The following is a 55,051-nucleotide window of genomic DNA, read 5'->3' as shown; positions in this document are numbered from 1 at the left end:
CCACGGCGTCACCGCCTCCAGCTGCGCCAGGAAGCGCTCGCGGCGCGTCTGCTTCTTCTTGCCGGCGTACTCGAGATCGGAAAAGCTCGTTTGCATGACGTCTGCTCACCCCCGCTGCGGACCAGGCCGCATTGTCTCAGGACCAAGGTCTCATGCCACCTAGACGTGGGAATAAATCAGCGTTTCCCTAGCGTGCCGTAGCGGTTCATAAGCCACAGCGCACGTTCGATGCGTGGGGCGTTGGCCTCGATCAGCTCCTTCAGTTCAGGCTGCGGGTGCGTGGCCGGAAAGGCGATGGCGAAGGTGGCGGATTCGTTTGCCTGGATGGCAGCATTGGCCTTTTCGCTGAGCTTGGTGTTACCGCGGCCATCGAGCGGACCATAACCCAGGTAAGCGTGCGGACCGACCTTGTAACGCGTTCTTTGCAACTCGGGATGGTAAATCGTTCCTTGCTCCAGATCCTGCCAGCTTTTTAGCTTTCCGGAACCCCACGAATCCAGCCGCAGTCGCACGAGACTCTTGCGCGCCGCGGTCGCGACCTGTCGGCCATTGCGCTCCCAGGTGTCATCTTCCAGCCACGCATGCCCAAACAGCAGGCCTTCCTCGTGGCGCATTTGCTGCACCGCGGAATCGCCATTCGGAAAACCGTGCTCCGCGGCCCAGACCACGCGCCACCACTCGCGCAGCAGGTGCTTGAGCGGCGGCGTGCGCCAGCGGGCACTTTGCTCGCCATCGCCGAGAAAGGCCGGGGTGAGAAAGCGCAGTTGGTATTCGAGTCGTTTCATGCCCGTGTCCGGTAATGGTGGCGGCAATGATGCACGATTGGGTTGTTATGGGCGGATTTCGCAAGCTTGGCGCCGCATCAGCGCCGCACCCACTTGCCGATGGCATCCCGCAGTTGCGCCAGTTCCGTAGCGGCGACCACCGCGATGTTGAGCGCCTTGGCCAGGCGGCGCTCCGCATCGCCCAGCGGCCGATAACTGACCAGCATGCCGCGCGTGCCGAGACCCCCGATGCGGCGGCAGTTCTCGGCGAGTTTGAACAGGGCGTCGTTGGCCTTGGGTGCCTGGGGGCTGTCCATGCGCCCGGTCTTGCATTCGATGACGAACAGGCGGTTGCGGGCCAGAAAGGCGATGTCGAGCTCGTTCCTGACGGCATCGGCATCTTCCACCTGCAGGTTCAGCGCGTCATCGCGCACCCCGAGCTCGGCCTTGAGCCCGGCCAGCGTCTGGAACACGTGGCGCTCCAGCCAGCCGCCCTTGACGAAGTCGCGCGCCACCTCGCTGGCGAAGGTGAGCGTGCGCGCCTCCACGCGCAGCGCGCCAGCTTTTTCGAAATCGCGCAGCAGCGCCTCCAGCGCCCGGCTGTCGGCCTGCTCTTCGGTCAGCTGCACCTGCAGCCGGCGTTTGTCCTCGGCTTGCTGGGCGATCCAGTTCAGTTGCGCGAGCGGCAGCGCCTGGTTGCCGGCCTGCGTCACTAGGGTGCGCAGCAGCTCATCGTAACCGCGCTCATTGGGAGGTCGAGGCGTGCCCTCGGGCAGCGTGAAGCCATAGCCGCGCAGGTAGTGGCGCAGGCGCAATTGCTGCGAAAGCCGCTGCCGGCCGGCTTTGGGCGCCAGCCAGATGACCTCGTCGGTGTCGGCGTCCACGTAGAACACCGCCCAGTTGGCTGCGGTGGCCACCGACTGCGCCGCCAGGGCCATGAGCTTGGTGCCGCCGGTGACGTTGAGGGCTACGGACCGGCCCTCGTGATCGCTCGCCACCTCCAGCAGGACGGCTTCGAGGGCAGCGGGATCGTGCTCGTTGGGCAGCTCGCGCCGGCTGGTGCGCACGCCGGTCTCGCGCAGCACGGCGTCCAGATCGTCCGCGCGCCGTTGCATCTTGCTGCTGACCAAGAGCACCACCGCCTGCGGCTTGAGCGTCGGATCGAGCGCCGGCAACAGGTTGGCGGCAGCCTGGTCGGAGACCAGGCAGACGTGGACATCGGGAGGCTGCATGTCGGACGGATCGGGTATCGCAGCTTGCGGCGCGGTCATGACTCAGTCCTCCCGGATCTCGATGGCCTGCGGGGCAAGCCCGAGGCGGTAGACCTTCGGCCGGCCCTCGCCCTCTATGAGGTAGGGCGCCGCAGCGCGTGCGCCCAGGGCGTTGCGCAATGCCGCGTTGACGCGCGAGCGGCGCTCGTCGAAATCGCGAACGGACAGACCGTACCGGTAGCGTTCCTCGACCGCGGTATTCAAGCCACGCAGGCGGTCGTACTCGGCGAGGTACTCGCGCGCGTAATCGAGATTGGGGCCTGTCTCGAACGGCCGCCGCAAGCCATCGAGTCCAGCACGGGCCCGGCGCGCGAACCACAGCAGAAAGGCGAGGTCGGCCGGCGGCATCGGCACCTCGCAGCCGCCGGCGAGAAGGCGCGCTTCGTTCACGTCGATGACCAGGCGCGGCGCGCCCAGGCTCCGATTGAGCGCCGCTACCGTGTCGGAAAAGCGCGCGGCCCCGGCCAGCAAACGGTCCGGCAGTCCGTCGCGCAGGCGCACGAAGGGGATCTCGGCCAGGGTCACCTCGGCCTGGTGGCAGTCCAGCGGCTGCGGGCTGGGGCCGAGCGTGTGGATCACCCGCTCGCCGGGGCTGGGGTAGTAGAACAGCGGGTGTGACTCGAACGGCGGCGACACCAGCACGTGCGACAGCCGGTCCTGCGGGCGGCCGAACAGCGACAGCGCATAGCCCAGGTAATAGCCCATGGTCTTGCGCCCGCCGGCGATCGACACGTGCAGCGCGCAGTCGGGGTCGGCGGTGAGGGCGCGCACGGCCTCGGTCAGCGCATCGGCGGTGGCGTCGTTGTCGGCCTGGCTGCGGATGTCCTCCAGCGGCTGGCCGGCGCCGTCGCGGATGACCTCGATGCACTCGGCATCGAAGCGGATGTCCGGCAGGCCGTAGTCGGCCCGCAGGCGGTGGAACCAGCCCGGCTCCTGCGACAGCAGGTTCAGCCGCGCGTGCTCGGCGCCGCGGGCGGTGGTGAGCAGCCGGATCTGGGTCGGCAGCCACGGCGGGTCCGCCCGGATGGCCAGCGCGTAGAGCGTTTCGGTGACGATCTGCGGCGACAGACCCGTCACGGCCAGCAGCACGCGGCGGGGAAAATCCGCCGGCAGCGCAGGGGCGATGCACGCATCGGGGGCGGGGGCGTAGGTATCCATGGCCGCAGTATCTGTCCCCTCCGCTGCCATCTGCCGGCCCGGCAAGCTTGCGTCAGGCGGCACTGAGCCGGTAGCGGCCGAGGCCCATCACCGCACCCTTGCCGACATGCGTCCACTGGCCAAGCCACAGGTAGGGCCAGAACGGCTCCAGGCCTGCCGTGGGCAGCGTGAGCGTCCCCACCAGGCCACCCATCTGCAGCAGCGCATCCTGGCGGGAGGAATAACGCGTCCAGTCCTGCCAGCGCAGCTCGGTGGCCTGCCAGTCGATGAGTTCCGCCGCCTGTACCAGGCCGCGGAAGTCGGTCTCCAGCGGCGCGTCGGTATGGAAGTAACTCAGCAGCGACACCCGCCGCAGCAGGTGCGAGAAGAAATCCCGAAACCGCAGCCGGTCGGCCGTGACCAGACCGTTCTCGACCTTCAGCCGCAGCGGCGTCAGCAGCCCGATCTGCAGCGTGCCGCCCGTGGGCGCTGGCGGCGCAGCGGCGGTGGGTTCATGCATCGCCTCCAGGCCGGCGCCGGGGCGATAAATCTCCACCCAATCGCCGGCTGACTGCTGCGCCACGGCCTCCAGGACATAGTGCCCCGCACCCGTTGACGCTCCGGACCCGACGCCGGTCTCGCCGGCCCGCCGCAGCGCCTCGATGAAATAGGGCAACTGCCCCCGGCTTCGGCCGAGGAGCACCAGATCGAGGCCAAACGCCTCGCCCGGGGCCACGTCCCGGCAATCCGGCCACGGCTCCACCACGAACGGATGCGGCGCCGCCGGGTATTTGCGCAGCTTGGCCGCGTCCACCGGCGGCGGCGTCTCGAACACATAGGGATAAACGCAGGAGCGGTACAGCAGGCAGCCGGGGCAAGTGGGCTCGCGCGTCACGCAGACCGTGCGCTTGAGTGCATGCCCCAGCACTCCGCGCCAGGCCGAACCGGCGTAGGCGGGCAAGCGGACCGGCGTTTCGGCGCGTAAATGCAAGCGATAGCGGGTCAGCGGCAGGCGCGGCGCCTGCCCGATGCTGGCTGGATCGATGGCGTCATCTGGCGCGCTCATGAGTCGGCGGCATCCGCTCCGATGGTGACCAAAAAAACACTTGATTGGCCCCAGTGTGCCATCGCCAGGACACTACCAGCCGTCAAGGTCGTGGATCAGACCACGTCAGGTGCGACGCGGCCATGAACGGCAAGCTTGCGCCATCCGGTTTTACGACCACCACAGATCGGGGGCGCGGCCGAACGCCCCGCCCTTGGCTTCAGTATCGCGCGCGTCAAGCCGCCTTCAGGTCTTCCTCGACAATGGCGCCGGCACTCAGCAGCGCGTCCCGAATGCGCTCCTTGGTGGCCTCGTCGCAGGTCGGCGCCAGCGGCGGGCGGCACACGCCCATCCTGAAGCCCAGCAGTTCCATCCAGTACTTGATCGGCGCCAGGGCGTAGGTGTTGCGCGTGACCAGCGGCGTCATGAACACCTCGGTCAGCAGATCGCGCATGGGTTCGAGTTCGCGGTAGATGGGCAGCGCCTCGTTGAAGTTGCCGGCATTGGCCAGTTCCACCAGCTCGAAGAAGCGGTTGCGCTTGCGCCCGTACATGACCACTTCCAGCGTGCCGAAGATGCACTGGGCGCCGTGCACGATGCGGTCCCACAGATAAAACGATTCCATCGGCTCGGTGACCACGATGCGGTCGCCGCACAGCTTGCGCAGGGCGATGCTGTCGGCCGGGTTGCTGACGCCGTTCTTGATGCCGACGATCATCGGCAGGTCGGCCAGGCGGTTGATCAGGCCGTGGTTGAGCACCACGCCGGCGGTCGGCGTCTGGTAGAGCACGATGGCCAGCGGACTGTGGTCGTTCAGGTACTTGTAGTAGCCGTAAAGATCGGCATCCGAGCGCAGCTGGATGACCGGGTTGATGACCTCGATCAGGTCGTAGCCAAGCTTGTCCAGGAATTTGGCCTTCTCGATCACCGTGAACGGCGACGGATCCAGAATCACCGAGGTCAGCATCATGCGGCCGCGGTTGGCGCTGGCGCAGATTTCCGTGTAGCGGTTCCACTCGGCCGGGGTCATGTTCCAGCCCTCGGCCATGTTGCCGCCGGTCATCAGACCGTAAAGGCCGATCTGGGCATATTTGTCGACGTTGTAGGCAAGACCCGCCTCGTCCAGGCTGAAATCCGGCTTGAACGGGGTGGTCGGGGCGTTGGTGGAACCGACCATGTGCTGGCGGGCCCACTGCTTGGCTTCCTTGCTTGTGTACTTGGCCATCGGGTTTCTCCTCTAGAACGGGAAACCGCATGGTATAGCCGGTGGCCGATAATCGTCGCGGCGGATTGCGGCGCTGATCGCGATACCGAAAAAGCATGGAGATCGAGGCTATGCAGGAATTTTCAGTCGTGCTGCCGCAAACGACGGCCGAGTACCACGCGCACGTGTATTTCGACCCCGCCACGCGCCCGGCGGCGGCCTGGCTGCGCGAGGAACTGGAGCGCCGCTTCCCGGTGCGCATGGGCCGCTGGCGCGAGCAGCCGGTCGGCCCGCACAGCAAGCCGATGTATCAGGTGGCCTTCGGGCCGGAGCTGTTCGGGCAGGTGGTGCCGTTTCTGATGCTCAATCGTCAGGGCCTGGACATCCTGATCCACCCCGAGTCGGGCCTGGGCCACGCCGGGGACCACGCCGTGCGCTGCGCCTGGCTGGGCGACAAGCTGCCGCTGGACATCGCGTTTCTGGAGCGCATCGACGCCGGCGAGCTGCCTGCGTGAATGGACTCACCCGGCGCCTGATCGAGCGCAGCTGGCAGCGGCGCTGGTGTCTGTGGCTGCCGCCGTTCCCGCTGCTGCTGGCGCCGGCGGCCCTGTTCGGCGTCGCGGTGGCGCTGCGCCGGGGTCTTTATCGGCGCGGTCTGCTGCCGCGCACGCGCCTGCCGGTGCCGGTGATCGTGGTCGGCAACATCGGCGTCGGCGGCAACGGCAAGACGCCGTTCACGCAGTGGCTGGTGCAGCTGCTGCAGGACCACGGCTACCGGCCGGCGGTTCTGAGCCGGGGTTACGGCGCCCGCAGGGGCCCGCGGCCGCTGCGCGTGGATGCGTCGCTGGGCGCCGCCGACTGCGGCGACGAGCCGCTGCTGCTGGCGCAGGTCACCGGCGTGCCGGTGTACGTGGACGCCGACCGCGCCCGCGCCGGGCGCCGCGCCATCGCCGACGGCGCCGATGTGCTGGTGTGTGACGACGGCCTGCAGCATTACCGCCTGCGGCGGGACATCGAAATCGTGCTGGTCGACGGCCAGCGACGGTTCGGCAATGGCCTGCCGCTGCCGGCCGGGCCGCTGCGGGAGCCGCGCTCGCGCCTGGCCGAGGCGGACTTCGTGGTGGTCAAGGGCGACGGTGCCGCCGGCGAGACCCGCATGCGCTTCGTCAACTTTCGCCTGCGGCGCCTGCAAAACGGCGCGCTGTTCGAGCCGGCCACCTTCGCCGGGCGGACGGTGCACGCCATCGCCGGCATCGCCGCGCCGGGCGGATTCTTCGATCAGCTGCGCCGCCTCGGCATGACGGTGATCGAGCATCCGCAGCCGGACCACGCCGTCTTGCGCGCACAGACGCTGGATTTTGGCGACGATCTGGCGGTCGTGATGACCGGAAAGGATGCCGTAAAATGCCAGCCGTTCGCCCATTCGCGCTGCTACGCGCTGGATTTCGACGTCCGGCTCGATGATGCCTTCGCCGCCCGCCTGCTGGAGAAACTCGGCCATGGACAAGAAATTGCTCGACATCCTGGTCTGTCCGCTGTGCAAGGGCCCGTTGGTGTATGACGCCAAGGCGCAGGAGCTGATCTGCAAGGTCGATCGCCTGGCCTACGCCATCGTCGACGACATTCCGGTGATGCTGATCGACGAGGCGCGCCAGATTCCGGCCGAGCTCGAGCTGTAGGCCCGCGCATGGACTTCACGGTCATCATCCCGGCCCGTTACGAGGCCACGCGCCTGCCGGGCAAGCCGCTGGCGGACCTGGGCGGCCGGCCGCTGCTGCAGTGGGTTCACGAGCGCGCGCTGGCCAGCGGCGCGGCGCGGGTGGTGGTGGCGACCGACGATGCCCGCATCGAAGGCGCCGCGCAGGCCTTTGGCGCCGAAGTCGTGATGACCTCGCCCGAGCACCGCAGCGGCACCGATCGCATCGCCGACGCGGCCCACCAGCTTGGCCTGCCGGACGATGCCCTGGTGGTGAACGTGCAGGGCGACGAGCCGCTGATGCCGCCGCCGCTGATCCGCCAGGTGGCCGCCAATCTGGCCGCGCATCCGGCCGCCGACATGGCCACCCTGAGCCAGCGCATCCTGACGCTGTCGGAGCTCGCCAGCCCGCACGTGGTGAAGGTGGTCTGCGACCGCGAGGGCTATGCGCTTTACTTCAGCCGGGCGCTGATTCCGCAGCCGCGCGACGGCATGCCGGAAGCGGAACATCTGGCCGACGCGGTCCCCGGCTGGCAGCGGCACATCGGCATCTACGCGTATCGCGTGGGCTTCCTGCGCGCCTTCGTGCACTGGCCGCCGGCTGCCATCGAAAGCACGGAAATGCTGGAACAGCTGCGCGCGCTGTGGAACGGCGCCAGCATCCACGTGGCCGAGGCCTGCGCGCCGGCGCCGGTCGGCGTGGACACGCCCGAGGATTTGGCGCGCCTGCGCGAGCGGATCGCCCAGGGCGGCTGACGCCGCACCTTGGAGTGTTGGCCCTCGCCGCCCCGTGGCGGCGGCGCCATTGTGAAAACGGCCCCATCGTGGGAGCGGCGCCCCCGCCGCGAATCCTCGGGCCACCCATTCGGCCCGAGGGCGGGCCTCCCACGCTGGAGAAGCGCGAAATCCAACAACCGGCTTCGCCAGGTCACCACGACTCACGGGGCCGGCAGCAACACGCCGGCCGGCAAGCCAGGTCCAAATCCCTTCTGCTCGGTGAGGTGGCACCCGTCACCGCACCCGTGCCTGAAATCGCAGCCCCGTGCTGCCCGCAGCAGTGCCGCAGTTTCGGCTCAGGTCGCGCCCAGCTCCCACTCGAAGCGCGGCAGCTCCAGGAAGGCCCGTTTCAGGCCCTCGTTCCAGCCCTGCTGGACGCCCATGTACAGCGGCGAGTCGCCGGCCAGAGTCAGGCGCCGGCTGACGCGCAGCTCACCGGCCGCGCAGATGGCCACATCCAGCGGCGGTCCGACCGAGATGTTGGCGCGGATGGTCGAGTCCAGCGACACCAGCGCGCAGCGGGCCGCGTCGTCGAGCGTGGTGTCGGCGGCGATGATGCGGTCCAGGATCGGCTTGCCGTACTTGGTCTCGCCGATCTGCAGATACGGCGTTTCCGGGGTGGCGCTGATGTAGTTGCCCTGCGGGTAGACCAGACAGATTTCGTGGCCGGCGCCCGCCACCTCACCGCCGATGATGAAGCTTGCCTCGGCGCTCACGCCGCTGCGCTCGAGCGCATCCGCGTGTTCCTTCTGGACGCAGTAGCTCACGTCGCCCAGATGCTCGGCGGCCTCGAAGACGTCGGCGACGGCGCCCAGACCGACGCCGGCCGGGTCCTTGAACTCGCGCCGCAGGCGGTGGATCACCGCCTGGCTGGTGGCCAGGTTGCCGGCACTGAGCACCACGAACACCCGCTCGCCGGGCCGCTCGAACACATGCATCTTGCTGTAGGTGCTGACCTGGTCGACGCCGGCATTGGTGCGCGAGTCGGATGCGAACACCAGGCCGGCGTTGACCTTGACGCCGACGCAGTAGGTCATGGGGGGGTCTCGCGCTGAATGGGCCGGGGATTATAGGGAAACGCCGGGGCGCCCGGCGTTTTCCACGGTGCAGGGACGCACCGCCAGAATCAGTGGCTGCACACATGGGTTTTGTGAGCCACTGGAAAACTGTGGAAGCCCGGCTGTGCCGGGCGATCATCGCCCAAGGAGCCCAGCTGTGCCGGGCGATATCGCGCCGCAAAGCTGCGCTACCAGGTTTCTCCAGATGGCGGACGCTGAAAAATCCAGGATGGATTCATTCAGCGCCCCATCGGGAACACCGGTGCTTTCCTTTGCCGGACAAGTCCTGAATCATAGGGTTTTGCCTGTACCGCCAGGGAGCACACACGATGACGCAGGGCCTGACGCGCAAGAAACCCATCAGCGCCGCGCTCGTCAATGGCGAGCATGGCCTGGCACGCAGCCTGTCGGGGCTGGACCTGACGCTGCTGGGCATCGGCGCCATCATCGGCGCGGGCATTTTCGTGCTCACCGGCGTGGCGGCCGCCACCAAGGCCGGGCCGGCGCTGTCGCTGTCGTTCGTGATGGGCGCGGTCGCCTGCGCCTTCGCGGCGCTGGTGTATGCCGAATTCGCCTCCACGGTGCCGCTGTCGGGCAGCGCCTACACCTACACCTACGTCACGCTGGGCGAGTTGCCGGCGTGGATCATCGGTTGGGACCTGATCCTGGAATACGCACTGGCCTGCGCCACGGTGGCGATCGGCTGGTCCGGCTATTTCCTGCGCCTGCTGGCCGGGCTTGGCATCACGCTGCCAGCGGAGCTGGTCGGCGGCCCGATGCAGGGCGGCTACATCAACCTGCCGGCCTTCGGCGTGATGCTGCTGATCAGCGGTCTGCTGGCGCTGGGCGTGCGCCAGACCAGCCTGGCCAACGGCCTGATCGTGGTGCTCAAGCTGGCCGTGATCGGCATTTTCCTGTACGCCGCCGTGCCGCACGTAGAGCCGGCCAACTGGCAGCCGTTCATGCCGTTTGGCTGGGAGGGCGTCATGGCCGGCGCCGGCTTGATCTTTTTCGCCTACATCGGCTTCGATGCCGTATCGACCGCCGCCGAGGAAGCAAAAAATCCGCAGCGGGACATGCCGATCGGCATCATCGCCTCACTGGTCCTGTGCACGCTGATCTACATCGCCGTCACCGTGGTGCTGACCGGCATCGCGCCGTACACCTCGCTGAACGTATCGGACCCGATTGCCTTTGCCCTGTCCCGGGTCGGCGAGCGCTTTGCCGCCGGTGCCACGGCCATCGGTGCGGTGGCCGGCCTGACCTCGGTGCTGCTGGTGATGATGTACGGCCAGACGCGCGTGTTCTACGCCATGTCCCGCGACGGTCTGCTGCCCAAGGTCTTCTCCACCGTGCACCCGCGCACGCGCACGCCGGCGCGCACCATCCTGGCCACCGGCCTGGTGATCGCCATCGCCGCCGGCATGCTGCCGATTCACGAAGTGGCGTCGCTGGTCAACGTCGGCACACTGGCGGCCTTCATCATGGTGTCGGTGGCGGTGCTGTATCTGCGCCGCGCCCAACCGGACCTGCAGCGGCCGTTTCGCACGCCGTTCATGCCGTGGGTGCCGATCCTGGCCATCCTGTCGTGTGGTTATCTGATTGCCAGTCTGGAGGCTGTGACGCTGTGGCGCTTCGTGATCTGGATGCTGATCGGCGTGGTGCTGTATTTCGCCTATGCGCGCCAGCGCAGCGTGCTCGGGCACGCCTGACGCGACAGCAGGGTCCAGACACCGTGCCGCTCCGACCACGACACGCGACGCTGCTGCTGTTGGCAGCGGCCTTGACCGGCTGTTCGCTGGCGCCGCACGAACCGCCGCCGGCAATCGCCCTGCCCGCCGGCTGGAACGATCCGGTCATCGGCCAGGATGCAGCCCCGCCCATGGCCGACTGGTGGCGACGGTTCGGCGACCCGGCGCTCGATGCGCTGGTGGCGCAGGCGCTCGAATACAACCTCGATCTGGCGCTGGCCGCCGCGCGCATCGAGGAAGCGCGGGCGCAGCTTGGCGCCAGCCGCGCCGAGCAGTGGCCCACACTCGACGCGCAGGCCGATGCGTCCCGCCAGCGCAGCGCCAGCGGCAACGGCAACGACAGTCTTGGCAGCGCCGGCGTGCGCGAGTTTTACAGCGTGGCGGGCGTGCTCGGCTACGAACTGGACCTGTTCGGCCGCCTGCGCAGCGCGACCGACGCCGCCCGTGCGCGCCTGCTCGAATCCACCTACACCGCCGACGCGCTGCGCCTGACGGTGATGACCGACGTGGTCAGCGCCTACCTCGACCTGCGTGCGACCGAACGCCAACTGGCCATCACCGACGCCACCGTGCTGTCCCGCCAGGAGGCGCTGCGCCTGCAACGCGCGCGGCTGCGTCTTGGCGCCGACACGGAACTGACGCTGCGCCAGGCCGAAGCAGCGCTGGCCGCTGCCCGCGCCCAGGCCGCCAGCCTGCGCGAGAACCTCGGCCGGACACAGACGGCGCTGGCAGTGCTCAGCGGCGCCTCGCCACAGGCGCTGTTCGACCAGCAGCCGCCGCCCGGCCAGTTCGCGACCCTGGAGCTGCCCGGCGAGTTTCCCGGCGTGCTGCCGGCGCAGCTGCTCGAGCGCCGGCCCGACATCCGCGCCGCGCAGGCCGCGCTGCGCGCAGCCGATGCCGATATCGGCGCCGCGCGTGCCCTGTGGTTCCCACGCATCAACCTGACCGCGCTGATCGGCTCGGACGCGCTGCGCGTGGGCGATCTTTTCAGCGGCCCGGCGGCCAGCTGGTCGCTCGGCAGTTCCCTGGTGGCGCCGCTGCTCGACTTTGGCCGCGCCGAGGCCCAGGTGGCCGGCGCGCAGGCCCGGCGCGCGCAGTCGCAGGCGCTGTACCGGCAGACGGTGCAGACCGCGTTTCGTGAAGTACGCGACGCGCTGACCTCCCTGCGCGAGGCGCAGCTGCGCGAGCGGGCGCAGACCGATGCCGTCGCGGCGCTGACCCGGGCGCGCGAGCTGGCCAGCCTGCAGTACCTGAGCGGCCGGGGGCTATATCTGGATGTGCTGGATGCCGACCGCAGCCTGCTTACGGCGCAGCTGGACCTGACCACCGCCGCGCGCGATGCGCGCGTGGCCGCCGCAACGCTGCACAAGGCACTCGGCGGCGACTGGCCGGCGCCGGCGCCAAGCTGATCCCGCTCCGATGCTGAGCCCATCACGCCCCGCGACCGGGCCGTCGCGACAGAAACCTTCCTGCTACCGCGCGACACCATGCCCGACCCATACCTGATCGATCTGCGCGAGCATCCGAATCCGGCATTGCTGGCCGCCTTCGAGGATTTGTATCGGCGCACCTTCACCGATCCTGCCGAGCGCGAGGACCCGGCACAGTGGCCCCCCCGGCTGTATGGCGAGCTGCCCGCGCCGCAGCCGCGCATGCACCTGCTGGTCGCCGTCGACGAGCCGGGCCGAAACCTGCTCGGCGGTATCGCGTTCGAGTATTACCGCGACAGCCGCTGCGGTCTGCTGACCTATCTGGTGATCGCGGCCGACTCGCGCCGCCGTGGCCTGGCCCGGCGGCTCGTGCAGGGCGCACTGGCCCGGCTGCAGCAGGAAGCCCAGGCCCATGGCAGCTCCCTGCGCGGCGTGTTCGCCGAAGCCGAAGACCCGGACCAGGTCGGCCCGGATGGCAACGCCATGCCGCCCCGTGAACGCCTGACGGCGCTGGCGCGACTGGGCGCGCGGCGGATCGATGTGCCGTACGTGCAACCGGCGCTCGAGGGCGGCAGCGGACCTTGCCGGCACCTGCTGCTGCTGGTGTTCCATCCGCCCTCCGGCGCCGTCCCGGGGGCCGTGGTGCAAGGGTTTCTGCACGAGTTCTATCGGGCGCTTGGAATCACGGATCCGGCGTCGGATGCCGATTTTCGCGCCATGGAACGGGCGCTGACCGAGCGCGCCGATTGCGCCGTGCCGGTCGCCGCCCGGTAGTGCCCGCGCGTCGCAACAGTCCGCGCGTCAGCCACCGCCCAGCGAGCAAACGATGCCAGACCTAAGCCAAGCACCGGGACCGGACAACCCCACACTGAACATCGCAATGGCAGCGGTGTGCCTGCATTTCGTCGAGAACCCGGCGTCGCCGACATCGCCGTTCGTCTACCCGTCCGGCAGTGTGTTCCAGTCGATGGAACTGGACCTGCTGGCCTACCGCTTCCAGGATCCTCCGCCGTTCGGCAGCAGCATCGAAGCGGTGCCCGCGGCGCATCCCCAGCGGCGGCCGATCCTGATCGAATACCCGGAACAGTTCACCTACCACTCCGAAGGCCGTGCCCCGCAGCTGCGCATCGAGGCGCCATTGCGCCGGGCGGAGCTGCTGGTCAGTTCGACGCGTTTTGCGGCCTGCGGCCGACGCATCTGGCATCTGGTGATCACCCCGCCCGAGGGCGAGACCTTCAGCGAATACGACCTGATCATGCTGATCCACCTGTACGACGGCCGCACGGAACGCACCGGCCTGCGTGAGCAGATCCGGTTCCGCTTGGACGATGCCGACTCGGCCGGCTGCCTGGTCTCGGAACTGCCGCGGCGCCTCGGGCTGCCACTGCAGGCGAACGACGATCCCGAGCTGAAATGCGGAACGCTGCAGCTGCTGATCGGCAACGACGACGGCGACGCCGCAGCCAAGACCGACGAACCGCGGCGGCCGAACGTGTTCGACACCCTGCGCAGCGCCCGTGAAGCGGACGGCGACGAGGCTGCACAACGGCTCAAAGCCTGGATGCGCGACGACTGCCCACAGCGGCGGCAGATCATGGCCTACTGCGGCATCGTCACCGGCATCTTCGATTTCGAAAAAATCGACGACGAGGAGGCGCTCGACACGCTGGAGCCGACCTTCGCCGCGTCTTCGTCGTTCCTGCGCATTCACCGCCGCACGCTGATCAGCATCGCCGATGACGACCGCGGCATGCGCGAGTGTTGGAACAGCATCGGCATCAGCCCGTACCTGATCCTGCCCCATGCGGCGTTGATCTACAACGAAGCGCTGGTGGACTGGGCCGAGCGCGGCATCAGCGCGGCGCTGGCCGATCATGGTGCCCGACTCGGCGCCCTCGAGGACGCCCATTTCGACGCCGACAGTCATCTCAACGCGCTGTATCTGCCGAATGTTTTCAACTACGTCACCGAACGGTCCCTGTTCGATGCCGGCGACCTGTGCCGCGGTTCGAATGCCCGGCGCACGGCCGTGCTGGCGAAGCTGGATCAGCTGAAAAACCAGATCGAGATCGTGCGCGAACACCAGCGCAAGGGCGGCGAGACCATCATTCAAATGCTGCTGGCGGTGATCTCGCTGCTGCAGGTCAAGAGCGTGATCGCGGAAATTCTCGGCGGGCGCTGAGCATCGGCATCCTGATCCTCACCGCAGTGGTCTGGTGGTCCTACCGCAGAGGCTTGCCGAAACGCATCGGCAAGTCCGCATCGGGCTGAACGGCGCCAGCGGCACGGTACCGTACCGGGCACGACTCAGGCGCAGGGAAACAGGCTGCCGCCGTTGGCCTCGTGCCAGCGCTGGATGCTGTCCCAGATGTCCTGCGCGGTTTCCGCGTACCAGAAAAGCTCCCGGTCTTCGGGATCGATGACGCCCTCGTCGACCAGAAAGTCGAAATCGACCGCCCGCCGCCAGTAGCTCTCCCCGACCAGCACCACCGGCACCGGATGGATCTTGCGCGTCTGGATCAGCGTCAGGGTCTCGAACAGCTCGTCAAACGTGCCATAGCCGCCCGGAAAGGCCACCAGCGCCCGCGCCCGTTGCATGAAATGCAGCTTGCGCAACGCGAAGTAGTGGAAACGAAAACACAGCTGCGGCGTGATGTACGGGTTCGGGTACTGCTCGCGCGGCAGGCTGATGTTCAGGCCGACCGACTTGGCGCCCACGTCGAAGGTGCCGCGGTTGGCCGCCTCCATGATGCCCGGCCCGCCACCGGTCATCACCACCACCCGGCAGTCCTGCGGCCCGTCACCGGCACAGCCGACCAGGCGCCCCAGCTCGCGCGCTACGTCGTAGTAATGACTCTTGGCGGCACGCCGCTTCGCCACCGCCAGCTGCTCGGCCAGCGCCGTGTTGCCCGGCTCGGCCGCCAGCGCGGCGCGGCAGGCCTCGACATCCCGTTCGGCCACCGCCGGTTCGCTGATGCGGGTGCCGCCGAACACCACGATCGTGTGACGTATGCCGTGCTCGCGCAACAGCAGTTCCGGCTTCAGGTAGTCGACGTGCAGGCGCAGGCCGCGGGTGTCCTCCTGGCTCAGGAAATCCGGATCCTGGTCGGCGATGCGGTAGCTTGGACTGTCCAGGATGGCCTGCACGCGCTGCGGTGCGGCCGGATCCTCGGACGCCGGCTTCGGATGCTGCTCCGGCAGCGGCTTTTCCCGCTGCTCGGTCGCCGGCGGTGGCGGCTGATGGCTCATGCCGACACGGGATGGCCAGCCGCTCGACGCGCGCGCAGCCGCAGCACGCCGTTCTCGACCAGCGAGTACACCACCGGCACCACCACCAGCGTGAGCAGGGTCGAGGACACCATGCCGCCGATCACCGCCACCGCCAGCGGGCCGTTGGTGTCCGAGCCGGCACCGACGCCGAAGGCCGCCGGCAGCATGGCCAGGATCACCGTCAGCGAGGTCATCAGCACCGGGCGCAGGCGCACCGGACAGGCCTCGCGCAGGGCCTCGGCGATGCTCTTGCCCTCGTCGCGCAGCTGGTTGGTCAGGTCCACCAGCAGGATGGAGTTCTTGGCCACCAGACCCACCAGCAGCACCAGACCGATCATCGAATAGATGTTCAGCGTATGGCCGGCCAGCCACAGCGCCGCCAGGCCGCCGACCATCGCCAGCGGCTGGGCCACCATGATGATCAGCGGCTGCAGAAAGGAATCGAACTGGCTGGCCAGCACCATGTACAGCATCACCAGCGCCAGCACGAAGGCGGTGGCGACGAAACCCATGGTCTGGCTGAACTCGCGCGCCGAGCCCAGCAGCTTGATCGAATAACCCAGCGGCAACACCTCGGCGGCGACGCCCTGCACCTTCTCGACTGCCACGTTCAGGGGCATTTCGGGGTTGTTGTAGAAACGCGCCGCGTACTGCAGGTCGAAGCGGTCGATGCGCGCCGGGCCGGGCTTCTCCACGAAGCGGGCCACAGTGTCCAGGCGCACCAGCTCGCCGTTGCCGGCGCGCAGGAAAATCTTGCGCAGGTCATCGGGCGTTTCGAAGGTCCCGTCGGGCGCCTTCAGGCGCACGTCGTAACGCTCACCGTCGCCCGGATCGTCGTTCCACTTGGCGATGTCCATGCCACCGGCCAGCACGTTGGCGGCCATCGCCACGTCGCGACTGGACAGGCCCAGCGCCGCCGTGCGCGTACGGTCGATCTCGAGACGCAGCTGCGGCATGTCCAGCAACAGGTCCAGGTCGATGAAACCGAAGCCGGGCATCTGCATCAGGCGTTCGCGCATCTGCACCGCGTACTCGCCGACCCGCGTGAGGTTCGGGCCGCGCACCGCAAACTGCAGGGTCTCGCCGCGCTGGCCGCCGATGGCCGGTGTCGGCACGGCAAAGGCGCGCACGCCGGGCAGGCTGGCCAGCTGCGGGCGCAGGCGGGCGATGACCTCATGCTGGCTGATGTCGCGCTCGTCGCGCGGCGTGATGGTGACGAAAATCATGCCCTCGTTGGCCTGCGCGGTCGTGAACAGGCCAATGGCGCCGAAGGTGTACAGCACCGTCGGGTCGGCCTCCAGCACCTGCTCGATCATCTGCAGGCGCGAGTTGGTGTACTCGACGCTCGACCCGAGCGGGGTCTTGAAGATCACCATGAAGCGGCTCTCGTCCTCCACCGGCACGAACTCCTTGCCGATGGCGCCGAAAAAATAGCCGCTGCTGGCCACCACCATCAGGGTTGCCGCCACCACCCCCCAACGCCAGCGCAGGCCGGCATTCAGCACACGCCGGTAGAAACGGTCCATGGCCTCGAAAAGGCGGCCAAACGCCCCGTAAAGACGGCCGTGGCGCTGGCTCACGTCCAGGTAGCGGGAACACAGCATGGGCGTCAGCGTCAGCGACACGAACCAGGACACCAGCACGCCGAACACCACCACCACCGAGAACGAGCTGAAGAAACGCCCGATCATGCCGCCCATGAACACCACCGGCACGAAGATGGCGACCAGCGACAGCGTGGCGGCCAGCACCGCGAACATCACCTGTTTGGTGCCCTCGATGGCTGCGCTGCGCGGGTCCGGGTCGATGTGCTCGCGATGGCGGTGGATGTTCTCCAGCACCACGATGGCATCGTCCACCACCACGCCGACCAGCAGCAGCAGCGCCAGCAGTGTCATGGAATTGAAGGTGTAGTCCAGAAAGTACATCACCGCGATGGCGCCCAGCAGCGACACCGGAATGGCGGCGGCGATGATGATCGTGGCCCGGAAGCTGCGCAGGAACAGCAGCACCACGGCCCCGGCCAGCAGCGTGCCGGAGATCAGATGCTCCTTGAGCGCATCGACCATCTCGACGATGAAGATCGAGTTGTCGGTGCCCTGAAGAATCTGGATGCCGGCCGGCAGCTGCGGGACGATTTCCGTTTTCAGGCGCTGCTGGACCTCGTCGACGATGGCCACGGTGTTGGCGCCGGTCACCTTGACGATGCCCATGCCGACCACGGACTGCCCGTCGCGCCGCGCCAGACGCCGGTAATCGGCCATGCCGTCGATGACGTCGGCCACCTGCGACAGGCGGATTTCGGCGCCGTCCCGGTAGCCGATCACCATGTTCTGCAGCTCGCGCGGGCTGTGGTACTCGATGTCGAGCTTCAGCAACCGCTCCTGCGTGCGCGAGGTGACGAAGCCACCGGGCAGCAGCAGATGCTCGTTGCGAAACGCGTCCAGCACGTCCTGCACCGTCAGGCCGTGCGCGCTCAGGCGCTCCGGGTGAACCTCGACGCGGATGTTGCGCGGCCGCAGGCCGCCGATGCGGATGTCGCCGACGCCATCGATGGTCTCGATCTGCCGGCGCAGCGTGTTGGTGACGAAGGTGTTCAGCTGCTGCAGCGTGCGATCGCCCAGGATGTGCAGCCACAGGATCGGTGTGGCGTCGGCCTCCACCTTGGCCACCACCGGCGGGTCGGCGTCATCCGGCAGGTTGGCCACCACCTGGCTGACCTTGGACTGCACCTCCTGGAAGGCGACGTCGATGTCCTTTTCCAGCTTGAAGGTGATGGTCACCTGCGACACGCCGGGCGTGGAACTGGACTGGATGTAGTCGATGCCGGGCACGCTGTTGACCTGGCGCTCGATGATGTTGGTGATGCTGGCGTCGATGACCTCCGGGTTGGCGCCCGGCTGGGTGGTGGTCACCGACACGATCGGGAAATCGATTTGCGGAAAGCGGTCCACGCCCAGCGCACGGTAGGCGACGATGCCAAACAGCACGATCACGCCGCTCAGCATGTACGCCAGTACATGCCGGTTGATGGAAAGTTCCGGCAGACTCATGCGCCACCTTCCTGCACCCGCACTGCTGCACCGTCGGTCAGAAAGCCGGCGCCGTCCACCGCCACCCGGACGCCGGCCTCCAGCCCGGACAGTATCTCCACCGTGCCGGCGCGGTACACGCCGGGCTTGACCGCGACGGCGCGCGCCTTGTCGCCCTCGATCACGTACACGGTCGGCCCGGCGGGGCGCAGCACCACGGCGGTTTCAGGCACCGTCATCGCCCGCTCCCGACGACCGAGAATGACCTCGCCATCGACACTGGCACCGGCCTTCCAGCCGCCCGGGTTGGGCAGGTCGACCAGCACCAGCAAGGCGCGATTGTCCTGGCCGACGGTGGGGCGGATCTCGCTGATGACTGCCTCGACCACCGTGTCCGGTGCCGAGGGCGAGCGCAGGCGCACCGGCAGGCCGGGCTCGAGCACATCGGCCAGCGCCTCCGGGTACGGCAGGGCCACGCGCAGCAGGCGATCGGTGCTCAGGCGCACGATCGGCTCCCCCACGGCAACGTAATCTCCAACGTTGACCATGCGCGCCGACACCGCGCCATCGATGGGCGCCGTCACCCGGCCACGCGCCAGATTGCGCGTGGCTTCCGACAGCTGCGCCTGCGCGGCGGCCCGCTGGCTGCGCAGGGCCTGCAGCTGTGCGCGAGCATCATCGAGCGCGTTCTTGGCAAAAAAATCGCTCTTCGCGAGGGTCTCGTAGCGCTCGACCAGGCGCTCCTGCTGGGCGATCAGGGCCGCCAGGCGGCCGATCTCGGCCTGCGCCGAACCCTGCCGCAGGCGGTAATCCTCGCTGTCGAGCTCGATCAGGGTCTGTCCCTTGCGCACCTCGTCGCCCACCTCGGCCTTGACGCTGAGCACGCGCCCGGCAACCTCAGCCGCCACCACCGGATCGACCAGGCTCTCGATCTGGCCGACGCTGTGTTCCAGCGTCTCCACCGACGCCATGCCGACCTGCGTGGTGGTCACGAGAATGCCGGGCGGTTTGACGGCCGCCTGCTCCTGTTTGCCGCAGGCAGTCAGGGTAAAGGCGAACACAAGAACCGCGGGCACGGTCCGGACAAGCGGGCGCAAAGCTGGCATGGAAGCTGTTCTTGGTCTGTGGCTGGGGGAATTCGGGCAACGCCACGGGCAAGCCGACACGCCCACCCGTTCGATATCCTGTCCGAACTGCGGTTGCGCGCGGCACGCAAGTGAAATCATCAGGCTGGAGGTTCACGCGGCCGGCCCTGCCCACGTCGAGGCGCGCCGGGCTGTTCGGAACCCCGTGCGACGGACGCCAAGTGGGCCGAGGCGCGTTGTTTTATAGCACAACCGATGCGCGTTCCAGCCCGGCTGTTCGGTCCGGATCAGGCCGGCAAAGGCCGCCATGGGCGCTCTTGGCGCAGCGCCGCCTGACGTTCGCGATGGTCCGGCAGCGCGGCCGCCAGCAGGACGTAAAACCGCGGCCCGTGGTTCATTTCCCGCAGATGACACAGCTCGTGCAGCAGCACGTAGTCGATCAGCGGCTGCTCCAGAAGCACCAGGCCCAGGTTCAGCGTGATGCGACCGTCGGCTGCGCAGCTGCCCCAGCGCGCGCGCAGACGCACCACCCGCGGCGGTGGCAGGGACCGCCCTGACAGCCAGGGCAAGGTGCTCGCCAAGCTCGCGAGCCGTGGCGGCAGCAGGGCCTGCGCCTGGCGGCGGTACCAGCCATCGAGCGCCCCGCTGACCGTCGGCGCGTGGTCCGGCGCCGGCACCGACACCTGCAAGCACTCGTCCAGCAACCGCACATGCGCAGGGCCGGCCGCCAGTTGCAGGGGATAGCTGCGCCCCATATACCGCTGCGGGCTGCCGTGGCCGAAGTCCGGCGCGGCGGTCGCGCGGCGAGCGCGGCGTTCGAGCTGGCCGGCGATCCAGCGCCGGTGGCGATGCAGGATGTCCGGCAACAGATGCGCCGGCAGGCGCAGCGGCACGCGCAGTTCGAGCACGCCATCGGCGCTCACGCGCAGCGCATAGGTACGCCGCCGGGCGCGCAGCACGCGGCAATCGAGCCGCCGGCCGTCCAGCTCGAAGGCCAGCGGGACAGCGACGTCCCCGGTCATGACTCGCCGAGCCGCTCGAACACCTGCACGCAGCGTGGCGACAGGCTGCACTCGCCACCGGCCGGCAGGGTCAATCCGTCACCACGGCCGTCGGCGGCACAGGTGTCGAACACGCGCCGCCAGGACGCGCCGAGCCCGGCTGGCGGCATTAGAAACACGGTCGCCTCGGCACCGGCATGCAGAACGACCAGGTAACTGTCGTCGCGCTGCGACTGGCCCTGCGGCCCCAGGTGCTCCATGCCTGCCTCGCCGTCCAGAACGAAGGCCAGCAGGTGCGGCTCGGCCTGCCAGTCTTGTTGGGCTTTTTCACTGCCGTCGGCGTTCAGCCACACGATGTCCTTGCGGCCACTGGCATCGATCGGCCGCCCGGTGAAGAAACGGTCACGCCGAAACACGCCATGCCGATGTCGCAGCTTGAGCAGGCGCCGCAGGTAGTGCTGCAAGGCGGCCCCTTCTTCCTGCCCCAGCCGCGCCCAGTCCAGCCAGCTGATGGCGTTGTCCTGACAGTAGGCGTTGTTGTTGCCGCCCTGGCTGTGGCCGAACTCGTCACCGGCCAGCAGCATCGGCGTGCCCTGCGACAGCAGCAGCGTCGCCAGCAGATTTCGCATCTGCTGCTGACGCAGCGCCCCGATGACCGGATCGTCGGTCGCCCCCTCCACGCCGCAGTTCCAGCTGAAGTTGCTGTCGGTGCCGTCGCGGTTTTGCTCGCCGTTGGCGGCGTTGTGCTTGTGCTCGAAGGACACCAGGTCGCACAGGGTGAAGCCGTCGTGGGCGGTCAAGAAGTTGATGCTGGCGGTCGGCCGGCGGCCGTGATTCGGAAAGATGTCGCTGGAGCCTGTCAGGCGTGAGGCGAGCGTCGCTACCTGCCCCGTGTCGCCGCGCCAGAAGCGGCGCACCGTGTCGCGGTACTGGTCATTCCATTCGCCCCAGCCGGCTGGAAATCCGCCCAGCCGGTAGCCGCCCGGACCCAGATCCCAGGGCTCGGCGATCAGCTTGACGCCGGCCAGCACCGGATCCTGACGCACGGCATCGAAAAAGCCGCTGCCCGGATCGAAACCGCCGTCCAAGCCCTCGCGCGCCAGCGTGGTGGCCAGGTCGAAGCGAAAGCCGTCCACGCCCATCTGCTGCACCCAGTAGCGCAGCGAGTCGAGCACCAGTTGCAGCACCCGCGGCTGGGCCAGATTCAGGCTGTTACCGCAGCCGGTGAAGTCCCGCGTGTGGCGCGGCACCTGCGGATTCAGATGGTAGTAACTGGCGTTGTCGATGCCGCGGAAACTGAGCGTCGGCCCCAGCTCGCTGCCCTCACCGGTGTGGTTGTAGACCACGTCCAGCAGCAGTTCGATGCCGGCGTCGTGCAGCGTGCGCGCCAGCAGGCGAAATTCGCCCAGGTCCGGCCGGGTCAGGAAGCGGTTGTCCGGGGCAAAAAAGCCGATCGAGTTGTAGCCCCAGTAGTTACTGAGGCCCGCATCGACCAGGCGCCGTTCGTCCAGGTGCGCATGAACCGGCAGCAACTCGACCGCGGTCACGCCAAGATCGGCCAGGTACGCGACCGGCGCCGGCTCGGCGAGACCCCGAAAACTGCCGCGCAGGGCATCCGGCACCTGCGGATGGCGGCGCGTGTAGCCGCCGGCGTGCATCTCGCAGATCACGCTGCGCCGCCATGACCTGCGTGGCCGGCGCCAGTGGTCACCATCCGCTACTTCGTCGACCACCACGCACTTTGGAACATAACGGGCGCTGTCGCGGGTGTCGAAGGACAGGTCGCCGCGCGCATCGCCCACCCGGTAGCCGTGCAGCGCGTCGTGCCAGCGCACGGCGCCGTGCAGCAGGCGGGCGTAGGGATCGATCAGCAGCTTGTGGTGATTGAAGCGGTGGCCGCGCTCCGGTTCATACGGGCCATAGACGCGATAGCCATACAACTGTCCGGGGCGCAGGTCCGGCAGGTAGCCGTGCCAGACCTCGTCGGTGTATTCGGGCAGCGCCACGCGCGCCGTCTGTCGCGAACCGCTGGCGTCGAACAAACACAGCTCGACCTTTTCCGCATGCAGGGAGAACAGGGCGAAATTGACGCCGCGGCCATCCCAGTGCGCGCCCAGCGGATAGGGCCGGCCGGGCCACACGCGGTTGCGATTGAGCGGTGCAGTCATATCAGAACGCCAAGCTTCGGGTGTGGGCAGCGGCAAGCATCGATCGGACCAGCGCCACCCACCAACGCCCGGCTCAACGCTGGGCAGCCGCCTCGCGGCCGGCCTGACGCAGCTCGGCTTCGAGGCGTGCGGCGTCGATCTCGCGCATCACGTCGCCGACGTTGGCCGGCGTCGTGTCGGCCACCACCTCACCGCTCAGCACGCTGTCCGGATGCAGGGCGCCGGCTGCGTAGAGCTGCCAGATTTCCGGGCCGTAGGCGCGGCCCTGCAACTGCGGCGCGTAACGCCCCAGATACTCGCCAAGATTGGTCACGTCCCGCTCCAGCAGGGCACGGGCGCTGTTGTTGGCGGTGGCATCGACCACCTGCGGCAGGTCGATGATGACCGGCCCGTCGGCCGTCAGCAGCACGTTGAACTCCGACAGATCGCCGTGCACCATGCCGGCGCACAGCATCCGCACCACGTCAGCCAGCAAGCGCGCGTGGCAATCGAGCGCCTCCTGCTCCGTCAGGGGCAGATCGCCCAGACGCGGCGCGGCGTCGCCAGCCGGGTCAGTGATCAGCTCCATCAGCAACACGCCGTCGAACAGTCCATACGGCTGGGGCACGCGCACGCCGGCCGCCGCCAGGCGATACAGCGCGTCGACCTCGGCGCTGTGCCAGGCGGTTTCCGCCTCGCGGCGGCCATAGCGGCTGCGCTTTTCCATGGCGCGCATCTGCCGGCTGTTGCGGGCCTTGCGCCCTTCCTGGTACGCCACGGCCTGGCGAAAGCCGCGCTGGCGGGCGTCCTTGTAGACCTTGGCGCAGCGCAGTTCCTCGCCGCAGCGCACCACGAACACGGCCGCCTCCTTGCCGCTGCGCAGCGGGCGCACGACGGCGTCGATCAGGCCGTCTTCCAGCAGGGGCAGCAGCTGCGGCGGAACTTTCACGGCGTTAGCACCGCATGGCCGGAGGCAGGCGCATGCTCAATCGCGAAAGTTCACAAACTGCAGCGGCAGGTCGAAGTCTTCCTGCTTGCGCAGCAGGGCGATGACTGTCTGCAGATCATCGCGATTCTTGCCGGACACGCGCAGCTCGTCGCCCTGGATGGCGGTCTGCACCTTCAGCTTGGCGTCCTTGATCAGCTTGACCAGCTTGCGGGCGTGGTCGGCATCGATGCCCTGGCGCACGGTGATGGTCTGCGTCGCCCGCTGGCCGACTTCCTGCACCTTGCCGTAGTCGAGCGACTTGAGGTCCACGCCGCGCTTGGCCATGCGCGTGCGCAGCACGTCCAGCAGCTGCTCGATCTGGAAGCGGTTGGGTGCCTCGGCGGTCATCACCGCGTCCTTGAGCGTGAGCTTGGCGCCGGAATCCTTGAAATCGAAGCGCGTGGTCAGCTCGCGGTTGGTCTGGTCGACCGCGTTGGCGACCTCGTGCAGGTCGGCCTTTGAAACGACATCGAATGAGGGCATGACAGTTTCGGTTGCCTCCGGAATCAGTTTGAACGAGCCATTCGGCCGGCGCGGCAGACGCCGCGCCGTGCGCAGTATCGGCCCGCGCTAGCCGTTGCGCGCATCGGCCTCGTCAACCGGCACGCTGACCGTTTCGACCTGTACGAATCCCCCACCGGCTGGTGGCGTGATCGGCTCCTGCAAAATGGGCGCCGGCGGCTCCTGAGCGGGCGGTGGCGGTGGCGCCCAGACGACCGGCGCGGGGCCTTCCACCACCACCGGAACGGCAGGCATGACCGCAGCGTCGGGCACGTGCTCGGCGCTGGCCGACTCGGGGGACGCCTGCTGCGCCGCCCACGAGTAATCCGGCGCCGGCTCGGTGACCGGCGTTGTCACTTGCGGCGCGAACGGTTCGGACGGCGACACCGACTCGGGCTGGGCGATTCCGGTGATCACTGCCGCACCCGCCAACGCCCCCGCGGACGTGACCGGCGGCGCGAACACCTCGGGCGCGTGCAGCGGCGGCGTGCCATCCGGGCCTTTGCCGCCCGGCGGCTGGCGGCCTGCTTGCGGCGCGCGGGCCGGCGCCTCACTGCCAGCGGCGTTCCTGGCCTCGGCACCGCCCTGGCCCTGGCCGCGCTGACCACCGCGACGACCGCGCCGCGATTTGCCTTCGCGAGCTTCGCGCTGGCCATCGCGCACGGCCGGATCGCGCGGCGCAGCCGGCTCGCGCTGCTCGCGCTGGCCGCCGCGCGGCGCGTTGTCGCGCTGGCCATCCCGCGCGGGCGCTGGGTTGCGCGGCGCGACAGGTGCCTGCGGCCGCTGCGCGTCGCCGCCCTGGCGGCTGCGGTCCGGCCGGTCCTGCGGGCGCGCGGCGGGCGTTTCGGCACGCGGCGGGCGGCTGCGCGCATGACGCGGCGGCGCCTGCTCCACGGGCGCGGGTGGCCGATGGCCGACCAGGCTGCGCCACAGGCGCGTGAACAGACCCGGCTGGGACGCCGGCGCAGCCGCCACGGTGGTATCGACCGGACTTGGCGGCGGCGCGCTGCGCACCAGGCGCTGCACGGCCGCCGGCTGGGCGACGATCGCCGCCGGTGCGGCGGCCGCCTCCGGCGCCGGCACGGTCAACGCCAGTTCGTGGCTGGGCGTATCCAGCAGGCGCTTGTTCAGGTCCTGCACGCGCGTGCGGTCGATCTCGTAATGCGGGGTTTCGAGCGCCGGGTTGGGCAGGATGATGGGGTTCACGCCCAGGCGCTGACCCAGCTCGGACACCGCGTCACGCTTTTCGTTGAACAGATAGGTCGCCACCGCCACCGGCACCTGCACCGCCAGGCGGCCGGTGCGCTCCTTGAGGGATTCTTCCTCCAGCAGGCGCAGCACGTGCAGGGCGGTCGATTCCACGCTGCGGATGGTGCCCTGGCCCTCGCAGCGCGGGCAGGTGATGTGGCTGGTCTCCTTCAGTGAGGGACGCAGGCGCTGGCGCGACATTTCGAGCAGCCCGAAACGCGACAGCTTGCCCAGCTGGATGCGCGCCCGGTCGTGCTTGACCGCGTCCCGCAGGCGGTCTTCCACCGCCCGCTGGTTGCTGCTTTTCATCATGTCGATGAAGTCGATCACGATCAGCCCGCCCAGATCGCGCAGGCGCAGCTGGCGGCCGATCTCGTCGCAGGCCTCCAGATTGGTATTGGTGGCGGTCTCCTCGATGTCGCTGCCGCCCGTGGAGCGCGCCGAGTTGATGTCGATGGCGGTCAGCGCCTCGGTGTGGTCCACCACCAGGGCACCGCCGGAGCGCAACGGCACCTCGCGCCGGTGCGCGGTCTCGATCTGGTGTTCGATCTGGTAGCGCGTGAACAGCGGCACCTTGTCCTGGTACAGCTTCAGGCGCGGCAGGCTTTGCGGCATCAGCTGCTGCATCAGCGCGCGGGCCTCCTCGTAGGTGGCCTCGTCGTCGATCAGCACCTCGCCGATGTCGTCGCGGAAATAGTCGCGGATCACCCGCGCCACGACGTTGTTTTCCTGGTAGATCAGGAACGGGGCGGACTTGCCGGTGCTGGCCGCATCGATGGCGTTCCACAGCTCGATCAGGTGATCCAGGTCCCACTGCAGCTCGGCCAGGCTGCGCTCGGCCGCCACCGTGCGCACGATGACGCCCATGTTGGAGGGCAACTGCAGTTGCCCGAGCAGGTCCTTCAGTTCGGCCCGGTCCTCGCCCTCGATCTTGCGCGACACGCCGCCGGCGTCGGGGCTGCAGGGCATCAGCACCAGGTAGCGGCCGGCCAGGCTGACGTGGGTGGTCAGGGCCGCGCCCTTGGTGCCGCGCTCTTCCTTCTCGACCTGGACGGTGATTTCCTGACCTTCGCGCAGCTGCCGCGGCTCGCCGTTGGGGCCCTGCAGGTAGTGGGCGGCGACCTCTTTGAGCGGCAAGAAGCCGTGGCGGGTGCCACCGTAATCGACGAACGCCGCCTCCAGGCTCGGCTCGATGCGCCGCACTACGGCGCGGTAGATGTTGCCCTTTTTCTGGTTGCGGTTCGGGGACTCGATGTCCAGATCAAACAGGTATTGGCCATCGACGATGGCCACCCGCAGCTCTTCCGACTGGCGGGCGTTGAACAGAATTCGTTTCATCGGGGAATACTCGTGGCAGACGCCTCGCGGCGCAGCGCGTGCCGGACGGTAGCGCCCCCAGGGGCGCAGGCTCATGGGCCGGCATGCCGCAACGCGGCGCGACGCGGGGATCGGGAACAGGGCCTCCGGCGAGGCCGGTCCGCGGGGACTGGCGCAGGAGGAATAGAATGGCTCGCACAAAATCGGTTGCAGCGGCGCCAGCGCGACACGCCGACGAAACGGACACGGCAGACATCAGCCGGCCCCAGGCATTGCGCCCGAGACACTGAATCACCGTCCAAATCTTTTTGATCATCAAGATGGCCACTGCGCCGACAACATTAACACGCGATGACAGGGCTTAATACAGGCACGGCCACCACCCCGGAGCGCTCGGTGGCGTACGTGAACGTTGCCGACGATCAGGCCGGGCAGCGGGTCGACAACTTCCTGATGGCGCGCTTTCGCGGCCTGCCGCGCAGCCGGGTGTATCGCCTGCTGCGCCGCGGCGAGGTGCGCGTCAACGGCGGTCGCATCGGCCCGGAGCACCGCCTGCAGGCCGGCGACCGGGTGCGCCTGCCGCCGGTCGACCTGCCACCCCCCCGGCCGCCCGGGGAAGCGCCCGACCACCAGCTGCGCGAGCTGACCGGCCGCATCCTGTTCGAGAACGAGCGCCTGCTGGTGCTGGACAAGCCGGCGGGTCTGGCCTGTCACGGCGGCAGCGGGGTCAGCTTTGGCGTGATCGAGGCGCTGCGACAACTGCGGCCCAATCAGCCGTTCTTCGAGCTGGTGCATCGCCTGGACCGCGACACCTCGGGTTGCCTGCTGATCGCCAAGCGGCGCAGCACCCTGCGCGCACTGCACGAACAACTGCGCAGCGGCGCCGTCGGCAAGCGGTACCTGGCGCTGCTGGTGGGCCAGTTTCCCGGCCGCCGCCAGCGCGTGGATGCGGCGCTCGACCGCTACGAACGCGGTGGCGAACGGCTGGTGCGTGTGGCCACCGACGGCAAGCCGGCGCAGACGGTGTTTCAACTGCGCGAGCGGTTTGCCGGCGCCAGCCTGGTCGAGGCGGAATTGCTGTCCGGGCGCACGCACCAGATACGCGTGCACGCCCAGCACCTGGGCTGCCCGGTGGCGGGCGATCCGAAGTACGGCGATCCGGCGGCCGAGGCAGCGCTGGGCGCCATCGGCCTGAAACGGCTGTTCCTGCACGCGGCGAAGATTGAACTGGCGCCGCTGGACGACGACACGCCGCAGGTCTTCGAGGCACCCCTGCCGGCGGCGCTCGAAGCCGTGCTCGAGCGCCTGCGCGATACCCAAACCACCCAGAGGACCGCATGAACGACGACACCAACCCCACCGCCTGGGAACGCGGCGTGCTCGAACGCCTGCTGCGGGACACGCTGACCGAACAGCGCCGCGCCCGCCGCTGGCGCATCTTCTTTCGCCTGTTGTCGGTGTTGCTGGTACTGCTGGTGCTGGGACTGTTTCGCGCCGACGTGGGCGTGCCACAGGTCGCCAGTCGCCACACCGCGCTGGTGCAGCTGAACGGCATCATCGCACCCGGCACGGACGCCAACGCCGACATCATCATCGAGTCCCTGCGCAAGGCCTACGACAACGCGCAGGTGGCCGGCGTGGTGCTGCGCATCGACAGCCCGGGCGGCAGCCCGGTGCAGGCCGGGCGCATCAATGCCGAAATCCGGCGCCTGCGCACGCTGCACCCGAAGGTGCCGCTGTACGCCGTGATCGACGATATCTGCGCCTCGGGCGGCTACTACGTCGCCGTCGCCGCGGACAGGATTTACGCCGACAAGGCCAGCGTGGTGGGCTCGATCGGCGTCCTGATGAACGGCTTTGGCTTCGTCGACGCCATGCAGAAACTGGGCATCGAGCGGCGCCTGTTGACCGCCGGTGAGCACAAGGGCTTCCTGGACCCGTTCTCGCCGCAGAACCCCGAGGACGCCGAGCACGCCCGCGAGTTGCTGCAGGCCATCCACAGCCAGTTCATCGAGGTCGTGAAAGACGGCCGCGGGGCGCGCCTGAAGGACGATCCGCGCCTGTTCAGCGGGCTGGTGTGGACCGGCGACCAGGGCATCGAACTGGGGCTGGTCGATGCGCTGGGCGACACCGATTCGGTGGCGCGCGAGGTGTTCAAGGCCGACAAGGTGGTCGACTACACCGTGCGTCCGGCCTACTTCGAGAAGCTGATCCGCAGTGCCGGCGGCGAGGCGGCCAGCAGTCTGCTTGACGCGCTCTCGGACGGCCTGCGCTGGCGTTGATCGGCGGCCACATCAGGGCAGCGCAACGCCCTGATCCCGCAACAGCTCGCACAGTGCGATCAGCGGCAGGCCCAGCAGCGCGGTGGGGTCATCACCGCTCATGCGTTGGCACAGGGTGACGCCCAGTCCCTCCGAACGCAGTGAACCGGCGCAGCCGAAGGGCTGTTCGCGGTCGAGGTAGCGTTCGATGTCGACCCGGCTTAGCCGGCGCAGCTCCACATCGAACGGCACCAGTCGCGTCGCGACCTGGCCCGTGACGCTGCTGAACAGGCAAACCGCGGTCTGGAACACCATCACCTGGCCCGACGACAGCGCCAGTTGCTCGGTCGCCCGCGCCCGGTCGCCGGGCTTGCCCAGCACCTGCGCACCGACCACGGCCACCTGGTCCGAACCGATGATCAGATGCGCTGGAAACGTTACCGCTGCGGCCTCGGCCTTGGCCCTGGCCAGGCGCAGCGCCAGCGCCGTTGGCGCCTCGTCGGGCAGCGGCGTCTCGTCGACCTGCGGCGCGTGGACGTCGAACGGCAGCCCCAGGCGCCCGAGCAGCTCGCGGCGCGTGGGTGAGGTCGAGGCCAGAACCAGGGGCGGGTGTGAGGCAGACATGCACGGTCCGGATGTGTGATGGGCGGGGCATTGTAGCCAGCGCCCCATACCGGCCGGCCCCCCGCGTTTTTGACAGCCGAATCAGCCCCCGACTACACTCCGCGCCCTTATGTCGGGGCGAATACCAGACTCGATCGACCCCCACGACTGGGCCAGGACCGGCCGGCACGTCACGGGCACCCTGCCGCTGGCGGGCATGGAGCGGCTCTGCGAAGGCCTTGAAGACACCGCCGGCGAAGTTGAAATAACGCTTGCCGGACAAGTGCTTCCTGGTGGACGACTGGTACTGGCCGGCAGCGCCGCGTGCGCCGTGACGGTGCGCTGCCAGCGCTGCCTCGAGCCATTCGTGCTGCACCTCGAGGCCCCGATACAGCTTGGCGTGCTGACCCATGAGGGGGCGCTCGCGAAGCTGCCGGCCGGCTATGAGCCGCTGATCTGCCCTGCCGGGCAGGAGCTGTCCGTGGCGCAGTTGATAGAGGACGAATTGTTGCTGGTTCTGCCGGATTACCCGCACCATGCCGACGGCATGTGCGGCGCCACGGCGGTACCGGCGCAGCAGGCGGGGGAGCGGCGGCCGTTCGCGGCGCTTGCATCCCTCAGGAAAAACGACCCGCCCGGCGGGCATGACGACTGACAGGACCATCCATGGCCGTTGCACAGGACCACAAGAGCCGCTCCAAGCGCGGCATGCGCCGCTCACACGACGCGCTCAAGCCCCCCACCCTGTCGGTTGAGCCGACCACCGGCGAAATCCATCGCCGGCATCACGTCAGCCCGACCGGCTACTACCGCGGCCGCAAGGTCATCGACACCGGCAAGGGCGAGTAAGCATTGAGCCTGGTGGTTGCCGTGGACGCCATGGGGGGCGATCACGGCCCCTCTGTGGTGGTCCCGGCGGCGATCGGCTTCGTGCGCAAGCACAGTGATGTGCGCCTGATCCTGGTTGGCGACGAGCCGGCCGTGCGTGCCCTGATGCCGGCCGATGCCGCCACCTTGGCCGTGGCGGTCCACCATGCCAGCCAGGTGGTCGACATGGACGAGGCGCCAGCCAAGGCACTGCGGGGCAAGAAGGATTCCTCGATGCGCGTGGCCATCGATCTGGTTGCCGCCGGCCAGGCGCAGGCCTGCGTCAGCGCCGGCAACACCGGTGCGCTGATGGCAACTGCCCGTTTCGTGCTGCACATGCTGCCCGGCATCGAGCGGCCGGCCATCGTGCGCGCCCTGCCCACGCAGCGGGGCGAAACCCACGTGCTGGATCTTGGCGCCAATACCGAGTGCAGCGCCGAGCAACTGTGCGAGTTCGCAGTGATGGGCGCGGTGCTGGTCGAGGCGCTCGGCAAGCGCCAGAACCCCAGCGTGGGACTGCTGAACATCGGCAGCGAGGCCACCAAGGGCACCGACACGGTGCAGCGCGCAGCCGAACTGATCCGCGCCAGCGGGCTCAACTTCCACGGCTACGTCGAAGGCGACGATATCTATGCCGGCACCACCGACGTGGTGGTGTGCGACGGCTTCGTCGGCAACGTGGCACTCAAGACCAGCGAGGGTCTGGCGCGCATGATCAGCCAGGTGCTACGCGAGGAATTCAGCCGCACGCCCCTGCGCCGGCTCGGTGCCTTGGCCTCGCTGCCGGCCCTGCGCGCGCTGCGCCAGCGGCTGGACCCCCGCGCCTACAACGGCGCCAGCCTGCTCGGCCTGCCGGCACCGGTCATCAAGAGTCACGGCGGCACGGATGTGGTTGGCTTCACCCAGGCCATCGCCGAGGCCGCCGCGCAGGCCAGGGCGCAGGTGCCCCAGCGCATCGGCGAGCGCCTGGCAGATTTCCTGCCACAGGCGCTGACCGCGTGATGTACTCGCGCGTCATCGGCACCGGCAGCGCCCTGCCGGAACACATCGTCACCAATGCCGACCTCGAATCGAAGGTCGACACCAGCGACCGCTGGATCTTCGAGCGCACCGGCATCCGGCAGCGGCATATCGCTGCACCGGGCGAGACCTCGACCGACCTTGGCGAGCGCGCGGCGCGGGCCGCACTGGCCATGGCCGGACTCGACGCTGCCGACGTCGGCCTGGTGGTCGTCGCCACCTGCACGCCGGAAAACGTCTTTCCGAGCACGGCCTGCCTGCTGCAGAACCGGCTTGGCATTCACGGCGGCCCGGCCTTCGACGTGGCGGCCGCCTGCGCCGGCTTCATTTACGCGCTCAGCGTCGCCGACAGCCTGCTGCGCAGCGGCGCTGCCGACACGGCGCTGGTGGTCGGCACCGAGACCATGTCGCGCATCATCGACTGGCAGGACCGGCGCACCTGCATCCTGTTTGCCGACGGCGCCGGCGCCATGGTGCTGCGCCGCGAACCGACGCCCGGCATCCTGTCCACGCACCTGCACGCCGACGGCAAGTACAAGGATCTGCTGTGGGTGCCCGGTTGGGTATCGGACGATTACGGCAGCCTCGCCGAACATCCGCCGCACATGGTGATGGAAGGCGCCGACGTGTTCCGGGTGGCGGTCGAGAAACTCGGCGAGTCGGTGGAAGAAGCGCTGGCCGCCAACGGCCTCGACAAGGGCGCCATCGACTGGCTGATCCCGCACCAGGCCAATCTGCGCATCATTGCCGCCATTGCCAAGCGCCTGCGCCTGCCCATGGAGCAGGTGGTGCTGACCATCGCCGAGCACGGCAATACCTCGGCCGCCTCGGTACCGCTGGCGATGGACGTCGCGGTCCGCGACGGCCGTGTCAAGCCGGGCCAGACGCTGCTTCTGGAGGCCTTCGGCGGCGGTTTTGCCTGGGGCTCGGCGCTGCTGCGCTTCTGAGTCCACCGCACTGGTCGACATTCAGGTCCGGATTCCCGCATGACATTGGCACTGGTATTTCCCGGTCAGGGCTCGCAATCGGTCGGCATGCTGGCCGAACTGGCGGGCGAGTTTGCGCAGGTCGAGCAGACCTTCGCCGAGGCCAGCGAAGCCCTGGGTTACGACCTGTGGCGCCTAATCCAGGACGGCCCCGACAGCGAACTGCAACTGACCGCTGTCACCCAGCCGGCCATGCTCAGCGCCGGCGTGGCGGTGTGGCGGGTCTGGCAGGCCGCCGGCGGACCCGCCCCGGCGGTGATGGCCGGCCACAGCCTTGGCGAGTACAGCGCGCTGGTGTGCGCCGGCGCCCTGCCGTTCGAGCAGGCGGTGCGGCTGGTACGCCAGCGAGGCGAGCACATGCAGCAGGCGGTTCCGGTCGGCAGCGGCGCCATGGCGGCCGTGCTGGGCCTGGATCGGGCAGCAGTGGAAGCGGCCTGCGCCGCCGCGGCAAGGCCCGATGAGACCGTGGCTGTCGCCAACTACAACGCGCCCCTGCAAAGCGTGATCGCCGGCCACACAGCGGCCGTGGCACGGGCCGGCGCGGCTGCCCAGGGCGCCGGTGCCAAGCGGGTCGTGCCGCTGCCGGTCAGTGCACCGTTTCATTGCAGCCTGATGCGCCCGGCCGCCGACGCGCTGGCGCCTGCGCTCGTGGCAGCAAGCATCCGCTCGCCCGAGGTGCCGGTCATCAACAACGTTGATGTCGCCGCGGCCAGCGAACCGGCGGCCATCCGCGACGCGCTGATCCGGCAGATTTACTCGCCCGTGCGCTGGGTCGAGGTCATCGAGGCGATGCGGGCGCGCGGCGTCACGCACGTCGTCGAGTGCGGTCCCGGCAAGGTACTGGCGGGGCTGACCAAACGCATCTGCGGCGAGCTCGAAAGCCTTGCCGTCCAGGACCCGGCCAGCCTGCGCCAGACGCTGGCAGCGCTCGGTTGACACGCTCCGACTGAAGGCACGGGAACGGCCATGGACATTCGACTGGACGGCGAAATTGCGCTGGTGACCGGCGCCAGCCGCGGCATCGGCAAGGCCATCGCACACGAACTGGCGCAGGCCGGCGCAATCGTCATCGGCACCGCCACCACCGACGCCGGTGCACGGCGCATCGGCGAGGAGCTGGCCGCGGCCGGCCTCAAGGGCGCGGGCATGACATTCAATGCCGCTGACCGGGACGGCACGACCGCCCTGGTGGAGGCGATCAAGGCCGCGCACGGCGCCGTTTCGATCCTGGTCAACAACGCCGGCATCACGCGCGACAACCTGATGCTACGGCTCAAGGACGATGACTGGGACACGGTGCTGGACACCAATCTGGGCGCCGCATTTCGTCTCTGCCGGGCCTGCGCCAACGGCATGATGCGGGCGCGCCGGGGGCGCATCATCAACATCGGTTCGGTGGTCGGTGCCATGGGCAACGCAGGACAGGTAAACTACGCCGCCGCGAAGGCCGGCCTGGCCGGCTTCACGCGCGCCCTGGCGCGCGAACTGGCCAGCCGCAGCATCACCGTCAACACGGTAGCACCGGGTTTCATCGACACCGACATGACCGCCGCCTTGACCGCCGAGCAGCGCACTGCCCTGCTGCAATCGGTTCCGCTGGGCCGCTTTGGCAGCGCGGACGAGGTCGCGGCGCTGGTCACCTACCTGGCCTCGGCGCAGGCCGGCTATATCACCGGGCAGACCCTTCATATCAACGGCGGCATGTACCTGGCCTGAGCCGGTGGCGCCGTTACGCACGAGTTTTTTTGTGATTTTTTCCCTGGGAGGATGTTGAGCGATGAGCAGCATTGAAGAGCGCGTCAAGAAAATCGTGGTCGAGCAGCTGGGCGTCAAGGAAGACGAAGTCAGCAACGACTCGTCCTTTGTCGACGACCTGGGTGCCGACTCGCTGGACACGGTCGAGCTGGTGATGGCCCTCGAAGAGGAATTCGAGTGCGAAATCGCCGACGAAGCGGCCGAGAAGATCACCACCGTGCAGGAAGCCATCGACTACGTCGAGAAGGAACTGGCCTCCCGCAAGTAGGGATTGCCAGGGCATTCGATCGAGGGCTGCCGGGATTTGACTAAGCGACGGGTCGTCATTACGGGGCTGGGCATGGTCAGTCCGCTGGGGCTGGACGTGCCGACCTCATGGGCCGGCATCCTGGCCAGCCGAAGCGGTATCGGGCCGATCACGCAATTCGACACCAGCGCATTCAGCGTTCGGTTCGGCGGATCGGTCAAAGGCTTCGAGGTGGAGCGCTACCTGAGCGCCAAGGAAGCCCGCAAGATGGACCCGTTCGTCCATTACGGCATCGCGGCAGCCGAGGAAGCCTTGCGCGATTCAGGCCTGCAGGTGACCGCCGACAACGCCGAGCGCATCGGCGTTGTCATCGGCTCGGGCATCGGCGGCCTGCCCGGCATCGAGGCCGGACACCTGGATTACCTGAACGGCGGACCGCGGCGTATCTCGCCGTTTTTCGTGCCGGGCAACATCATCAACATGGTGGCCGGCAACGTCTCGATCCGCTTCGGGCTGAAGGGACCGAACCTGGCCGTGGTGACGGCCTGTGCCTCGGCAACCCACAGCATCGGCGACTCGGCGCGGCTGATCGAATATGGCGACGCCGACGTGATGCTGGCCGGCGGCGCCGAGATGGCCACCTCGCCGATGGGGCTGGGTGGTTTCGCGGCGGCACGGGCACTGTCCACGCGCAACGATGACCCGCAGCGCGCCAGTCGGCCCTGGGATCGCGACCGCGACGGCTTCGTGCTGGCCGATGGTGCCGGCATTCTGGTTCTGGAAGAGCTGGAACACGCCCGGCGCCGTGGCGCGACCATCTACGCCGAGGTGCTGGGTTACGGCATGAGCGGCGACGCACACCATATGACACAGCCGGACGCCAGCGGCGACGGTGCCTTCCGCTGCATGCGTGCGGCGCTGCGAAATGCCGGTCTGGATCCACAGGACATCCAGTACATCAATGCCCACGGCACCTCGACACCGGCCGGCGACGTGGCCGAAACAGTCGCCATCCGGCGCGCGTTCGACCACCACGCCGATCGCCTGGCAGTCAGCTCGACCAAGTCGATGACCGGCCACCTGCTGGGCGCCGCCGGCGGCGTGGAGGCCATTTTCTGCGCGCTCGCCCTGCGCGATCAGGTGGCCCCACCCACCATCAACCTCGACAATCCGGGCGAGGGCTGCGATCTGGACTACGTGCCGCACACCGCGCGCCCGATGCGCATCGAGCACGTGCTCACCAACTCCTTCGGCTTTGGCGGGACCAATGCCTCGCTGGTGTTCGGCCGCCTGCGCTGAAGCCCGTCCGCGCTGGCGTCATCGCCAATGACAAACCGTGACCGTCCTGCCACGCTGCGACCGGGGCGCCGCTCATGGACGGTCGCGGTGATAGTGCTGTGCGTCGCCACAGGCACCCTGGCCTGGCTCGGCCAACAGGCGCAAACGCCCCTGAAACTCGCGGCAAGAGACAGCATCGACGTGCAGCCAGGCGACACGCTGGCGATCGTGATGCGCCGACTGGGCGCTGCCGGCCAGCTCGAACATCCGCTGGCCATCCGTGCCTGGGCGCGCCTGACCGGACGCGGCGACCGCATCGTGGCCGGCGAGTACAGCCTCACCCCCGGCTCCACCGCCGCCGGTCTGCTGGCCGATTTCGCCGCCGGCCGGGTGCGCCAGCACGCCGTGCGCGTCCCGGAAGGCGCAAGGTTTCGTGACCTCCTGACCACGCTATGGGCCTCACCGGTGCTGACCGCCACCCTGCGCGACCGCACCGAGGCCGACATCATGGCGGCCCTGGGAGCGCCCGGCCAGTCCGCCGAAGGCAGCTTCCTCCCGGACACCTATTTCGTCACCCGCGGCCAGAGCGATCTCGATGTATTGCGCCGCAGCCATGCCGCCATGCAGGACCGGCTGACCACCCTGTGGCAAGCACGAGGCCCCGGTGCCCCAGCCTCCATGTCACAGGCGTTGACGTTGGCCTCCCTGGTCGAGAAGGAAACAGGCCGTCCCGATGAACGCCCGCTGGTCGCAGCGGTGTTGCTGAACCGCCTGCGCCTGGGCATGCCGCTGCAGATCGACTCGACCGTCATCTACGGCCTCGGGACGCAGTTCGATGGCAATCTCACTCGGCGTGACCTGCTCACCCCGACGCCGCACAACACCTATACCCGACGCGGTCTGCCGCCGACGCCGATAGCCCTGCCGAGCGCGGCTTCCCTGCAGGCGGTGATGAACCCGGCCATGGTGGACTACCTGTACTTCGTCGGCCGCGGTGACGGCAGCCACGTGTTCTCGCGCACGCTCGCCGAGCACAATCAGGCCGTGGACTGCTACCAGCGCCGGCAAGCGCAGCGCTGCACGTCGTGACCCGCGCCTGTTTCATCACGCTGGAAGGCCTGGAAGGCGCCGGCAAGACCAGCCGCCTGGCGGACCTCAAGGCGTTCCTGGAACAGCGCGGCAAGACCGTGCTGGCAACCCGTGAACCGGGCGGCACGGCCCTCGGGGAACGCCTGCGCGAACTGCTGCTCGCACCGGACCAGGGGTCAATGGCGCCCCTCACGGAACTGCTGCTGATGTTCGCCGCCCGCAGCGAACACGTGGTCCACCTCATCCTGCCGGCGCTGGAGGCCGGACAGTGGGTGCTGTGCGATCGCTACGTGGATGCCAGCTACGCCTACCAGGGTGCCGGGCGAAGTCTTGGTGAGGCGCCCGTGGCGGCGCTCGAGGCCCTGCTGCCGGCGCGCGCCCGGCCGGATCTGACGCTGCTGCTGGACCTGCCGGTCGAGCTTGGACTCGCGCGCGCCAATCGCCGCAGTGCCGCGGATCGCTTCGAGCAGGAAACCGTCGCCTTTCATCAGCGCGTGCGGGAGGCCTACCTGGCCCGGGCGCGCCAGCATCCGCTGCGCTACTGCATCATCGATGCCGCGGCCGGCCCCGACCAGGTCCAGGCGGCCATCGAACGGGCCGTGGAGCGCCTTCTGTGAGCGCGCCCCTGCCCTGGCAGACGTCCCAGTGGGAGGCCGTCAGCGGTGCCCGGGCCGCCGGCCGGCTGCACCATGCCCTGCTGGCTGCCGGCCCGCCCGGCGTCGGCAAGGCGGATTTCCTGGCCGCGCTCTGCGCCTGGTTGCTGTGCGAGACGCCCCGCGGCGAGGAACCCTGCGGCGAATGCCGCGGCTGCCGGCAACATGCCGCCGGCAGCCACCCGGACTGCATCGTGCTGAGCCCCGACTACCAGAACCGTCCGGTTCTGGGGGCCTATCCAGGCCAGCGCTGCCAATACGAGCCGCGCAAGAAGCCATCCAGCGTCATCAACGTCGATCAGGTGCGCGAACTGGGCGAACGCCTGCACGCCAGCGCGCACTACGGCGGCTTCAAGCTGGCACTGCTGCTGCCGGCCGACGCCCTGAACACGGCTGCTGCCAATGCGCTGCTCAAGCTGCTCGAAGAGCCGCCCGATAACACGCTGTTCCTGCTGCTGTCGCAGCGCCTGGCGCATCTGCCGGCCACCGTACGCAGCCGATGTCAGTTGCTGCGCTTCAGCACCCCGCCGCTGGCGCAGGCGCACGCGGTGCTGTCCCGAAGCGGGCCGGAAGCGGATCTGGCGCTCGACCTGGCCGGTGGCGCGCCGCTGCGGGCGCAGGGCCTGCTCGGTCAGGACATCGGCGCCGTGTGGAAGGCCGTTGGCAGCGGACTGGATGCCCTGCTCGGCGACAAGGCCGACCCGCTGCGACTGTCGCGCGAGTGGCTCAAGCTGCCGCAGGAGGCGCTGGATGCGGCGCTCTACGGCTGGCTGCGACACGCCCTGCGCCGGGCCGTTGGTGCCACATCCGGCGACGCGACTGCGCACGCGCCCTCGGTGGCCCGCCTGCGGACATTCGGACATGAGCTTGATGACTTTCTGCGCCTGCGCGAGCATCCTCTGGTCAAGGAACTCGCCCTGCAACGCCTGCTCTATCCCTTGTGGGCGGGCGCCGGATCAGCGACCTGACACCCCGGAGCGGTCATGGCAGAACACACCCCATCGGACACACCCACCGGCGTATTGGCGGTCGCCATCCGCGACAAGAACGCGCTGTATGCGTCCTACATGTCCTTCGTCAAGGGCGGCGGCCTGTTCATCCCCACTACGCGCGCGGTGCACCTGGGCGACGAACTGATCCTGCTGCTGACATTGATGGACGAGGTGGAGAAAATCCCGGTCGCCGGCAAGGTGGTGTGGATCACGCCGCGCGGCTCGCAGAACGGCAAGGTGGCCGGCGTGGGCGTGCAGTTCGTCGAGGACGAAAGCAGCCGCGTGGCGCGCAACAAGATCGAGACCTATCTGGCCGGCGCGCTCACCAGCGAACGCCACACGCACACGATGTGAGCATGCTGGTCGATTCCCATTGTCACCTGGACCTGATCGATCCCACGCTGGAGCGGGTCGAGGCCCTGCTGGCGCAGGCGGCCGCAGTTGGCGTCGGGCACTTCCTGTGCGTGAGCGTGAGCCTTGGCAACGCGCCGGTCGTGCGCGCGCTGGCCGCGCGCTATGCGCAGGTGTCCGCCTCGGTTGGCGTGCACCCCAATCAGGTCGGTGACGACGAGCCGGATGTCACCCGGCTGGCCGGTCTGGCGGCCGATCCGCTGATCGTCGCCGTCGGCGAAACCGGCCTCGACTACCACTACGGGGCCGAGCACATCACCCTGCAGCAGGCGCGCCTGCGCACCCATGTCCGGGCGGCGCGGGAAGTGGGCAAGCCGCTGATCGTGCACATGCGCGAGGCCACTGACGACACGCTGCGCATCCTCGCCGAGGAGCGGGCGCAGGAGGTCGGCGGCGTCATGCACTGCTTCACCGAGGACTGGCCGACCGCCCAGCGGGCGCTGGAGCTGGGCTTTCACATTTCCTTTTCGGGCATCGTCACCTTCAAGACCGCCGAGCCGATCCGCGAGGCCGCCCGCCGCGTTCCGGCCCAGCGCCTGCTGGTCGAGACCGACGCGCCGTATCTGGCGCCGGTGCCGCACCGCGGCAAGCAGAACCAGCCGGCCTACGTGCGCCAGGTGGCCGACTATGTGGCCGCGCTGCGCGGGATCGAGCCGTCGGCGCTGGACGCGCAGGTGGCGGCCAATTTCTTTGAGCTGTTCCCGCTGGCGAGGAAGGATCAGCCGGGCTTGCGCGCCGCCAGCAGGTAATTGACGTCCACCTGCGGACGCAGCCGGGCGCGGCGCGTGAGCGGGTTGTAGCCAAGGCCGCTCAGATCGACCACCTCCAGTCCAGCCGCCCGGCACAGGCCAGCCAGCTCCGCCGGGCGCAGGAAGCGCGCGTAGTCGTGCGTGCCCCGCGGCAGCAGACGCAGCGCGTATTCGGCGGCCAGTACCGCCTGTGCATAGGCCTTCGGCGTGCGACTCAGGGTGGAGAAAAACGCCAGTCCGCCCGGGCGCAGCAGCCCGGCACAGGCCTGCACCAGAGCGGCCGGATCCGGCACATGCTCGATCAGCTCCATGCAGGTCAGCGCGTCGAAACCGCCCGGCGCACTCGCCGCCAGGTCCGCTACCGACACTTGCCGGTAATCGATCGCCAGGCCTTGCGCGCCTGCATGCTCGCGCGCGGCGGCCAGGGCGTCGGCGGCAAGATCAATGCCGGTCACCGTTGCCCCGGCGCGCGCCAGTGCTTCGCTGAGCACCCCGCCGCCGCAGCCCACGTCGAGCACCCGTGCCCCATCCAGGCGAACGTGCCCGGCAACCCAGGCCAGGCGCACCGGGTTGATCTCGTGCAGCGTGCGCAGCGGACCGCGGGTGTCCCACCACTGCCCGGCGTGGGCGTCGAACTTGGCGGTCTCGGCCGGATCGACATTCGCGTGCATGGTGAAAACTCCGTCAATCGCGGTCGGCAGCGCGCACCAGATCCGCCAGCGCATCCAGCCAGGCCGGGCTGTCATTCAGGCTGGCAATGTACTGGAACTGGCCACCGCCGGCGGCCTGAAAGATGTGCCGACCGCCGATGGCGATTTCCTCCAGCGTCTCCAGGCAGTCGGCAACAAAACCGGGGCAGATCAGGTCCACGCGCGCCAGGCCCTGCGCGCCCCAGGCACGCAGCGTGGCGTCGGTGGCCGGCTCCAGCCAGCGCGCCTTGCCGAAGCGGGACTGGTAGGCAAGCTGCCACTGGTCATCGTCCAACTCCAGCGCATCGGCCAGCAGGCGCGCCGTGCGCATGCACTGCCCGGCATAGGGATCGCCGCGGTCGACGTTGCGCTGCGGCAACCCGTGGAAGGACATCAGCAGGCGATCCCCCCGGCCGTGAGCCGCCCAGTGCGCCCGCACACTCGCGGCCAGGGCGTCGATGTAACCCGGATGGTCGTGAAAATCGGCCACGAAATGCAGCGTCGGCAGACGCATGGCGGGTCGCAGCGCCGCCGCCAGGGCGTCGAATACGGCGCCCTGCGTGCTGGCCGAATGCTGCGGAAACATCGGCAGCACCAGCACCCGCTCGCAGCCGGCCAGCTGCGCGAGTCCTTCCGCCAGCGACGGCGCGCCATAGCTCATGGCAAACGCCACCGCGACGCCCTGCCCGGCCAACCGCGTGGCCAGACCTGCCGCCTGGCGCCGGGTGTTCACCACCAACGGCGCGCCCTCGGCGGTCCACACGCTTTGATAAAGCCGCGCCGAACGGCGCGGGCGGGTGGTCAGAATGATGCCGCGCAGGATCGGCTGCCACAGCAGCGGCGGCAGGTCCACAACCCGCCGGTCGCTCAGGAACTGCTTGAGGTAGCGCCGCACCGCAGCGGGCGTCGGCGCCGCCGGGCTGCCGAGGTTGACCAGCAGCACGCCGCTGCGTGGGCTCATGCGCGATCGGCCCAGCGGGACATTCGGCCGGCCGGTTTCGGCATTGGTCTCAGGCTGCCTGCTCCATCTGCGCCTGGTACTCGCCGCGGCAGGCAGCGCCGTTGAGCAGCGCGCGCTTGTGCAGCGCCCGCTGGCCGGCGGCGACATTTTCCTTCTTGCCACCCCAGGCCTTCAGCGCTGGCGCCTGCAGGGCGCGGCCGTAGGAGAAGCTGAACACCCACGGGTGGTGCGCCGACAGCGCATTGATGGCGTTCAGGTTCTCGGTCGCCTGCACGTCGCCCTGGCCACCGGACAGGAACATGATGCCCGGCACCGCCGCCGGCACTGTGCGCCGGAAACAGCGCACCGTCGCCTCGGCCACCTGCCGGGCACTGGCCTGTACCGGGCATTCCTTGCCGGAAATCACCATGTTGGGCTTGAGCACCATCAGCTCCAGCGCCACACCTTCGACGGCCAGTGCCTGGAATACGGCCTGCAGCACGGCGGTGGTGACCTCCTCGCAGCGCTCGAGGGTGTGCGCGCCGTCCATCAGCACCTCGGGCTCTACGATCGGCACCAGGCCGGACTGCTGGGTGATGGCGGCATAGCGCGCCAGGCCCTGGGCATTCAGCAGGATGTTGCGCGCCGAGGGCAGCTGGTCGGTAATGCTGTACACCGCACGCCATTTGGCGAAGCGGGCGCCCAGCCGGTAGTACTCCTCGTAGCGCTTGGCGAGGCCATCGAAACCTTCGGTCAGCTTCTCGGTGCTGCCCGGCGCCATGGCGAGGGTGCCCTTGTCGACCTTGATGCCCGGCACGATGCCCTTGGCCTGCAGGATGCCCGCCAGATTGCGGCCGTCATCGGTGCTCTGGCGAATGGTCTCGTCGTACAGGATCACGCCCGAGATCGCCTGTTCCAGCCCCTCGGTGGTGAACAGCATCTGCCGATAATCGCGGCGGCTGGTCTCTGTGGAATCAAGACCGATGCTGTCGAAGCGCTTCTTGATGGTGCCGCTGCTCTCGTCGGCCGCCAGCAGGCCCTTGCCGCGGGCAGTCATGGCGCGCACGGTGGCTTCCAGTTCGGTCGTGTTCATCGGACGGGTCCTCAGGGCGGGTGTGAAACAGGCCACGGCGCATGCGCCGAGCATCAGGCGGGCGATTATAGGGGGTGTGCATGACACCCACTGGACGGTAATCAACGTCAACAGCGCCCGTCGCAGGTCACTGCCGTATCGATCAGCGGAGGTACCCGAATACCGCCAGATGGCGATCGGTCAGCTCGCGCACGACAAGTTCCTGCAGCCCGGCGAGGCCGAGTTGGGTCTGCACTTCCCTCACCGTGAACGCCGCCCGCAGCGAGGCCTCGAAATCGCGCCGCAGTACCGCCGGTTCAGGCTCACTGTAGGTGTCGACCAGATGTCGCAGGACGCCCGCATCGGCCGGACGCCGCAGGTCCGTGACATACACCGCCGCGCCCGGCGCGGCGGCGGCGCGCACCGCCCGCCACAGCACCTGCGGCCGGTGCAGGTGGTGCAGCAGGCTGTTGCTGAGGATGACCTGGTAGCCGGCACCGGGCAGCGGGTCGTTTGGCAGCAGCGCCCGGTGCAAGCGCACCCGCGCCGCGAGCCCGGCGGCAGCCACCTGCGCCCGGCCGAGTTGCAGCATGGCTTCGGCGCCGTCCACGCCATCGATCTGCCAGCCGGGAAAGGCGCGTGCAAAGCGCAGGCTCACGTCCGCCGGTCCGCAGCCCAGGTCGAGCCCCCGCGCTGCCACTGGCAGGACCGGCAACAGGCGGCTGATCTGATCGACCAGGAACTGGTGCGGAGCGGAAAAATCGGCACTGGCATAGGCCGCGGCCTGCTCGGCCGCGTCCATGAGTTCCGGTTCCGGTTGCCGCTGCATCCCGGCGCAGGCGCTCAGACCAGCGTGGCCAGGACCTCGCGCCGGAACGGCACCAGCTCCTGCCAGCGTCCGGCCCGCACCTTGGCGGCCCAGTCCGGGTTGGCGACCATGGCACGGCCGACCGCGATCAGGTCGGCATCGCCATCGGCCAGCAGGCGGGCGGCCTGGGCCGGATCGGCAATCTGGCTGTCGGCGCCCATCAGAGACTCGCCGATGGTGGTGGTGTAGGTCACCCCGCCGGCGGCGCTGACCGGCAGGCCGGAGGCCTGACGCACATGCCAGGCCAGGCCGTGCCCGGCCGGGTCGGCAGCGGCGGGGAAGCCAGGCGTTTCGATGCGATGCGCGGCGACATGAAAGCCGTCGACCCCGGCCGCCTTGAGGCAATTCACCGTCACCGCCAGGTCGGCCGGCGTCGGCCAGGTCACCCAGCCGTAATCGCTGACCGAGAACTGCGACAGGCCCATCAGCAAGGCGAAGCCAGCGCCGGTCTTGCTGCGGGCCGCACGCACGATGTCGCAGGCAAAGCGCGCGCGAGCGGCCGTGTCGCCGTTGTAGGCGTCGTCGCGGCGGTTGCTGTCGGCGTTGAAGAACTGCTGGATCAGGTAGCCGCTGGCGCCGTGAAACAGCACCCCGTCGAAGCCGGCGCGTTGCGCGCGGGCGGCAGCGGCTGCAAATTCGCCGGTCACGGCATTGATGTCGGCCTGCGTCATCGCCCGCGGCTCGACGTAACTCAGGTGCCCGTCGAAGGTCGACGGGTCCGCCACGTCGATGTACGGCCCGCTCGCCGCCACGGCGCTGGGCGCAACCGGCTGGGCGCCGCCGGTGGCCCGCGGGTGTGACAGCCGCCCGCAGTGCCACAGCTGCACCATGATCCGGCCGCCGGCCGCGTGCACGGCATCCACCACGGCCCGCCAGGCGGCTTCCTGCGCGTCATCACACAGGCCGGGCACGCCCCGGTAGCCGCGCGCCGGGCCCATGTCCACCACCGTGGCCTCGGTGAAGATCAGACCCGTACCGGCCGCGGCGCGGGCAGCGTAATAGCGCGCCACGTTCGGTCCGGGCACTCCGGCCTCACCGCAGAACGAGCGCGTCATCGGCGCCATGACCACCCGGTTGGGCAGGGCCAGGCTGCCAATCCGGACCGGTTCGAACAATGCACTCAATTCGTTCATGACCATCACCTGAGAGGGGTAGCCGAGCCGACGACACCCGCCGATGGGGCCGCCCGGCGGCGATTGTATGCAGGATGCGGCCGCGAACCGCCGCCGCGACGCCCGGACACCGCAAGGCCGAACGGCTACCGGGCCACCTCAGCGCCGCAGCATTCCCGGCAAGAGCGGCAGCAGACTCGCTGCCGCGATCAGCCCCCACTGGCGCGCATCCGGCGGCGCCAGATGCAGCACCTGCGCCAACGGCCGGCAGTAGACGGCCAACGCCAGCAGGCCAAGGCACAGGCCCAGCGCGCCCCACACGTAAGGATTGCGCGTGACGGCATTGTCCAGTCGCCCGCTGCCGGCCGGGCGCATGTTCAGCACGTGCCACAGCTGCGCCAGCGCCAGGGTCAGAAACGCCACCACCACCGCCTGCTGCGCCGTAGCCGCAAGCAGCTTCAGAGCCAGCGCAAAGGCCAGCAGCGTGGCGGCGGTGATGCTGCCGCCGTGGCCGACGATCTGCCACCAGTGCTGCCGGGTCAGCAGCGGCTCGCCCGATGGGCGCGGCGGCTGGCGCATCTCGCTGCCGTCGGCCTCGCCGGCCCCCAGCGCCAGCGCCGGGAAGACGTCCGTCACCAGATTCAGAAACAGGATCTGCAGCGGCAGCAGCGGCAGCGGCCCACCGGCCAGCGTCGCCAGCCCGACCACCAGCACCTCGCTCAGGTTGCAGGACAGCAGGTACACCACGAAGCGCCGGATGTTGCCGAAGATCACCCGCCCCTGCGCCACCGCTGCGGCGATGCTGGAGAAGGCATCGTCGCGCAGCACCATGGCGGCTGCCTGGCGCGCCACCTGCGTACCGCGCAGGCCCATGGCGATGCCGATATCCGCCTGCTTCAGGGCCGGCGCGTCGTTGACGCCATCGCCGGTCATGGCGACCACCTCGCCGCGCGCCTGCAGGCGCGTCACCAGCGCCATCTTCTGCGCCGGGCTGACGCGCGCAAAAACGGTCGCGGCCAGGACTGCATCTTCGCCGCCGAAATCCTGCGGGCGTTCGAGGGCCTCGCCGGGCAGCACCCCGGCGACCGGGCCATCGGCGTGGGGCTCGATCAGATGCAGCGTCTGAGCCACATGGTTGGCCGTAGCCGGCTGATCGCCGGTCACCATCACCACCCGGATGCCGGCGGCCCGGCACTGGTCGATGGCCGCAAGCACGTCACCGCGCGGCGGATCCATGAGTCCGACCAGGCCCAGCACGGTCAGGTCCGCATAAGGATCGACCGCCACGTCGTTGCAGTAGCGCTCGGCCAGCGCCAGCACGCGCAGCCCGCGCCCGGCCAGCGCGTCATTGGCGGCCAGCCACTGCTCGCGCAGCGTCTGGGTGAGCGGCGGCGACGAGTCGCTACCGTCGGCCACCGCCACGCAGCGCGCCAATACCGCCTCCGGCGCACCCTTGACCGCGACCCGGTAGCCACCGGGCACGCGGTGCACGGTGGCCATCAGGCGCCGCACCGGATCGAAGGGCTCCTCGCGCAGACGCTCCGGGTCCGCCAGCGTTATGCCGCGGGCCGCCTGCAACAGGGCCACTTCCAGCGGATCGCCGACGCCACCGTCGCCGTGCAGGGCGGCGTTGTTGCACAAGCGGCCGGCATGCAGGAGCCGGTCCCGCGCCGCGGCGAGGGATGCCGGCACGGCATCGGCGGGCACCTCCAGCGGCCCTGGGCCGGGCAGCACCAGGTGCGTGACGGTGAGCCGATTCTGGGTCAGCGTGCCGGTCTTGTCCGTGCAGATGACGCTGGTGGCGCCCAGTGTCTCCACCGCCGCCAGGCGATTGATGAGGGCGTTGCGGCGCGCCATGCGGTGCATGCCGCGCGCCAGCGACAGCGTGGCCACCACCGGCAGACCCTCCGGCAGCGCAGCGACGGCCAGCGCGATGCCGGTCATCACCATCAGCATCAGATCGCGATCCGCGGCCAGACCGGTGGCCGCGATCGCCGCCGCGATCAGCAGCGCCAGCCCGGCGAGGCGTTGGCCGAGGCGGTCGAGACGTTTTTCCAGCGGCGTCGCCTGCGGCTTGGCCTGGGCCACCAGGCGGCTGATCATGCCCAGTTCCGTGGCAACGCCGGTGGCGGTCACGACGCCGAGCACGGTGCCGGCGCTGACCGCCGTGCCCCGGTACAGCATGCAGGCGCGCTCGGCCAGGGGCGTGCCGGGCGGTACCGGATCGGCATGCTTGGCCACCGGCAGGGACTCGCCGGTGAGCGCCGATTCGTCCACCTGCAGGCGCGCGCTGTCCAGCACACGCAGGTCGGCCGGCACCAGATCGCCGCCCTCGAGCAGCACCACATCGCCCACCACCAGCGCCTCGTCAGGCAGCTCCTGCAGCGCGCCCTCGCGACGCACCCGGCAGGTGGTGACGCCCAGCCGGCGCAGCGCCTCCATGGAGCGCACCGCCCGCAGTTCGCTGAAAAAACCGATGGCCGTGTTCAGCGCGATCACCGCCAGGATGGCGTAGGCCTCCACGGTGTCGCCGAACAGGAAACCGATGCCCGCCGCCAGCGCCAGCAGGCCCACCAGCAGACTGCGCAGCTGCGCCCACAGGATGGCAGCCAGGCTGCGCGACTTGACCTCAGGCAGGCGGTTCGGGCCATCCCGCCGCAGGCGCTGCTCCACCTGTCCCGAATCCAGACCGACCGCCGGATCGACGCCGAGCCCGCTGGTCACCTCCGCCGCGGTCTGGCTCCATGGCACCTGTGGCGCACTCATGACGCGGGCTCGAACTGCGGCACCAGAAAACCGTCGGCCCGCGCCTCCCAGCACGCCCGCAGCAGCATGCCGATGCGCACCTGCCGCCAGTCGCAGCCGACCAGGTTGCTCATCATCTGCGGGCCTTCGGCAAGGCGCACCGTGGCCAGCACGTAAGGCACTTCGGTCGCATAGCCCGGCAGCGGCGCGTAGTGCACCACCGAGTAGGTGAACAGTTCGGCATCTCCGCGCAGCGGCTGCCAGGCCAGGCGCTGCCCGTAGCAGGCGCGGCACCAGGGCTGCGGATGCCAGACGTAGGCACCGCAATCGGCGCAGCGCTGCATGAGCAGCTGCCTTTGCTGTGCGGCGTCCCAGAACGGCCGCGTCAGCTCATCGATGTTCGGCAGCAGCTTGCTCACGGCGCATCCCCCAGCAACAGCACGGCATGCTCGCTCATCATGCCGCCGTAGCAATGCACCAGTGCGACAGGCGCCGTCACCTGCCGCTCGCCGGCACGGCCCATCACCTGCAGCGCCGCCTCGGCGATCACCGACAGGCCGGAGGCGTCGCCGGTGTGACCGAACGACAGTAGGCCGCCGTTGCTGTTGACCGGCAGGTCGCCACCCGGCGCGCCGCGGCCGTCCAGGAAAAACCGCCCGCCCTGCCCGGCCGGCACCAGGCCCATGTGCTCGACACCCAGAATCGGGTTGTAGCTGAACGAGTCGTAGAGCTGCGCCAGGCGCACGTCGCCGGGCGTGAGACCTGCCATGCGGTAGGCCACCCGGGCCGCCGCCTGGCCGCCCACGTCGTCCAGCGATCGCAACTGGCTGATGTTGGCGCGGCGGTGGATTTCGCCAAACCCGCGCAGCCAGGCCGGCCGCGGATTCAGCCGCCTGGCCAGCCGCTCGCCGGCGACCAGATAGGCCCCGCCGCCGTCGCAGGGCACCGAACAGTCCAGCAGGTGAAACGGCGAGGCGATGGGCCGGGATTCGATCACCTCGTCGGGCCTGAGCGGGCCCTTTGGCGCCATCAGCGCCTGCGGGTGGCGCAAGGCCCAGGCGCGCTGGCCGACCGCAACCGCCGCCATCGCCTCGCGGCCGATGCCGTACTCATGCATGTGGCGCGTGGCCACCTGGGCGTAGATCGGCGGGATGTACGGCCCGTACAGGCTGTCGAAATCCGGGTGGGCAAAGATGCGCGTGTTGCGCTGCGCACCGCCGCCTCCCACGTTCGGAAAGCGTCCGGCCGACACGCACAGCACACCGTCGGCAAGACCGGCGCGAATGGCCAGCGCGGCGCGGGTGGCCATCACGGCATGGGTGGAGCCGCCGACGTTGAGGGTCTCGGCAAACGTCGCCTCCAGGCCCAGTTCCTCCACCAGGCGCTCGTGCACGAAGATGTTATCCGACACTCCGTCGGCCATGCCGGCCGGCGCCACCAGCAGACCCTGGATGTCGCCGGGCTCGATGGGCCACTCGGCCAGCAGCCGGGCGATGGCGGCCTGATACAGGCTGTGGGTCGAACGCTCCGGATACCGACCGGGCGTGAGCTCCGACACGGCAGCAATGGCAACGGCGGCGGACATGCGCGCTCCGTGATGCGGAAAGAACCAGGCCGCCGGTCAGAAAGTGGCCGCGTGGCGCGCTGACTGAAGATCCCCGCACCGCGCGCCGACGGCGTACCAGCGCGGCGCCCGGCGGACCGCATCAGTCCGCCGGCAACACCTTGATGTACGGCTGAATCCAGTAGTTCTTGAACACCCCTTCGGCGTAGTAGGGGTCTTCCTTCAACCACTGCTCGGCGGCTTCCGCACTGTCGAAGTCGGCCACGATCAGGCCGCCGGCAAAACCGGTCTTGGTCGGATCCTCGCCGGCCACCCTCGGAAACGGGCCGGCCATTTTCACCTTGCCCTCGGTCACGAAGCCGCGCAGGCGGTTCAGGTGCGCCTCGCGCACCTTCAGGCGCCGCGGCAGGCTGTCGGCCACATCCTCGATCCAGATTGCATAAAGCATGGGAACCTCCTTACTTCGTCTTGCGTTTGGCGCCGCCACCGGCCGGCGCGGTGGATTTGACGGCCTTCGCGGAAGCTGCCGCCTTTGCCGCTTTGACGGTCTTGCCAGCCTTGCCGGGCTTGGCCGTGGCCGCCAGGGGATCGGCAGAATCGGTCGGAAAGCCGAGCTTGCGCAGGCCGACCAGCGAGCACTCGATGTCCAGCTCCACCGGCCCGCCGCTGGTGCCGACGCCGCCGATGATGTCGCCGGCCTCGTCCTTGATCGGAAAGCCGCCGGCCACCATGCAAAAACGCTCGTCGGTGAACTGCAGGCCATGGCCGAAGCGGTCCGGCGTAATCATCAGTTCGCGCACCTGGGCCGTGCTGCGGTGCAGCGCCACAGCGGTCCAGGCTTTCTTGATGGCAATGTCCGGATTGGCGATGCGGCCTTTCTCCGGGCGCAGCACGCCGCGCAGATTGCCGCCCATGTCCACCACCGCCACGGTGGACGGAAAACCCTTGGCACGGGCCAGGGCCACACCCTCGGTGAGGATGGTCTGTACTTCTTCCAGGGTCAGTTCGCGCACCGTGCGCTCCTCGCTGTGTGGCTGGTGTGAATCGTGGGCGGCCTGCTGACGCCGCAAGCTTGGCACAGCCCGCCGTGGACGGTAAACGCGCCGACCGCCGTCAGTCCGGCACGCTGCCCAGCAGCGCCGAGTGCTGCGCCAGGGCGTAGCGATCGGTCATGCCGGCGACGTAGTCGGCCACCGCGCGCGCGCGGCCACGCCGGCCGTGATCCCGCTCGCGCTGCTCGACGCGGGCCAGAGAATCGGGGGGCAACAGCAAAGGGTCGTCCAGGAACGCGCCGAACAGGTCGGTGACCACGCGCCGGGCGCGGCTGCTCATGCGCCGCACGCGATAGTGCTGGTAAACGCGCCGGTTCAGGATGGCCTTGAGCCGGTCGTTGTCGGCGCGCATGGCATCACCAAAGGCGATCAGCGGACCGGCGCTGCACCGCACCGCGTCCAGGCTCGTCACGCCGGCCGCGGCCAGCCGCGCGGCGCTGGTTTCCCGCAAGTCCGCGATCTGCGCCTTGATGATGCGACGGATGATCTCGTGCTGACCGACCCTGCCGGGCAGCGCGCCGAATTCGCGGTGCACGGCATCGTGGTGGGTCTTGAAGAAGGTCGACTCGTCGGCCAGTTGCTCGAAGCTGAGCATGCCCGCGCGCAGGCCGTCATCCAGGTCGTGCGAGTTGTAGGCGATCTCGTCGGCAAGATTGGTCAGCTGCGCCTCGAGCGTGGGCTGCCCGCCGCTCAGAAAACGCTCGCCGACGTCGCCGAGCTTGGCCGCGATCTGCGGCGCGCAGTGCTTGAGGATGCCCTCGCGCGTCTCGAAGCTCAGGTTGATGCCCGGAAACGTCGGGTAGCGCTGCTCCAGGCTGTCGACGATACGCAGCGACTGCACGTTGTGCTCAAAGCCGCCGTAGTCGGCCATGCAGGCGTTCAGCGCGTCCTGCCCGGCGTGGCCGAAGGGCGTGTGGCCCAGGTCGTGCGCCAGTGAGATGGCTTCGGCGAGTTCTTCGCTCAAACCCAGCGAGCGCGCCAGCGAGCGACAGATTTGCGCCACCTCCAGCGAGTGCGTGAGGCGGGTACGAAACATGTCGCCTTCGTGGTTGACGAACACCTGCGTCTTGTATTCGAGACGCCGAAATGCACTGCAGTGGATGATCCGGTCGCGGTCGCGCTGATGCTCGGTGCGATCAGCGGGTGCCGGCTCGGCATGACGCCGGCCGCGGCTGTTGTGGTCGCTCGCCGCGTACGGGGCCAGCGCCATCAGGCGGCCCTGGACGCCCGTGCGGCGTCGATTACGGCCGCCAGAACCTCTGTCTCGACGCCGCTGACGATCACGCCCTGACCAATCGCATCCAGCGCCACCAGCCGCAGTTGCCCGTCCTGCACTTTTTTGTCGCCCGCCATGTAGCCAAGCAGCGTATCGGTGGCTATGTCGGGCGGCAGTTGCGTCGGCAATTCGGCACGTTCAAGTAATGCTGCTACGCGCGCAACCGCCTCGGCAGGCAGGCGCCCCAAGCGATGCGACAGATCGGCCGCCATCAGCATTCCCAGGCCCACCGCCTCGCCGTGCAACCAGGCGCCATACCCGGTTGCCGCCTCCACCGCATGCCCGAAGGTGTGGCCCAGGTTCAAAAGCGCCCGCTGGCCGGACTCGCGCTCGTCGGCGGCGACGATCGCGGCCTTGATCTGGCAGGACCGGTAGATGGCATGCTGCAGCGCAACGTCGTCGCCCTCGAACAGCGTGTCCAGTTCCCGCTCGATCCAGGACAGGAACGGCGCGTCCGCAATCAATCCGTACTTGATGACCTCGGCAAGCCCGGCCGCCACTTCACGTCGGGGCAAACTGCTCAACGTGCCGGTGTCCGCCAGCACGCAGCGCGGCTGATGGAAGGCACCGAGCAGATTCTTGCCGCCCGGCCGGTTGACCCCGGTCTTGCCGCCGACCGAGGAGTCCACCTGCGCGAGCAGTGTGGTGGGTATCTGGATGAAGTCGACGCCACGCTGGTAGGTGGCTGCCAGAAAGCCCGTCATGTCGCCGACTACGCCGCCACCGAGCGCCACCAAGGCCACGCGCCGGTCGAAACGGCCTTCGATCAGCTGGTCGGCGAGCGCGGCGTAGGTTTCCAGGGTCTTGGAACCCTCCCCCGGCGGGAACTGGAGCAACAGCGGCCGGTAATCGGCCAGCGCCGCACACACCCGCGTCCCATACAGCCCCGCCACCTGACTGTCGCTGACCACCACCACCCGCCGACCCAGGATATGCGGGCGGTACAGCGCCGCGTCGTCCAGCAGGCCGGAGCCGATGTGAATGGGGTAGCTGCGATCAGCCAGGTCGAGTCGTAAAGTGCGCATCCGCCAAACGATCCAGAACGTCCTTGACAGTGGCGCCCACCTTGCGGCCCGGTGACTCGACCACGATGTCCGCCACGGATTCGTACAGCGGCTCGCGCATCTCGGCCAGATCGCGCAGGCGCTGCTCAGGATCGTCGGCCTGCAACAGCGGGCGATGAGTCGAACTTCGCGTGCGGCGCAACTGCTCGGCGACCGAAGTTCGCAGGTACACCACCGTACCACGGCTGCGCAGCAGTTCCCGGTTCTCCGGCAGCATCACCGCGCCGCCACCGGTAGCCAGCACCACGCCGGACAAGGCTGTCAGGTCGCTGAGCACCTGATGTTCGCGCTTGCGAAAACCGGCCTCGCCCTCGATCTCGAAGATGATCGGGATCGTGGTGCCGGTGCGACGCTCGATTTCCTCGTCACTGTCGAAGAACTCCAGCCCAAGACTCTGCGCCAGCCGACGCCCGACCGTCGTCTTGCCGGCCCCCATCGGGCCTACAAGAAAAATGCTGCGCCGCGCCATGCAGTCGGTGCCTTAGGGACTGGCGGTGGCCAATCCCTCGCGCACGATCTTGGGCGTCACGAAGATCAGCAGTTCCTTCTTCTCGTTGCTGCCGCTTCGGTTGCGAAACAGCATTCCGACGTAGGGCAGGTCGCCAAAAAACGGCGTGCGGACCACGTTGTTTACCTTGGTCTGCTCATAGATGCCGCCGATCACGATGGTCTCGCCATCGTTCACCAGCACCTGCGACTGCACCTTCTGCGTGTCGATGGCCGGCTCACCATTGTTGTTGGTGGCCGTGGTATTGAGAGCGTCCTTATTGACCTCGATATCCATGATGATGTGATCGTCCGGCGTGATCTGCGGCGTCACCTTCAACTGCAACACGGCTTCCTTGAACTCCGTGTTGGTCGCGCCGCTGGCCGACGCTTCCTGGTAAGGGAACTCCGTGCCCTGCGAAATGACGGCCTCCTTCTGGTTCGACGTAACCACACGCGGATTCGAGATGATTTCCCCTTCACCCTCGGCCTGCAGCGCCGACAGTTCAAGTTCCAGCAAGCGCCCGAAGGGTAGCTTGGCGATGGCAAGACCGATGGATGTGGGGTTGAACGGTACGCCCTGCAAGCGCTGGGCGGGCATGTTGACGTTCAGTCGACCGTTCGGATCACCACTGCCGAATCCCGCCGTCAAGGTCTCCTTATTAATCAGTTGCTGGGTGCCCTGCAGCGTGCCCGAAACCGCCGTTGTCCCGCCGGCGATGTCGCGGGTGTCGCTGGCACCGAAGCGGACGCCGAGATTCTTGCTGAAGTTGGTGCTGGCATTGACGATGCGCGACTCGATCAACACCTGCCGGACTGGCACGTCCAGCACCTTCATCAGCTCGCGGATCTCCGCCAATTTCTGTTCGGTGTCGTTGACGATCAGCGTATTGGTGCGCTCATCGACGGTTACGTTGCCGCGCTCGGTCAGGACCTTGCGGTCTGCGTTCTTGAGCAAACCCGCCACATCCGTCGCCTTGGCGAAATTGACCGGCATGAATTCCGTGTACAGCGGGGCAAGCTCTGCCAGCTTCTGGCGCGCTTCATACTCTGCCTGCTCGCGCGCGGCGATCTCCTCGGCCGGAGCGATCCACATGACGTTGCCGTCCTCGCGCTTGCCCAGGCCCTTGGTGGTCAGAATGATGTCGAGCGCCTGATCCCAGGGAACGTTCTGCAGGCGCAGCGTGATGTTTCCGGCAACCGTGTCGGCAGCGACCAGATTCTTGCCGGTGAAGTCGGCCAGCAACTGCAGCACCGCGCGCACCTCGATGGTCTGGAAATTGAGCGATATGGGCTCCCCGACGTAGGCCTTCTTCACATTCCGCAGCGCGGCCGGGTCATCACGCACCGGAGAGACTTCGAGCGTGTACAGTCCGTTCGCCTGGTAGGCCAGATGCTCGAACGGCCCGGTAGTGGCCACTTCCATCCGCACGCCCCCGGCGTACTGGCGGGTTTCCACCCGCGTCACCGGCGTCGCAAAATCGGTCACGTCAAGGCGGCGGCTGAGCTCGGCCGGCAGGCCAACGCCCTTGAAATCAATGACCACACGCCCACCCTGCGGGCGGGTGTCCACCTGCACATTCGGCGACGACAAACTGACGACGACGCGGCCTTCACCGCGCTCGCCGCGGCGAAAATCCACCCCGCTGACGCGCGGCGCGCCCGATGACACCGCGGCCCCGGTCCCGGCGCGAACCGCCGCCATGCCCGCGGACGAAGGAGCCTCGAGCATTATCAGGAGCTTGTTTCCAGCGGGCCGCGTGGTCCATCGCACCGCCTGATTCAGGTTCACGACCAGCCGCGTGCGACCTTCCGCCGGCACCACCGTCACGCTCTGCACGGCCCCGGAGTCGATCTGCCGGGTACGCTGGGCAAGCGAGGAACCCACCGCCGGCAGGTCGACAACCAGGCGCGGTGGATCGCTGATCATAAAAGTGTTGCCCGACGGTAACTCACCGTCCGCCTGAATTTGCAACTGCAGCCCCCCGGCCGGGGTTGGCGCATGGTCGATGCCGGTCAGCGTCACCGCGTGCAGGCCGGTGCTCAGCAGCAGCATCGGCAGCATGACCGCCGACCAACTGACGGCCTTTCGGAACAAAGACCGATGACGACGTTTCATTTGATTCATCTCCCTGGCCATCGTCATACTGTTACTGTTCCACGATTGCTACTGATGCCTGACGCTCCATCCAGCCGCCGGTGCCATTTGGAACGAGCTCGACCAACTGCACCACGCTGGGCTCGACCTGCGTCACACGGCCGTAGTTCTCGCCAATGTAATTCCCAACCCCGACCCGGCTGATGGTTTGATCCGGCGCCTGAATCAATGCCCAGGTCGCGCCTGCCCGACTGAGCGTACCGACCATCCGCAGCGCATCCAAGGGATAGGCCTCCAGCGCTTCCTTACGCCGATCGAGGTCGGGACGAGGCCCCTGGGCGCCTGCGTCTGCGACATTCTCGATCCGCTGTTCCTCCAGCGTGTCCAGGAAAGGGTCTTTGAGGTCGTCCGGCTTGTAAACGAACTGCTCGTAGGGCTTCAGGACCGGCAAC

Annotated in this window: 53 protein-coding genes (1 of these 53 running past the window's edge); 23 read left to right on the top strand and 30 right to left on the bottom strand. The window is 68.7% G+C overall.

The genetic code is table 11. The annotated features are described in order from the left end of the window. Positions 1 to 176: 176 nt before the first annotated feature. The 5 genes from H5U26_RS10095 to H5U26_RS10075 all read right to left on the bottom strand — a co-directional run bounded on the left by H5U26_RS10095 (position 177) and on the right by H5U26_RS10075 (position 5,442). Positions 177 to 785: a hypothetical protein gene (locus H5U26_RS10095; protein WP_290619238.1), complete on the bottom strand. Its 609-nt coding sequence runs from the start codon at positions 783 to 785 to the stop codon at positions 177 to 179. A 77-nt stretch (positions 786 to 862) separates the two neighbouring features. Next, on the bottom strand, positions 863 to 2,035 hold the full coding sequence (locus H5U26_RS10090; protein WP_290619235.1) for a DUF1887 family CARF protein: 1,173 nt from the start codon (positions 2,033 to 2,035) through the stop codon (positions 863 to 865). Positions 2,036 to 2,038: 3 nt separating this feature from the next. Beyond that, positions 2,039 to 3,193: a CRISPR-associated ring nuclease Csm6 gene (gene csm6, locus H5U26_RS10085; RefSeq protein WP_290619233.1), complete on the bottom strand. Its 1,155-nt coding sequence runs from the start codon at positions 3,191 to 3,193 to the stop codon at positions 2,039 to 2,041. Between the two features lie 52 nt (positions 3,194 to 3,245). Further along, positions 3,246 to 4,238: a CRISPR system precrRNA processing endoribonuclease RAMP protein Cas6 gene (gene cas6, locus H5U26_RS10080; RefSeq protein ID WP_290619231.1), complete on the bottom strand. Its 993-nt coding sequence runs from the start codon at positions 4,236 to 4,238 to the stop codon at positions 3,246 to 3,248. Positions 4,239 to 4,452: 214 nt separating this feature from the next. Continuing rightward, positions 4,453 to 5,442: a dihydrodipicolinate synthase family protein gene (locus H5U26_RS10075; RefSeq protein ID WP_290619230.1), complete on the bottom strand. Its 990-nt coding sequence runs from the start codon at positions 5,440 to 5,442 to the stop codon at positions 4,453 to 4,455. 95 nt (positions 5,443 to 5,537) lie between these two features. Between H5U26_RS10075 and H5U26_RS10070 the strand changes: the two genes are divergently transcribed. From H5U26_RS10070 to kdsB, 4 genes are read left to right on the top strand one after another with little or no spacing between them, the layout of a single operon-like run. Continuing rightward, positions 5,538 to 5,936, top strand: a complete 399-nt coding sequence (locus H5U26_RS10070) for a DOPA 4,5-dioxygenase family protein (protein ID WP_290619229.1) — start codon at positions 5,538 to 5,540, stop codon at positions 5,934 to 5,936. Beyond that, positions 5,933 to 6,982, top strand: coding sequence for a tetraacyldisaccharide 4'-kinase (gene lpxK, locus H5U26_RS10065; protein ID WP_290619228.1), 1,050 nt, complete (start codon positions 5,933 to 5,935; stop codon positions 6,980 to 6,982). Before H5U26_RS10070 ends, lpxK begins: the two co-directional genes overlap by 4 nt. Further along, positions 6,921 to 7,100 carry a Trm112 family protein gene (locus H5U26_RS10060; protein ID WP_290619226.1) on the top strand — a complete coding sequence of 60 codons (180 nt, stop codon included), beginning with the start codon at positions 6,921 to 6,923 and terminating at the stop codon, positions 7,098 to 7,100. Before lpxK ends, H5U26_RS10060 begins: the two co-directional genes overlap by 62 nt. 8 nt (positions 7,101 to 7,108) lie before the next feature. Further along, positions 7,109 to 7,873, top strand: a complete 765-nt coding sequence (gene kdsB / locus H5U26_RS10055; RefSeq protein WP_290619225.1) for a 3-deoxy-manno-octulosonate cytidylyltransferase — start codon at positions 7,109 to 7,111, stop codon at positions 7,871 to 7,873. A gap of 317 nt (positions 7,874 to 8,190) precedes the next feature. Here kdsB and H5U26_RS10050 read toward each other — a convergent pair whose 3' ends face one another. After that, the gene (locus H5U26_RS10050) at positions 8,191 to 8,931 is read right to left on the bottom strand and encodes a proteasome-type protease (RefSeq protein WP_290619224.1); all 741 of its coding nucleotides are present in this window, start codon (positions 8,929 to 8,931) and stop codon (positions 8,191 to 8,193) included. A 350-nt stretch (positions 8,932 to 9,281) separates the two neighbouring features. Between H5U26_RS10050 and H5U26_RS10045 the strand changes: the two genes are divergently transcribed. The 4 genes from H5U26_RS10045 (at position 9,282) to H5U26_RS10030 (ending at position 14,315) form a co-directional block, all read left to right on the top strand. Further along, complete coding sequence (locus H5U26_RS10045) at positions 9,282 to 10,664, top strand: amino acid permease (RefSeq protein WP_290619222.1); 1,383 nt, start codon at positions 9,282 to 9,284, stop codon at positions 10,662 to 10,664. A 23-nt stretch (positions 10,665 to 10,687) separates the two neighbouring features. Further along, a complete protein-coding gene (locus tag H5U26_RS10040) occupies positions 10,688 to 12,112 on the top strand; it encodes an efflux transporter outer membrane subunit (protein WP_290619221.1) in 1,425 nt (474 codons plus the stop codon). Between the two features lie 78 nt (positions 12,113 to 12,190). Continuing rightward, on the top strand, positions 12,191 to 12,907 hold the full coding sequence (locus H5U26_RS10035) for a GNAT family N-acetyltransferase (RefSeq protein WP_290619220.1): 717 nt from the start codon (positions 12,191 to 12,193) through the stop codon (positions 12,905 to 12,907). A gap of 52 nt (positions 12,908 to 12,959) precedes the next feature. After that, complete coding sequence (locus H5U26_RS10030; RefSeq protein WP_290619218.1) at positions 12,960 to 14,315, top strand: hypothetical protein; 1,356 nt, start codon at positions 12,960 to 12,962, stop codon at positions 14,313 to 14,315. A gap of 125 nt (positions 14,316 to 14,440) precedes the next feature. Here the strand turns inward: H5U26_RS10030 and H5U26_RS10025 are convergent, their stop codons facing one another. The 8 genes from H5U26_RS10025 to H5U26_RS09990 all read right to left on the bottom strand — a co-directional run bounded on the left by H5U26_RS10025 (position 14,441) and on the right by H5U26_RS09990 (position 26,743). Beyond that, a complete protein-coding gene (locus H5U26_RS10025) occupies positions 14,441 to 15,382 on the bottom strand; it encodes a TIGR00730 family Rossman fold protein (RefSeq protein WP_290619217.1) in 942 nt (313 codons plus the stop codon). After that, positions 15,379 to 18,456: an efflux RND transporter permease subunit gene (locus H5U26_RS10020; RefSeq protein ID WP_290619215.1), complete on the bottom strand. Its 3,078-nt coding sequence runs from the start codon at positions 18,454 to 18,456 to the stop codon at positions 15,379 to 15,381. The genes H5U26_RS10025 and H5U26_RS10020 overlap by 4 nt, the downstream gene beginning before the upstream one ends. Further along, a complete protein-coding gene (locus H5U26_RS10015; RefSeq protein ID WP_290619213.1) occupies positions 18,453 to 19,511 on the bottom strand; it encodes an efflux RND transporter periplasmic adaptor subunit in 1,059 nt (352 codons plus the stop codon). Before H5U26_RS10015 ends, H5U26_RS10020 begins: the two co-directional genes overlap by 4 nt. A 296-nt stretch (positions 19,512 to 19,807) precedes the next feature. After that, positions 19,808 to 20,542: a SprT family zinc-dependent metalloprotease gene (locus tag H5U26_RS10010; RefSeq protein ID WP_290619211.1), complete on the bottom strand. Its 735-nt coding sequence runs from the start codon at positions 20,540 to 20,542 to the stop codon at positions 19,808 to 19,810. Then, positions 20,539 to 22,689 carry a glycogen debranching protein GlgX gene (gene glgX / locus H5U26_RS10005; RefSeq protein ID WP_290619209.1) on the bottom strand — a complete coding sequence of 717 codons (2,151 nt, stop codon included), beginning with the start codon at positions 22,687 to 22,689 and terminating at the stop codon, positions 20,539 to 20,541. The genes H5U26_RS10010 and glgX overlap by 4 nt, the downstream gene beginning before the upstream one ends. Before the next feature lie 73 nt (positions 22,690 to 22,762). Beyond that, positions 22,763 to 23,617, bottom strand: coding sequence for a PA4780 family RIO1-like protein kinase (locus H5U26_RS10000; RefSeq protein ID WP_290619207.1), 855 nt, complete (start codon positions 23,615 to 23,617; stop codon positions 22,763 to 22,765). A 36-nt stretch (positions 23,618 to 23,653) separates the two neighbouring features. After that, positions 23,654 to 24,139 carry a YajQ family cyclic di-GMP-binding protein gene (locus H5U26_RS09995; RefSeq protein WP_290619205.1) on the bottom strand — a complete coding sequence of 162 codons (486 nt, stop codon included), beginning with the start codon at positions 24,137 to 24,139 and terminating at the stop codon, positions 23,654 to 23,656. 87 nt (positions 24,140 to 24,226) lie between these two features. Continuing rightward, positions 24,227 to 26,743, bottom strand: coding sequence for an Rne/Rng family ribonuclease (locus H5U26_RS09990; protein WP_290619204.1), 2,517 nt, complete (start codon positions 26,741 to 26,743; stop codon positions 24,227 to 24,229). A 375-nt stretch (positions 26,744 to 27,118) separates the two neighbouring features. Here H5U26_RS09990 and H5U26_RS09985 point away from each other — a divergent pair, with 375 nt between their 5' ends. Together H5U26_RS09985 and H5U26_RS09980 are read left to right on the top strand one after the other, a co-directional pair. Beyond that, complete coding sequence (locus tag H5U26_RS09985) at positions 27,119 to 28,063, top strand: RluA family pseudouridine synthase (RefSeq protein WP_290619203.1); 945 nt, start codon at positions 27,119 to 27,121, stop codon at positions 28,061 to 28,063. Next, a complete protein-coding gene (locus H5U26_RS09980; protein ID WP_290619201.1) occupies positions 28,060 to 29,004 on the top strand; it encodes a S49 family peptidase in 945 nt (314 codons plus the stop codon). Before H5U26_RS09985 ends, H5U26_RS09980 begins: the two co-directional genes overlap by 4 nt. Positions 29,005 to 29,016: 12 nt before the next feature. On the opposite strand, the gene H5U26_RS09975 is transcribed toward H5U26_RS09980, so the two are convergent. Further along, positions 29,017 to 29,607, bottom strand: a complete 591-nt coding sequence (locus H5U26_RS09975; RefSeq protein ID WP_290619199.1) for a Maf family nucleotide pyrophosphatase — start codon at positions 29,605 to 29,607, stop codon at positions 29,017 to 29,019. Positions 29,608 to 29,803: 196 nt separating this feature from the next. On the opposite strand from H5U26_RS09975, the gene H5U26_RS09970 reads away from it, so the two are divergent. From H5U26_RS09970 to H5U26_RS09910, 13 genes are all read left to right on the top strand, one after another. After that, on the top strand, positions 29,804 to 30,241 hold the full coding sequence (locus tag H5U26_RS09970) for a YceD family protein (protein ID WP_290619198.1): 438 nt from the start codon (positions 29,804 to 29,806) through the stop codon (positions 30,239 to 30,241). A gap of 11 nt (positions 30,242 to 30,252) precedes the next feature. Beyond that, entirely contained in the window at positions 30,253 to 30,435 is a 183-nt protein-coding gene (gene rpmF, locus H5U26_RS09965) for a 50S ribosomal protein L32 (protein WP_068803053.1), read from the top strand. Between the two features lie 3 nt (positions 30,436 to 30,438). Continuing rightward, positions 30,439 to 31,455, top strand: a complete 1,017-nt coding sequence (plsX, locus tag H5U26_RS09960; RefSeq protein WP_366055932.1) for a phosphate acyltransferase PlsX — start codon at positions 30,439 to 30,441, stop codon at positions 31,453 to 31,455. Then, positions 31,452 to 32,420, top strand: coding sequence for a beta-ketoacyl-ACP synthase III (locus H5U26_RS09955; protein WP_366055931.1), 969 nt, complete (start codon positions 31,452 to 31,454; stop codon positions 32,418 to 32,420). Before plsX ends, H5U26_RS09955 begins: the two co-directional genes overlap by 4 nt. A 39-nt stretch (positions 32,421 to 32,459) precedes the next feature. Further along, complete coding sequence (gene fabD / locus H5U26_RS09950) at positions 32,460 to 33,395, top strand: ACP S-malonyltransferase (RefSeq protein WP_290619195.1); 936 nt, start codon at positions 32,460 to 32,462, stop codon at positions 33,393 to 33,395. Between the two features lie 30 nt (positions 33,396 to 33,425). Beyond that, positions 33,426 to 34,175 (top strand): 3-oxoacyl-ACP reductase FabG, encoded by a 750-nt coding sequence (fabG, locus tag H5U26_RS09945; protein WP_366055930.1) that lies wholly within the window; start codon positions 33,426 to 33,428, stop codon positions 34,173 to 34,175. Between the two features lie 61 nt (positions 34,176 to 34,236). After that, positions 34,237 to 34,482, top strand: a complete 246-nt coding sequence (gene acpP, locus H5U26_RS09940) for an acyl carrier protein (RefSeq protein WP_068803058.1) — start codon at positions 34,237 to 34,239, stop codon at positions 34,480 to 34,482. Positions 34,483 to 34,518: 36 nt separating this feature from the next. Then, positions 34,519 to 35,760 carry a beta-ketoacyl-ACP synthase II gene (gene fabF / locus H5U26_RS09935; RefSeq protein ID WP_290619191.1) on the top strand — a complete coding sequence of 414 codons (1,242 nt, stop codon included), beginning with the start codon at positions 34,519 to 34,521 and terminating at the stop codon, positions 35,758 to 35,760. A gap of 27 nt (positions 35,761 to 35,787) precedes the next feature. Beyond that, positions 35,788 to 36,828, top strand: coding sequence for an endolytic transglycosylase MltG (gene mltG / locus H5U26_RS09930; protein ID WP_290619189.1), 1,041 nt, complete (start codon positions 35,788 to 35,790; stop codon positions 36,826 to 36,828). After that, positions 36,825 to 37,445, top strand: coding sequence for a dTMP kinase (tmk, locus tag H5U26_RS09925; protein WP_290619188.1), 621 nt, complete (start codon positions 36,825 to 36,827; stop codon positions 37,443 to 37,445). The genes mltG and tmk overlap by 4 nt, the downstream gene beginning before the upstream one ends. After that, on the top strand, positions 37,442 to 38,449 hold the full coding sequence (gene holB / locus H5U26_RS09920) for a DNA polymerase III subunit delta' (RefSeq protein ID WP_290619186.1): 1,008 nt from the start codon (positions 37,442 to 37,444) through the stop codon (positions 38,447 to 38,449). The genes tmk and holB overlap by 4 nt, the downstream gene beginning before the upstream one ends. A gap of 15 nt (positions 38,450 to 38,464) precedes the next feature. Beyond that, positions 38,465 to 38,827 carry a PilZ domain-containing protein gene (locus tag H5U26_RS09915; RefSeq protein ID WP_290619185.1) on the top strand — a complete coding sequence of 121 codons (363 nt, stop codon included), beginning with the start codon at positions 38,465 to 38,467 and terminating at the stop codon, positions 38,825 to 38,827. A 2-nt stretch (positions 38,828 to 38,829) separates the two neighbouring features. Continuing rightward, positions 38,830 to 39,633 carry a TatD family hydrolase gene (locus tag H5U26_RS09910; RefSeq protein ID WP_290619183.1) on the top strand — a complete coding sequence of 268 codons (804 nt, stop codon included), beginning with the start codon at positions 38,830 to 38,832 and terminating at the stop codon, positions 39,631 to 39,633. On the opposite strand, the gene ubiG is transcribed toward H5U26_RS09910, so the two are convergent. The 15 genes from ubiG to H5U26_RS09835 all read right to left on the bottom strand — a co-directional run. Next, a complete protein-coding gene (ubiG, locus tag H5U26_RS09905; protein ID WP_290619181.1) occupies positions 39,603 to 40,304 on the bottom strand; it encodes a bifunctional 2-polyprenyl-6-hydroxyphenol methylase/3-demethylubiquinol 3-O-methyltransferase UbiG in 702 nt (233 codons plus the stop codon). The genes H5U26_RS09910 and ubiG overlap by 31 nt on opposite strands. A gap of 13 nt (positions 40,305 to 40,317) precedes the next feature. Beyond that, positions 40,318 to 41,283 carry a ferrochelatase gene (gene hemH, locus H5U26_RS09900; RefSeq protein WP_290619179.1) on the bottom strand — a complete coding sequence of 322 codons (966 nt, stop codon included), beginning with the start codon at positions 41,281 to 41,283 and terminating at the stop codon, positions 40,318 to 40,320. 49 nt (positions 41,284 to 41,332) lie between these two features. After that, complete coding sequence (locus tag H5U26_RS09895; RefSeq protein WP_290619177.1) at positions 41,333 to 42,355, bottom strand: class I fructose-bisphosphate aldolase; 1,023 nt, start codon at positions 42,353 to 42,355, stop codon at positions 41,333 to 41,335. A gap of 142 nt (positions 42,356 to 42,497) precedes the next feature. Then, entirely contained in the window at positions 42,498 to 43,136 is a 639-nt protein-coding gene (locus H5U26_RS09890) for a class I SAM-dependent methyltransferase (protein WP_290619175.1), read from the bottom strand. Between the two features lie 41 nt (positions 43,137 to 43,177). Next, a complete protein-coding gene (locus H5U26_RS09885; RefSeq protein ID WP_290619173.1) occupies positions 43,178 to 44,335 on the bottom strand; it encodes a 12-oxophytodienoate reductase in 1,158 nt (385 codons plus the stop codon). Positions 44,336 to 44,473: 138 nt separating this feature from the next. Further along, complete coding sequence (locus tag H5U26_RS09880) at positions 44,474 to 47,080, bottom strand: cation-transporting P-type ATPase (RefSeq protein WP_290619171.1); 2,607 nt, start codon at positions 47,078 to 47,080, stop codon at positions 44,474 to 44,476. Further along, positions 47,077 to 47,478, bottom strand: coding sequence for an OB-fold domain-containing protein (locus H5U26_RS09875; protein WP_290619170.1), 402 nt, complete (start codon positions 47,476 to 47,478; stop codon positions 47,077 to 47,079). Before H5U26_RS09875 ends, H5U26_RS09880 begins: the two co-directional genes overlap by 4 nt. Continuing rightward, positions 47,475 to 48,644, bottom strand: a complete 1,170-nt coding sequence (locus H5U26_RS09870) for a thiolase family protein (RefSeq protein WP_290619169.1) — start codon at positions 48,642 to 48,644, stop codon at positions 47,475 to 47,477. Before H5U26_RS09870 ends, H5U26_RS09875 begins: the two co-directional genes overlap by 4 nt. 121 nt (positions 48,645 to 48,765) lie before the next feature. Then, on the bottom strand, positions 48,766 to 49,071 hold the full coding sequence (locus tag H5U26_RS09865; protein WP_290619167.1) for a YciI family protein: 306 nt from the start codon (positions 49,069 to 49,071) through the stop codon (positions 48,766 to 48,768). Positions 49,072 to 49,081: 10 nt separating this feature from the next. Further along, positions 49,082 to 49,636 carry a heme-binding protein gene (locus H5U26_RS09860; protein WP_290619166.1) on the bottom strand — a complete coding sequence of 185 codons (555 nt, stop codon included), beginning with the start codon at positions 49,634 to 49,636 and terminating at the stop codon, positions 49,082 to 49,084. Between the two features lie 100 nt (positions 49,637 to 49,736). Further along, the gene (locus H5U26_RS09855) at positions 49,737 to 50,885 is read right to left on the bottom strand and encodes a deoxyguanosinetriphosphate triphosphohydrolase (RefSeq protein ID WP_290619164.1); all 1,149 of its coding nucleotides are present in this window, start codon (positions 50,883 to 50,885) and stop codon (positions 49,737 to 49,739) included. Continuing rightward, positions 50,885 to 51,976, bottom strand: coding sequence for a 3-dehydroquinate synthase (aroB, locus tag H5U26_RS09850; RefSeq protein ID WP_290619162.1), 1,092 nt, complete (start codon positions 51,974 to 51,976; stop codon positions 50,885 to 50,887). The genes H5U26_RS09855 and aroB overlap by 1 nt, the downstream gene beginning before the upstream one ends. Further along, the gene (gene aroK, locus H5U26_RS09845) at positions 51,948 to 52,484 is read right to left on the bottom strand and encodes a shikimate kinase AroK (RefSeq protein ID WP_290619160.1); all 537 of its coding nucleotides are present in this window, start codon (positions 52,482 to 52,484) and stop codon (positions 51,948 to 51,950) included. The genes aroB and aroK overlap by 29 nt, the downstream gene beginning before the upstream one ends. A gap of 12 nt (positions 52,485 to 52,496) precedes the next feature. After that, a complete protein-coding gene (locus tag H5U26_RS09840) occupies positions 52,497 to 54,620 on the bottom strand; it encodes a type IV pilus secretin PilQ (RefSeq protein WP_290619158.1) in 2,124 nt (707 codons plus the stop codon). A gap of 31 nt (positions 54,621 to 54,651) precedes the next feature. Further along, positions 54,652 to 55,051, bottom strand: the 3' portion of a protein-coding gene (locus H5U26_RS09835; protein ID WP_290619156.1) for a pilus assembly protein PilP. It continues 128 nt past the right edge of the window; only the last 400 of its 528 coding nucleotides appear in the window; the start codon falls outside the window, past its right edge; it ends in the stop codon at positions 54,652 to 54,654.

The sequence above is a fragment of the Immundisolibacter sp. genome, from assembly GCF_014359565.1.
In the GTDB taxonomy this organism is placed as follows: Bacteria; Pseudomonadota; Gammaproteobacteria; order Immundisolibacterales; family Immundisolibacteraceae; genus Immundisolibacter.
The sequence above is the reverse complement of the archived record's forward strand: the minus strand, read 5'-3'. Positions and strand labels throughout refer to the sequence as shown.

Bases quoted from the DNA above. Each gene is read 5' to 3' on its own strand.
- H5U26_RS10035 (WP_290619220.1), top strand. From the start codon at position 12,191: ATGCCCGACCCATACCTGATCGATCTGCGCGAGCATCCGAATCCGGCA.
- H5U26_RS10090 (WP_290619235.1), bottom strand. From the start codon at position 2,035: ATGACCGCGCCGCAAGCTGCGATACCCGATCCGTCCGACATGCAGCCT.
- cas6 (WP_290619231.1), bottom strand. From the start codon at position 4,238: ATGAGCGCGCCAGATGACGCCATCGATCCAGCCAGCATCGGGCAGGCG.
- acpP (WP_068803058.1), top strand. From the start codon at position 34,237: ATGAGCAGCATTGAAGAGCGCGTCAAGAAAATCGTGGTCGAGCAGCTG.
- aroK (WP_290619160.1), bottom strand. From the start codon at position 52,484: ATGGCGCGGCGCAGCATTTTTCTTGTAGGCCCGATGGGGGCCGGCAAG.
- H5U26_RS09995 (WP_290619205.1), bottom strand. From the start codon at position 24,139: ATGCCCTCATTCGATGTCGTTTCAAAGGCCGACCTGCACGAGGTCGCC.
- rpmF (WP_068803053.1), top strand. From the start codon at position 30,253: ATGGCCGTTGCACAGGACCACAAGAGCCGCTCCAAGCGCGGCATGCGC.
- kdsB (WP_290619225.1), top strand. From the start codon at position 7,109: ATGGACTTCACGGTCATCATCCCGGCCCGTTACGAGGCCACGCGCCTG.
- H5U26_RS09980 (WP_290619201.1), top strand. From the start codon at position 28,060: ATGAACGACGACACCAACCCCACCGCCTGGGAACGCGGCGTGCTCGAA.
- csm6 (WP_290619233.1), bottom strand. From the start codon at position 3,193: ATGGATACCTACGCCCCCGCCCCCGATGCGTGCATCGCCCCTGCGCTG.
- H5U26_RS09840 (WP_290619158.1), bottom strand. From the start codon at position 54,620: ATGAAACGTCGTCATCGGTCTTTGTTCCGAAAGGCCGTCAGTTGGTCG.
- aroB (WP_290619162.1), bottom strand. From the start codon at position 51,976: ATGCGCACTTTACGACTCGACCTGGCTGATCGCAGCTACCCCATTCAC.
- fabD (WP_290619195.1), top strand. From the start codon at position 32,460: ATGACATTGGCACTGGTATTTCCCGGTCAGGGCTCGCAATCGGTCGGC.
- H5U26_RS09975 (WP_290619199.1), bottom strand. From the start codon at position 29,607: ATGTCTGCCTCACACCCGCCCCTGGTTCTGGCCTCGACCTCACCCACG.
- H5U26_RS10070 (WP_290619229.1), top strand. From the start codon at position 5,538: ATGGAGATCGAGGCTATGCAGGAATTTTCAGTCGTGCTGCCGCAAACG.
- glgX (WP_290619209.1), bottom strand. From the start codon at position 22,689: ATGACTGCACCGCTCAATCGCAACCGCGTGTGGCCCGGCCGGCCCTAT.
- ubiG (WP_290619181.1), bottom strand. From the start codon at position 40,304: ATGCACGCGAATGTCGATCCGGCCGAGACCGCCAAGTTCGACGCCCAC.
- H5U26_RS10045 (WP_290619222.1), top strand. From the start codon at position 9,282: ATGACGCAGGGCCTGACGCGCAAGAAACCCATCAGCGCCGCGCTCGTC.
- H5U26_RS10095 (WP_290619238.1), bottom strand. From the start codon at position 785: ATGAAACGACTCGAATACCAACTGCGCTTTCTCACCCCGGCCTTTCTC.
- H5U26_RS09970 (WP_290619198.1), top strand. From the start codon at position 29,804: ATGGAGCGGCTCTGCGAAGGCCTTGAAGACACCGCCGGCGAAGTTGAA.
- H5U26_RS10020 (WP_290619215.1), bottom strand. From the start codon at position 18,456: ATGAGTCTGCCGGAACTTTCCATCAACCGGCATGTACTGGCGTACATG.
- H5U26_RS10030 (WP_290619218.1), top strand. From the start codon at position 12,960: ATGCCAGACCTAAGCCAAGCACCGGGACCGGACAACCCCACACTGAAC.
- mltG (WP_290619189.1), top strand. From the start codon at position 35,788: ATGACAAACCGTGACCGTCCTGCCACGCTGCGACCGGGGCGCCGCTCA.
- H5U26_RS09890 (WP_290619175.1), bottom strand. From the start codon at position 43,136: ATGGACGCGGCCGAGCAGGCCGCGGCCTATGCCAGTGCCGATTTTTCC.
- H5U26_RS09870 (WP_290619169.1), bottom strand. From the start codon at position 48,644: ATGTCCGCCGCCGTTGCCATTGCTGCCGTGTCGGAGCTCACGCCCGGT.
- H5U26_RS09910 (WP_290619183.1), top strand. From the start codon at position 38,830: ATGCTGGTCGATTCCCATTGTCACCTGGACCTGATCGATCCCACGCTG.
- H5U26_RS10025 (WP_290619217.1), bottom strand. From the start codon at position 15,382: ATGAGCCATCAGCCGCCACCGCCGGCGACCGAGCAGCGGGAAAAGCCG.
- H5U26_RS09895 (WP_290619177.1), bottom strand. From the start codon at position 42,355: ATGAACACGACCGAACTGGAAGCCACCGTGCGCGCCATGACTGCCCGC.
- H5U26_RS09880 (WP_290619171.1), bottom strand. From the start codon at position 47,080: ATGAGTGCGCCACAGGTGCCATGGAGCCAGACCGCGGCGGAGGTGACC.
- fabG (WP_366055930.1), top strand. From the start codon at position 33,426: ATGGACATTCGACTGGACGGCGAAATTGCGCTGGTGACCGGCGCCAGC.
- hemH (WP_290619179.1), bottom strand. From the start codon at position 41,283: ATGAGCCCACGCAGCGGCGTGCTGCTGGTCAACCTCGGCAGCCCGGCG.
- H5U26_RS10060 (WP_290619226.1), top strand. From the start codon at position 6,921: ATGGACAAGAAATTGCTCGACATCCTGGTCTGTCCGCTGTGCAAGGGC.
- H5U26_RS10010 (WP_290619211.1), bottom strand. From the start codon at position 20,542: ATGACCGGGGACGTCGCTGTCCCGCTGGCCTTCGAGCTGGACGGCCGG.
- H5U26_RS09885 (WP_290619173.1), bottom strand. From the start codon at position 44,335: ATGAACGAATTGAGTGCATTGTTCGAACCGGTCCGGATTGGCAGCCTG.
- H5U26_RS10075 (WP_290619230.1), bottom strand. From the start codon at position 5,442: ATGGCCAAGTACACAAGCAAGGAAGCCAAGCAGTGGGCCCGCCAGCAC.
- H5U26_RS10050 (WP_290619224.1), bottom strand. From the start codon at position 8,931: ATGACCTACTGCGTCGGCGTCAAGGTCAACGCCGGCCTGGTGTTCGCA.
- H5U26_RS09855 (WP_290619164.1), bottom strand. From the start codon at position 50,885: ATGGCGCTGGCCCCGTACGCGGCGAGCGACCACAACAGCCGCGGCCGG.
- H5U26_RS09990 (WP_290619204.1), bottom strand. From the start codon at position 26,743: ATGAAACGAATTCTGTTCAACGCCCGCCAGTCGGAAGAGCTGCGGGTG.
- H5U26_RS09865 (WP_290619167.1), bottom strand. From the start codon at position 49,071: ATGCTTTATGCAATCTGGATCGAGGATGTGGCCGACAGCCTGCCGCGG.
- H5U26_RS09915 (WP_290619185.1), top strand. From the start codon at position 38,465: ATGGCAGAACACACCCCATCGGACACACCCACCGGCGTATTGGCGGTC.